60 protein-coding genes and 1 pseudogene (2 of these 61 running past the window's edge) are annotated in these 55344 nt (G+C 68.4%); 6 read left to right on the forward strand and 55 right to left on the reverse strand.

The genetic code is table 11. The annotated features are described in order from the left end of the window. From HZS56_RS06965 to HZS56_RS07090, 26 genes are all read right to left on the reverse strand, one after another. Positions 1–267, reverse strand: the 5' portion of a protein-coding gene (locus HZS56_RS06965; protein WP_216719816.1) for an adenylate kinase. It extends 387 nt beyond the left edge of the window; 267 of the gene's 654 nt are visible here — the first part of the coding sequence; it begins with the start codon at positions 265–267; the stop codon falls past the left edge of the window. Continuing rightward, positions 267–1580 (reverse strand): preprotein translocase subunit SecY, encoded by a 1314-nt coding sequence (gene secY / locus HZS56_RS06970; RefSeq protein WP_031041531.1) that lies wholly within the window; start codon positions 1578–1580, stop codon positions 267–269. Before secY ends, HZS56_RS06965 begins: the two co-directional genes overlap by 1 nt. Before the next feature lie 256 nt (positions 1581–1836). Further along, positions 1837–2292, reverse strand: coding sequence for a 50S ribosomal protein L15 (gene rplO / locus HZS56_RS06975; protein WP_030745257.1), 456 nt, complete (start codon positions 2290–2292; stop codon positions 1837–1839). Between the two features lie 2 nt (positions 2293–2294). After that, positions 2295–2477 carry a 50S ribosomal protein L30 gene (gene rpmD, locus HZS56_RS06980; protein ID WP_006140898.1) on the reverse strand — a complete coding sequence of 61 codons (183 nt, stop codon included), beginning with the start codon at positions 2475–2477 and terminating at the stop codon, positions 2295–2297. A 2-nt stretch (positions 2478–2479) separates the two neighbouring features. Further along, positions 2480–3082 carry a 30S ribosomal protein S5 gene (gene rpsE / locus HZS56_RS06985; protein WP_216719817.1) on the reverse strand — a complete coding sequence of 201 codons (603 nt, stop codon included), beginning with the start codon at positions 3080–3082 and terminating at the stop codon, positions 2480–2482. A gap of 44 nt (positions 3083–3126) precedes the next feature. Continuing rightward, complete coding sequence (rplR, locus tag HZS56_RS06990; RefSeq protein ID WP_030400228.1) at positions 3127–3510, reverse strand: 50S ribosomal protein L18; 384 nt, start codon at positions 3508–3510, stop codon at positions 3127–3129. A gap of 3 nt (positions 3511–3513) precedes the next feature. Continuing rightward, positions 3514–4053: a 50S ribosomal protein L6 gene (gene rplF, locus HZS56_RS06995; protein ID WP_216719818.1), complete on the reverse strand. Its 540-nt coding sequence runs from the start codon at positions 4051–4053 to the stop codon at positions 3514–3516. 24 nt (positions 4054–4077) lie between these two features. Next, positions 4078–4476 carry a 30S ribosomal protein S8 gene (gene rpsH, locus HZS56_RS07000; protein ID WP_003974254.1) on the reverse strand — a complete coding sequence of 133 codons (399 nt, stop codon included), beginning with the start codon at positions 4474–4476 and terminating at the stop codon, positions 4078–4080. A 210-nt stretch (positions 4477–4686) separates the two neighbouring features. Continuing rightward, positions 4687–4872 carry a type Z 30S ribosomal protein S14 gene (locus tag HZS56_RS07005; protein ID WP_003948630.1) on the reverse strand — a complete coding sequence of 62 codons (186 nt, stop codon included), beginning with the start codon at positions 4870–4872 and terminating at the stop codon, positions 4687–4689. A 5-nt stretch (positions 4873–4877) separates the two neighbouring features. Next, on the reverse strand, positions 4878–5435 hold the full coding sequence (rplE, locus tag HZS56_RS07010) for a 50S ribosomal protein L5 (protein WP_037760820.1): 558 nt from the start codon (positions 5433–5435) through the stop codon (positions 4878–4880). Next, positions 5435–5758: a 50S ribosomal protein L24 gene (gene rplX / locus HZS56_RS07015; protein WP_003974256.1), complete on the reverse strand. Its 324-nt coding sequence runs from the start codon at positions 5756–5758 to the stop codon at positions 5435–5437. The genes rplE and rplX overlap by 1 nt, the downstream gene beginning before the upstream one ends. Before the next feature lie 2 nt (positions 5759–5760). Further along, positions 5761–6129 carry a 50S ribosomal protein L14 gene (rplN, locus tag HZS56_RS07020; protein WP_003974257.1) on the reverse strand — a complete coding sequence of 123 codons (369 nt, stop codon included), beginning with the start codon at positions 6127–6129 and terminating at the stop codon, positions 5761–5763. A gap of 256 nt (positions 6130–6385) precedes the next feature. After that, positions 6386–6673: a 30S ribosomal protein S17 gene (rpsQ, locus tag HZS56_RS07025; protein ID WP_031041552.1), complete on the reverse strand. Its 288-nt coding sequence runs from the start codon at positions 6671–6673 to the stop codon at positions 6386–6388. Continuing rightward, entirely contained in the window at positions 6673–6897 is a 225-nt protein-coding gene (gene rpmC, locus HZS56_RS07030; protein ID WP_007494763.1) for a 50S ribosomal protein L29, read from the reverse strand. The genes rpsQ and rpmC overlap by 1 nt, the downstream gene beginning before the upstream one ends. Continuing rightward, positions 6897–7316: a 50S ribosomal protein L16 gene (rplP, locus tag HZS56_RS07035; RefSeq protein WP_216719819.1), complete on the reverse strand. Its 420-nt coding sequence runs from the start codon at positions 7314–7316 to the stop codon at positions 6897–6899. Before rplP ends, rpmC begins: the two co-directional genes overlap by 1 nt. A 5-nt stretch (positions 7317–7321) precedes the next feature. Next, positions 7322–8167, reverse strand: a complete 846-nt coding sequence (gene rpsC / locus HZS56_RS07040; protein WP_216719820.1) for a 30S ribosomal protein S3 — start codon at positions 8165–8167, stop codon at positions 7322–7324. Beyond that, complete coding sequence (gene rplV, locus HZS56_RS07045; RefSeq protein WP_216719821.1) at positions 8167–8514, reverse strand: 50S ribosomal protein L22; 348 nt, start codon at positions 8512–8514, stop codon at positions 8167–8169. Before rplV ends, rpsC begins: the two co-directional genes overlap by 1 nt. A 42-nt stretch (positions 8515–8556) precedes the next feature. Beyond that, a complete protein-coding gene (gene rpsS / locus HZS56_RS07050; RefSeq protein WP_003974263.1) occupies positions 8557–8838 on the reverse strand; it encodes a 30S ribosomal protein S19 in 282 nt (93 codons plus the stop codon). Between the two features lie 12 nt (positions 8839–8850). Further along, positions 8851–9687, reverse strand: coding sequence for a 50S ribosomal protein L2 (gene rplB / locus HZS56_RS07055; protein ID WP_216719822.1), 837 nt, complete (start codon positions 9685–9687; stop codon positions 8851–8853). Positions 9688–9727: 40 nt separating this feature from the next. Next, on the reverse strand, positions 9728–10147 hold the full coding sequence (rplW, locus tag HZS56_RS07060; RefSeq protein ID WP_007443985.1) for a 50S ribosomal protein L23: 420 nt from the start codon (positions 10145–10147) through the stop codon (positions 9728–9730). Further along, a complete protein-coding gene (rplD, locus tag HZS56_RS07065) occupies positions 10147–10806 on the reverse strand; it encodes a 50S ribosomal protein L4 (RefSeq protein WP_216719823.1) in 660 nt (219 codons plus the stop codon). Before rplD ends, rplW begins: the two co-directional genes overlap by 1 nt. 7 nt (positions 10807–10813) lie before the next feature. Then, the gene (gene rplC / locus HZS56_RS07070) at positions 10814–11458 is read right to left on the reverse strand and encodes a 50S ribosomal protein L3 (RefSeq protein WP_216719824.1); all 645 of its coding nucleotides are present in this window, start codon (positions 11456–11458) and stop codon (positions 10814–10816) included. 18 nt (positions 11459–11476) lie between these two features. Continuing rightward, positions 11477–11785 (reverse strand): 30S ribosomal protein S10, encoded by a 309-nt coding sequence (rpsJ, locus tag HZS56_RS07075; RefSeq protein ID WP_003948644.1) that lies wholly within the window; start codon positions 11783–11785, stop codon positions 11477–11479. A 417-nt stretch (positions 11786–12202) separates the two neighbouring features. Continuing rightward, the gene (locus HZS56_RS07080; protein WP_216719825.1) at positions 12203–12589 is read right to left on the reverse strand and encodes a hypothetical protein; all 387 of its coding nucleotides are present in this window, start codon (positions 12587–12589) and stop codon (positions 12203–12205) included. Between the two features lie 128 nt (positions 12590–12717). Continuing rightward, entirely contained in the window at positions 12718–12924 is a 207-nt protein-coding gene (locus HZS56_RS07085) for a DUF397 domain-containing protein (RefSeq protein WP_216719826.1), read from the reverse strand. Continuing rightward, a complete protein-coding gene (locus HZS56_RS07090; protein ID WP_216719827.1) occupies positions 12921–13766 on the reverse strand; it encodes a helix-turn-helix domain-containing protein in 846 nt (281 codons plus the stop codon). Before HZS56_RS07090 ends, HZS56_RS07085 begins: the two co-directional genes overlap by 4 nt. A gap of 139 nt (positions 13767–13905) precedes the next feature. Between HZS56_RS07090 and HZS56_RS07095 the strand changes: the two genes are divergently transcribed. Continuing rightward, positions 13906–14376: an ATP-binding protein gene (locus HZS56_RS07095; protein WP_216719828.1), complete on the forward strand. Its 471-nt coding sequence runs from the start codon at positions 13906–13908 to the stop codon at positions 14374–14376. Positions 14377–14454: 78 nt separating this feature from the next. Here HZS56_RS07095 and HZS56_RS07100 read toward each other — a convergent pair whose 3' ends face one another. The 4 genes from HZS56_RS07100 to HZS56_RS07115 all read right to left on the reverse strand — a co-directional run bounded on the left by HZS56_RS07100 (position 14455) and on the right by HZS56_RS07115 (position 21846). Further along, entirely contained in the window at positions 14455–14997 is a 543-nt protein-coding gene (locus tag HZS56_RS07100; protein ID WP_216719829.1) for a hypothetical protein, read from the reverse strand. A 5-nt stretch (positions 14998–15002) separates the two neighbouring features. Continuing rightward, a complete protein-coding gene (locus HZS56_RS07105; RefSeq protein ID WP_216719861.1) occupies positions 15003–19508 on the reverse strand; it encodes a DUF6531 domain-containing protein in 4506 nt (1501 codons plus the stop codon). 106 nt (positions 19509–19614) lie between these two features. Next, complete coding sequence (locus HZS56_RS07110) at positions 19615–20760, reverse strand: PP2C family protein-serine/threonine phosphatase (protein WP_308408015.1); 1146 nt, start codon at positions 20758–20760, stop codon at positions 19615–19617. A gap of 144 nt (positions 20761–20904) precedes the next feature. Next, positions 20905–21846 carry an AraC family transcriptional regulator gene (locus HZS56_RS07115; RefSeq protein WP_216719830.1) on the reverse strand — a complete coding sequence of 314 codons (942 nt, stop codon included), beginning with the start codon at positions 21844–21846 and terminating at the stop codon, positions 20905–20907. 82 nt (positions 21847–21928) lie between these two features. On the opposite strand from HZS56_RS07115, the gene HZS56_RS07120 reads away from it, so the two are divergent. Both HZS56_RS07120 and HZS56_RS07125 read left to right on the forward strand, forming a co-directional pair. Beyond that, positions 21929–22828 carry an NmrA family NAD(P)-binding protein gene (locus tag HZS56_RS07120; protein WP_216719831.1) on the forward strand — a complete coding sequence of 300 codons (900 nt, stop codon included), beginning with the start codon at positions 21929–21931 and terminating at the stop codon, positions 22826–22828. Between the two features lie 49 nt (positions 22829–22877). Continuing rightward, positions 22878–23306, forward strand: coding sequence for a pyridoxamine 5'-phosphate oxidase family protein (locus HZS56_RS07125; protein WP_216719832.1), 429 nt, complete (start codon positions 22878–22880; stop codon positions 23304–23306). Positions 23307–23334: 28 nt separating this feature from the next. Here the strand turns inward: HZS56_RS07125 and HZS56_RS07130 are convergent, their stop codons facing one another. The 5 genes from HZS56_RS07130 to HZS56_RS07150 all read right to left on the reverse strand — a co-directional run bounded on the left by HZS56_RS07130 (position 23335) and on the right by HZS56_RS07150 (position 28213). Continuing rightward, entirely contained in the window at positions 23335–23982 is a 648-nt protein-coding gene (locus HZS56_RS07130; RefSeq protein ID WP_216719833.1) for a hypothetical protein, read from the reverse strand. Between the two features lie 31 nt (positions 23983–24013). Then, on the reverse strand, positions 24014–25288 hold the full coding sequence (locus HZS56_RS07135; protein ID WP_253913845.1) for an acyltransferase family protein: 1275 nt from the start codon (positions 25286–25288) through the stop codon (positions 24014–24016). A gap of 233 nt (positions 25289–25521) precedes the next feature. Beyond that, positions 25522–26880, reverse strand: coding sequence for an NADP-specific glutamate dehydrogenase (gene gdhA / locus HZS56_RS07140; RefSeq protein ID WP_216719834.1), 1359 nt, complete (start codon positions 26878–26880; stop codon positions 25522–25524). Positions 26881–27179: 299 nt separating this feature from the next. Continuing rightward, positions 27180–27389, reverse strand: coding sequence for a 4-oxalocrotonate tautomerase family protein (locus tag HZS56_RS07145; protein ID WP_216719835.1), 210 nt, complete (start codon positions 27387–27389; stop codon positions 27180–27182). 53 nt (positions 27390–27442) lie between these two features. Then, positions 27443–28213, reverse strand: coding sequence for an SDR family oxidoreductase (locus HZS56_RS07150; protein WP_216719836.1), 771 nt, complete (start codon positions 28211–28213; stop codon positions 27443–27445). Positions 28214–28290: 77 nt separating this feature from the next. Between HZS56_RS07150 and HZS56_RS07155 the strand changes: the two genes are divergently transcribed. Continuing rightward, on the forward strand, positions 28291–29148 hold the full coding sequence (locus HZS56_RS07155) for a helix-turn-helix transcriptional regulator (protein WP_216719837.1): 858 nt from the start codon (positions 28291–28293) through the stop codon (positions 29146–29148). Between the two features lie 34 nt (positions 29149–29182). On the opposite strand, the gene HZS56_RS07160 is transcribed toward HZS56_RS07155, so the two are convergent. Next, a complete protein-coding gene (locus HZS56_RS07160) occupies positions 29183–29773 on the reverse strand; it encodes a TetR/AcrR family transcriptional regulator (protein WP_216719838.1) in 591 nt (196 codons plus the stop codon). A gap of 70 nt (positions 29774–29843) precedes the next feature. Between HZS56_RS07160 and HZS56_RS07165 the strand changes: the two genes are divergently transcribed. Next, positions 29844–30701 carry an alpha/beta fold hydrolase gene (locus HZS56_RS07165; RefSeq protein WP_216719839.1) on the forward strand — a complete coding sequence of 286 codons (858 nt, stop codon included), beginning with the start codon at positions 29844–29846 and terminating at the stop codon, positions 30699–30701. A 68-nt stretch (positions 30702–30769) separates the two neighbouring features. Here HZS56_RS07165 and HZS56_RS38035 read toward each other — a convergent pair whose 3' ends face one another. The 10 genes and pseudogenes from HZS56_RS38035 to HZS56_RS07215 form a co-directional block, all read right to left on the reverse strand. Further along, on the reverse strand, positions 30770–30946 hold the full coding sequence (locus tag HZS56_RS38035) for a DUF397 domain-containing protein (protein WP_253913846.1): 177 nt from the start codon (positions 30944–30946) through the stop codon (positions 30770–30772). 160 nt (positions 30947–31106) lie between these two features. After that, the gene (locus HZS56_RS07175; RefSeq protein WP_216719840.1) at positions 31107–31844 is read right to left on the reverse strand and encodes an alpha/beta fold hydrolase; all 738 of its coding nucleotides are present in this window, start codon (positions 31842–31844) and stop codon (positions 31107–31109) included. Between the two features lie 193 nt (positions 31845–32037). Continuing rightward, the gene (locus HZS56_RS07180) at positions 32038–33174 is read right to left on the reverse strand and encodes a hypothetical protein (protein ID WP_216719841.1); all 1137 of its coding nucleotides are present in this window, start codon (positions 33172–33174) and stop codon (positions 32038–32040) included. A gap of 145 nt (positions 33175–33319) precedes the next feature. Beyond that, positions 33320–33627 (reverse strand): annotated as a pseudogene (locus HZS56_RS07185) (helix-turn-helix domain-containing protein); the annotation flags it as partial. 168 nt (positions 33628–33795) lie between these two features. Continuing rightward, the gene (locus tag HZS56_RS07190) at positions 33796–34695 is read right to left on the reverse strand and encodes an RpnC/YadD family protein (RefSeq protein WP_216719842.1); all 900 of its coding nucleotides are present in this window, start codon (positions 34693–34695) and stop codon (positions 33796–33798) included. 213 nt (positions 34696–34908) lie between these two features. Beyond that, complete coding sequence (gene tuf, locus HZS56_RS07195; RefSeq protein ID WP_216719843.1) at positions 34909–36102, reverse strand: elongation factor Tu; 1194 nt, start codon at positions 36100–36102, stop codon at positions 34909–34911. A gap of 173 nt (positions 36103–36275) precedes the next feature. Next, the gene (fusA, locus tag HZS56_RS07200) at positions 36276–38402 is read right to left on the reverse strand and encodes an elongation factor G (protein ID WP_216719844.1); all 2127 of its coding nucleotides are present in this window, start codon (positions 38400–38402) and stop codon (positions 36276–36278) included. Between the two features lie 39 nt (positions 38403–38441). After that, the gene (rpsG, locus tag HZS56_RS07205) at positions 38442–38912 is read right to left on the reverse strand and encodes a 30S ribosomal protein S7 (protein ID WP_003974303.1); all 471 of its coding nucleotides are present in this window, start codon (positions 38910–38912) and stop codon (positions 38442–38444) included. Between the two features lie 2 nt (positions 38913–38914). Beyond that, positions 38915–39286, reverse strand: coding sequence for a 30S ribosomal protein S12 (gene rpsL, locus HZS56_RS07210; protein ID WP_003948652.1), 372 nt, complete (start codon positions 39284–39286; stop codon positions 38915–38917). A 316-nt stretch (positions 39287–39602) separates the two neighbouring features. After that, positions 39603–40658, reverse strand: a complete 1056-nt coding sequence (locus tag HZS56_RS07215; protein WP_216719845.1) for a glycosyltransferase family 2 protein — start codon at positions 40656–40658, stop codon at positions 39603–39605. A 92-nt stretch (positions 40659–40750) separates the two neighbouring features. On the opposite strand from HZS56_RS07215, the gene HZS56_RS07220 reads away from it, so the two are divergent. Then, positions 40751–42115 (forward strand): putative hexosyltransferase, encoded by a 1365-nt coding sequence (locus HZS56_RS07220; RefSeq protein ID WP_374201096.1) that lies wholly within the window; start codon positions 40751–40753, stop codon positions 42113–42115. 138 nt (positions 42116–42253) lie between these two features. On the opposite strand, the gene HZS56_RS07225 is transcribed toward HZS56_RS07220, so the two are convergent. From HZS56_RS07225 to nusG, 9 genes are all read right to left on the reverse strand, one after another. Then, entirely contained in the window at positions 42254–46153 is a 3900-nt protein-coding gene (locus tag HZS56_RS07225) for a DNA-directed RNA polymerase subunit beta' (protein ID WP_216719846.1), read from the reverse strand. A gap of 97 nt (positions 46154–46250) precedes the next feature. After that, entirely contained in the window at positions 46251–49736 is a 3486-nt protein-coding gene (rpoB, locus tag HZS56_RS07230) for a DNA-directed RNA polymerase subunit beta (RefSeq protein ID WP_216719847.1), read from the reverse strand. A 588-nt stretch (positions 49737–50324) separates the two neighbouring features. Next, the gene (gene rplL, locus HZS56_RS07235; RefSeq protein WP_216719848.1) at positions 50325–50714 is read right to left on the reverse strand and encodes a 50S ribosomal protein L7/L12; all 390 of its coding nucleotides are present in this window, start codon (positions 50712–50714) and stop codon (positions 50325–50327) included. Between the two features lie 117 nt (positions 50715–50831). Further along, positions 50832–51362: a 50S ribosomal protein L10 gene (rplJ, locus tag HZS56_RS07240; RefSeq protein ID WP_194276391.1), complete on the reverse strand. Its 531-nt coding sequence runs from the start codon at positions 51360–51362 to the stop codon at positions 50832–50834. Positions 51363–51671: 309 nt separating this feature from the next. Continuing rightward, complete coding sequence (locus HZS56_RS07245; RefSeq protein ID WP_216719849.1) at positions 51672–52526, reverse strand: SCO4651 family lipoprotein; 855 nt, start codon at positions 52524–52526, stop codon at positions 51672–51674. A 166-nt stretch (positions 52527–52692) separates the two neighbouring features. Then, positions 52693–53568, reverse strand: coding sequence for an SCO4651 family lipoprotein (locus HZS56_RS07250; RefSeq protein ID WP_216719850.1), 876 nt, complete (start codon positions 53566–53568; stop codon positions 52693–52695). Positions 53569–53712: 144 nt separating this feature from the next. After that, a complete protein-coding gene (gene rplA / locus HZS56_RS07255; protein ID WP_216719851.1) occupies positions 53713–54438 on the reverse strand; it encodes a 50S ribosomal protein L1 in 726 nt (241 codons plus the stop codon). An 82-nt stretch (positions 54439–54520) separates the two neighbouring features. Further along, positions 54521–54955, reverse strand: a complete 435-nt coding sequence (gene rplK, locus HZS56_RS07260) for a 50S ribosomal protein L11 (RefSeq protein ID WP_003974315.1) — start codon at positions 54953–54955, stop codon at positions 54521–54523. Between the two features lie 197 nt (positions 54956–55152). Further along, positions 55153–55344, reverse strand: partial view of a transcription termination/antitermination protein NusG gene (gene nusG, locus HZS56_RS07265; protein WP_216719852.1) — the 3' end only. Its footprint extends 681 nt past the window's final position; only the last 192 of its 873 coding nucleotides appear in the window; the start codon falls outside the window, past its right edge — the gene reads right to left on this strand; the stop codon is at positions 55153–55155.

Here is a 55344-nt window from a genome sequence, read left to right on the forward strand (position 1 = left end):
GTTGCGCGGGAAACCGTCCAGGAGGAAGCCGCCCTCGGCGTCGGGCTGCTCCATCCGGTCCTTCGCCATGGCGATGGTGACCTCGTCGGGGACGAGGTTGCCGGCGTCCATGTAGGACTTCGCGAGCTTGCCCAGTTCGGTCTGCTGGCTGATGTTCGCGCGGAACAGGTCGCCCGTGGAGATGTGCGGAATGTGCAGCGTCTCGGCAAGGCGGGTGGCCTGCGTTCCCTTTCCGGCGCCCGGCGGCCCGACGAGGACGATTCGCATCAGCGGAGGAACCCTTCGTAATTGCGCTGCTGGAGCTGGCTCTCGATCTGCTTCACCGTCTCGAGACCGACACCCACGATGATCAGGATGCTGGTGCCGCCGAACGGGAAGTTCTGGTTTGCCCCGAAACCAGCCAACGCCATTGTCGGGACGAGAGCGATCAGACCCAAGTACAGCGAACCCGGCCAGGTGATCCGGTTGAGTACGTAGCTCAGATACTCAGCGGTCGGTCGGCCAGCCCGGATGCCCGGGATGAAGCCACCATACTTCTTCATGTTGTCCGCGACTTCCTCGGGGTTGAACGAGATGGCCACGTAGAAGAAGGCGAAGAACACGATGAGGAAGAAGTACAGAATGATGTGCGGCGTCGCGGCCGTGTCCGCGAGGTTCTTCGTGATCCAGGTCGCCCAGCCCGCCTGCGAGTTCGAGAACTGGACGATCAGCGCGGGGATGTAGAGCAGCGACGAGGCGAAGATGACGGGGATGACGCCCGCCTGGTTCACCTTGAGCGGGATGTACGTCGAGGTGCCGCCGTAGGAGCGGCGGCCGATCATGCGCTTGGCGTACTGGACCGGGATGCGGCGCTGTGCCTGCTCCACGAAGACCACGAGGCCGACCATGACGAGGCCGACGGCGATGACGGTGCCGAACTCGATCCAGCCGCCCGCCAGGTCGCCCTGCTTCTTGATGGCCCACAGGGCGGAGGGGAAGGTCGCGGCGATCGAGATGAACATCAGGATCGACATGCCGTTGCCGATGCCGCGGTCGGTGACCAGCTCGCCGAGCCACATGACGACGGCGGTGCCGGCGGTCATGCAGATGACCATGACGATGGTGGTGAAGATCGACTGGTCGGGGACGATCTGGCCGGCGACGGTGCAGCCCGAGAAGAGGGTGCCACTGCGGGCGGTGGCCACGAGGCCGGTGCCCTGGAGGATGGCGAGCGCGATGGTCAGGTAACGGGTGTACTGCGTGATCTTCGCCGTGCCCGCCTGGCCCTCCTTCTTGAGGGCTTCCAGACGCGGGATCACCACGGTCAGCAGCTGCAGAATGATGCTGGCGGTGATGTACGGCATGATGCCGAGCGCGAAGACCGTGATCTGCAGCAGGGCGCCACCGCTGAACATGTTGACCAGGCCGAAGAGACCCTGGTTGCCGGACGCCTGGTCCACGCACTCCTGGACGTTCTTGTAGTCGACGCCGGGAATGGGGATGTGGGTACCGAGCCGGTACACCACGATGATGCCGAGCGTGAAGAGCAGCTTCTTGCGCAGGTCGGGCGTCTTGAACGCCCGGGCGAACGCGGTGAGCACGGTGCCTCCTGCGACCCCCGCGCTACTGCGTCAAGGGTGACGGTCTTGAGGTTCGACTGACGACTGATAAGTGGACGGCTAAGTGAGTAACGGTGGACCGCCGCTCAGAGTGCCTCATGCGACGCACTCGTGAAAGAGGGCAGCGCAGGCCACCTTACCGGCGGGAGCACTTACCTTGGAACGACCAACCGGGGATACCCCATTTGTGGGGCATCCCCGGTCGGGATCGCTCAAGTCATCGAGGCGCCTGAAGGGTTCAGACGAGCTCGGTGACGGTACCGCCGGCGGCGGTGATCTTCTCCTTGGCGGAGCCGGAGACGGCGTCGACCGTCACCTGCAGCGCCACGGAGACCTCGCCCTGGCCGAGGACCTTGACGAGGCTGTTCTTGCGAACGGCACCCTTGGCCACCAGGCCCTCGACGGTGACCTCGCCACCCTCGGGGTACAGCGCGGCCAGCTTGTCGAGGTTCACGACCTGGTACTCGGTCTTGAACGGGTTCTTGAAGCCCTTCAGCTTCGGGAGACGCATGTGGAGGGGCATCTGGCCACCCTCGAAGCGCTCCGGAACCTGGTAACGGGCCTTCGTGCCCTTGGTACCACGACCGGCCGTCTTACCCTTCGACGCCTCACCACGACCGACACGGGTCTTGGCGGTCTTGGCGCCCGGGGCGGGACGGAGGTTGTGGATCTTGAGCGGGTTCTGCTCCGCCATGATCAGTCGACCTCCTCGACCGACACGAGGTGGCGGACGGTGTGCACCATGCCGCGGAACTCGGGGCGGTCCTCCTTGACGACCTGCGTGTTGATGCCCTTGAGACCAAGGGAACGCAGGGTGTCACGGTGGTTCTGCTTGCTGCCGATGTAGGACTTGACCTGCGTAATCTTGAGCTGCGCCATGATTACGCACCCGCCCCGGCACGCGCACGGAGAAGAGCCGCGGGGGCGACGTCCTCGAGCGGCAGACCACGGCGGGCCGCGATCTCCTCGGGACGCTGCAGGCCCCTGAGGGCCTCCACGGTCGCGTGCACGATGTTGATCTGGTTGTCGGAGCCGAGCGACTTCGACAGCACGTCGTGGATACCGGCGCACTCGAGCACGGCACGCACCGGACCACCGGCGATCACACCGGTACCGGGCGACGCGGGCTTGAGCAGCACGACGCCGGCAGCCTTCTCACCCTGGATGGGGTGCGGGATGGTGCCCTGGATGCGGGGGACCTTGAAGAAGTGCTTCTTGGCCTCCTCCACACCCTTGGCGATGGCGGCCGGCACCTCCTTGGCCTTGCCGTATCCGACACCCACGGTGCCGTCACCGTCGCCCACCACGACCAGCGCGGTGAAGCTGAAGCGACGACCACCCTTCACAACCTTGGCGACGCGGTTGATCGCGACAACGCGCTCAACGTACGCGGTCTTCTCGGCGGCTGCGCCACCGTCGCGACCCTTCCGGTCCCGCCGCTCGCCGCCACCGGCACCGCCACCGCGGCGCTGGGGTCCAGCCATTGGAATTACCTCTCTCTGTTTCCGCTAGCGATACGGAACCGGGCTCAGAACTTGAGTCCAGCTTCGCGGGCGGCGTCCGCCAGGGCGGCGATGCGCCCGGCGTACTGGTTACCACCACGGTCGAACACGACGGCCTCGATGCCCGCGGCCCGGGCACGCTCGGCGACCAGGGCGCCGACCTGCTTGGCCTGCGCGGACTTGTCGGCCTCGCCGCCGCGGATCGAGGTGTCCAGGGTGGACGCCGACGCAAGGGTGTGACCCTTGAGGTCGTCGATCACCTGGGCCACGATGTGGCGGTTCGAGCGAGTAACGACCAGACGGGGACGCTCCGCCGTACCCGAGAGATTCTTGCGAATCCGGATGTGGCGGCGCTTGATCGCGGCGCGCTTGTAGGCGTCGCCCTTGAGGATCTTCTGCCCGTATGCCATGGCTTACTTACCCGCCTTTCCGACCTTGCGGCGGATGACTTCGCCCTCGTACCTGACGCCCTTGGCCTTGTACGGGTCGGGCTTGCGCAGCTTGCGGATGTTGGCCGCAACCTCGCCGACCTTCTGCTTGTCGATGCCCTCGACCGAGAAGTGGGTCGGGTTCTCCACCTTGAAGGTGATGCCCTCGGGGGCCTCGACCAGGATCGGGTGGCTGTAGCCGAGGGAGAACTCCAGGTTCGAACCCTTGGCGATCACGCGGTAACCGACACCGCTGATCTCGAGCTTCTTCACGTAACCCTGGGTCACGCCGGTGATCATGTTCGCCACCAGCGTGCGGGACAGGCCGTGCAGGGCCTTGCTCTGACGCTCTTCGTTGGGGCGGGTGACGTTCAGCACGCCGTCCTCACCCTTGGCGATGTCGATCGGTGCCACGACGGTGTGGGTCAGCGAGCCCTTGGGGCCCTTGACCGAGACCGTACGGCCGTCGATGGTGACGTCCACGCCGGCGGGAACCGCGATGGGGAGCTTGCCGATGCGCGACATAGCTGTTTCCTCCGTTCCCTTCCGTTACCAGACGTAGGCGAGAACTTCTCCGCCTACGCCCTTCTTGCCGGCCTGCTTGTCGGTGAGGAGCCCGTGCGACGTGGAGATGATCGCCACGCCGAGGCCGCCCAGCACCTTGGGCAGGTTGGTGGACTTCGCGTACACCCGGAGACCGGGCTTGGAGATCCGCTTGATGCCCGCGATGGAGCGCTCACGGTTCGGACCGAACTTCAGCTCGAGGGTGAGGTTCTTGCCGACCTCGGCGTCCTCGGTCTTCCAGCCGGTGATGAAGCCCTCCTGCTGGAGGATCTCCGCGATGTGAGACTTGATCTTGGACGCCGGCATCGTCACGGAGTCGTGGTACGCCGAGTTCGCGTTCCGCAGACGCGTAAGCATGTCTGCGATCGGATCAGTCATGGTCATGAATTGGCCTTCGGCCTCTCTCGCCGGGGTTTCCTGGTGCGCCATCCCTCTCCCCGATCCGAGACGGGACGGGTGCGGCGCGGTGGACCTACGGCGTAGTAAGTCGATTCGGGCGGCAGACGCCCAACCCCGCAAGCCTAAGGCATGCGGAGCCGGGCATCTGCCCACCCAGATACTTACCGAGAGTCTGAATAACCCGGAATTACCGGATTACCAGGAGCTCTTGGTCACGCCCGGCAGCTCGCCGCGGTGAGCCATCTCACGAAGGCACACGCGGCACAGGCCGAACTTGCGGTAGACGGAGTGCGGGCGGCCGCAGCGCTGGCAGCGGGTGTAGCCACGCACACCGAACTTGGGCTTGCGAGCAGCCTTGGCAATCAGAGCCTTCTTCGCCATCTCGCTCACGCCTCCTTGAAGGGGAAGCCGAGGTGACGAAGGAGCGCGCGGCCCTCAGCGTCGTTGGTCGCCGTGGTCACCACGGTGATGTCCATACCCCGGACGCGGTCGATCTTGTCCTGGTCGATCTCGTGGAACATGACCTGCTCCGTGAGACCGAAGGTGTAGTTGCCACGGCCGTCGAACTGCTTGGGGGACAGACCGCGGAAGTCGCGGATGCGCGGCAGCGCGAGCGACAGGGTGCGGTCCAGGAACTCCCACATGCGGTCGCCACGGAGCGTGACGTGGGCACCGATCGGCTGGCCCTCGCGCAGCTTGAACTGCGCGATGGACTTGCGGGCCTTGGTGACGGCCGGCTTCTGACCGGTGATCGTGGTGAGGTCGCGGATGGCGCCCTCGATCAGCTTGGAGTCGCGGGCGGCGTCGCCCACACCCATGTTGACCACGATCTTGACGAGGCCGGGGACCTGCATGACGTTCTCGTAGGAGAACTCCTCACGCAGCTTGCCCGAGATCTCCTCGCGGTACTTCGTCTTGAGACGCGGAGTGGTGGTGGTAGCCATCAGATGTCCTCACCCGTCCGCTTGGCAACGCGAACCTTGTTGCCCTCGTCGTCGAAGCGGTAACCGACGCGCGTGACGACCTTGTTGCCGTCCTTCTCCACGACCAGCTGGACGTTGGAGACGTGGATCGGGGCCTCGGTGGTCACGATGCCGCCGGCCTGCGAACCGCGAGCGGTCGGCCCGGCCTTGGTGTGCTTCTTGACCCGGTTGACACCCTCGACCAGGACACGGTCCTCGCGGGGGAAGGCCGCGATGACCTTGCCCTGCTTGCCCTTGTCCTTGCCGGTGATGACCTGGACCAGGTCGCCCTTCTTGATCTTCATGCTCACAGCACCTCCGGCGCGAGGGAGATGATCTTCATGAACTTCTTCTCGCGCAGCTCACGGCCCACGGGGCCGAAGATACGGGTGCCGCGAGGGTCGCCGTCGTTCTTCAGAATGACGGCGGCGTTCTCGTCGAAGCGGATGTACGAGCCGTCGGGACGGCGGCGCTCCTTGACGGTGCGAACGATGACCGCCTTGACGACGTCACCCTTCTTCACGTTGCCACCGGGGATCGCGTCCTTGACGGTGGCGACGATGACGTCACCGATACCCGCGTAGCGGCGACCGGAGCCACCGAGCACACGGATGGTCAGGATTTCCTTCGCACCCGTGTTGTCGGCGACACGCAGTCGCGACTCCTGCTGGATCACGTCTATCTCCTGAATGTCTGCCGGTTCCCTCCGGGGGTCGAGCCCGGAGAGCCTGGCGGAACTCCCCTGCGGATGGTCCCCGCAGGAACTTACGAGGCCGTACCTGCCGGGCCGCGTAAAACGACTTACGCGTCACGTGAGTGCTTCACGCTGCCCGGCCGGTTTCCCCGCGGGGGGTCCGCAAGTCGCCTCACGGACCCCCTGCGGGGTCGGCGCTTCTGGCCTGCGGGGCCTCTGCTTCGAGGCCCCGCAGGGATTACTTGGCCTTCTCGAGGATCTCGACGACGCGCCAGCGCTTCGTCGCGGACAGCGGCCGGGTCTCCATGAGGAGGACACGGTCGCCGACGCCCGCGGCGTTCTGCTCGTCGTGCGCCTTGAGCTTCTCGGTACGGCGGATGACCTTGCCGTACAGCGCGTGGGTCACGCGGTCCTCGACGGCGACGACGACGGTCTTGTCCATCTTGTCGCTGACGACCAGACCCTGGCGGGTCTTGCGGAAGCCGCGTGCGGCCTTCGTCTCTTCAGTCACGTTGCTCTCGCTCATCAGGCGTTCTCCACCGTTTCGATGCCCAGCTCACGCTCGCGCATCAGGGTGTAGATCCGCGCGATGTCCTTGCGGACCGCCTTCAGACGGCCATGGTTCTCGAGCTGCCCGGTCGCCGCCTGGAAGCGGAGGTTGAACAGCTCTTCCTTGGCCTCGCGGAGCTTCGCGAGAAGCTCCTCGTTGCCCAGCTCGCGCAGCTCGGACGCCTTGGTGCCGGCCGACATCACGCTTCACCTGCCTCGCGCTTGACGATCCGGCACTTCATCGGCAGCTTGTGGGCCGCACGGGTCAGCGCCTCACGGGCGATCTTCTCGTTGGGGTAGGACAGCTCGAACATGACCCGGCCCGGGTGCACGTTCGCGACCCACCACTCCGGAGAACCCTTGCCGGAACCCATGCGGGTCTCGGCCGGCTTCTTCGTGAGCGGGCGGTCCGGGTAGATGTTGATCCAGACCTTGCCGCCACGCTTGATGTGGCGGGTCATCGCGATACGGGCGGCCTCGATCTGGCGGTTGGTCACGTACGCCGGGGTGATGGCCTGGATGCCGTACTCGCCGAACGCAACCTGCGTACCGCCCTTGGCCATGCCGCGGCGCTTGGGGTGGTGCTGCTTGCGGTGCTTGACCCTGCGGGGGATCAGCATGACGGTCAGGCCTCCGTTCCGCCGGTAGAAGAGGACGAGGCCTCGGCCGGAGCGGCAGCGGCGGGCGCGTCGGCCTTGGGGGCCTCGGCGGCGGGAGCCGACTGCTGCTGCGGCTTGCGCCCACGACGCTCGCCACCGCGGCCACCGCGGGCCGGGCGGTCGTTGCCGCCACGGGCCGGACGGTTGCCGGCGCGGGCGGCGGCGTTCTCGGCGCGGACCTCGGCGATGTTCTTGACGTCGCCCTTGTAGATCCAGACCTTCACACCGATGCGGCCGAAGGTCGTCTTGGCCTCGAAGAAGCCGTAGTCGACGTTCGCGCGGAGCGTGTGCAGGGGCACACGGCCCTCGCGGTAGAACTCCGAGCGGGACATCTCGGCGCCGCCGAGGCGGCCACCGCACTGGATCTTGATGCCCTTGGCGCCGGCCTTCATCGTGCCCTGCATGCTCTTGCGCATGGCGCGACGGAAGGAGACGCGGGAGGACAGCTGCTCGGCGACGGCCTGGGCCACCAGCTGAGCGTCCGTCTCGGGGCTCTTGACCTCGAGGATGTTCAGCTGGACCTGCTTGCCGGTCAGCTTCTCCAGGTCACCGCGGATGCGGTCGGCCTCGGCGCCGCGGCGGCCGATGACGATGCCGGGACGGGCGGTGTGGATGTCCACGCGGACGCGGTCACGGGTGCGCTCGATCTCCACCTTGGAGATGCCGGCGCGCTCCATGCCGGACGTCATCATCCGACGGATGGCGACGTCTTCCTTGACGTAGTCCTTGTACAGCTTGTCGGCGTACCAACGCGACTTGAAGTCGGTCGTGACACCGAGCCGGAACCCGTGCGGGTTTACCTTCTGGCCCATTACCGGGTTCCTTCCTTGCTGCTGACGACCACGGTGATGTGGCTGGTCCGCTTGCGGATCCGGTAGGCACGGCCCTGGGCGCGCGGCCGGAACCGCTTCAGGGTCGGGCCCTCGTCGACGAACGCCTCGGAGATGAAGAGGCTGTCGGCGTCGGTGTGGTCGTAGTTGTGCGCGGCGTTGGCGATGGCGCTGTCCAGCACCTTGCCGACCGGCACGCTCGCGGCCTGCGGGGCGAAACGCAGGACCGCCTGAGCCTCCGTGGCGTCCATGCCACGGATGAGGTCCACCACGCGGCGGGCCTTCATGGGCGTGACGCGGATGTACCGCGCCTGGGCCCTGGCTTCCATGGTTGTCCCTTCAGTGTTTGTCATGGTCTGTCACCCCGCTGACTAGCGGCGCTTCGACTTCCGGTCGTCCTTGACGTGACCCCGGAAGGTGCGCGTCGGCGAGAACTCGCCGAGCTTGTGGCCGACCATGGACTCGGTGACAAACACCGGGATGTGGGTCTTGCCGTTGTGCACCGCGATCGTGTGGCCGAGCATGGCCGGGACGATCATCGAGCGACGGGACCAGGTCTTGATGACGTTCTTGGTGCCGGCTTCGTTCTGCGTGTCCACCTTCTTGATCAGGTGGTCGTCGACGAAGGGCCCCTTCTTCAAGCTACGCGGCATCTCAACCCGTCCTTAGCGCTTCTTGTTCGTCTTGCGGCGGCGGACGATGTACTTGTTCGACGCCTTCTTGGGCGAACGAGTACGGCCTTCCTTCTGACCCCACGGGGACACGGGGTGACGACCACCGGAGGTCCGGCCCTCACCACCACCGTGCGGGTGGTCCACCGGGTTCATGACCACACCGCGGACGGTCGGGCGAACGCCCAGCCACCGCTTGCGGCCCGCCTTGCCCCAGTTGATGTTGCTCTGCTCGGCGTTGCCGACCTCGCCGACCGTGGCGCGGCAGCGCTGGTCGACCAGGCGGATCTCTCCGGACGGCATGCGCAGGTGGGCCATGGAGCCCTCCTTCGCGAGCAGCTGCACGGAGGCACCGGCGGAGCGGGCGAACTTGGCGCCGCCACCGGGACGGAGCTCGATCGCGTGGATCGTGGTACCGACCGGGATGTTGCGGAGCGCCAGGTTGTTGCCCGGCTTGATGTCGGCCCCGGGACCGTTCTCGACGCGGTCGCCCTGCTGCAGGTTGCGCGGGGCGAGGATGTAGCGCTTCTCGCCGTCGGCGTAGTGCAGCAGCGCGATGCGCGCGGTGCGGTTGGGGTCGTACTCGATGTGCGCGACCTTCGCCGGCACGCCGTCCTTGTCGTGCCGACGGAAGTCGATGACACGGAAGGCGCGCTTGTGTCCGCCACCCTGGTGGCGAACGGTCACACGACCGGCGTTGTTACGGCCGCCCTTGCTGTGCAGCGGGCGGACCAGCGACTTCTCCGGCGTGGACCGCGTGACCTCGACGAAGTCGGCGACGCTGGAGCCGCGACGGCCCGGCGTAGTCGGCTTGTACTTGCGGATTCCCATTTCTCAGTCCTCGTCCGATTCCGGACGATCCGGACCTCCCTCAGGAGGTCGGACCGCCGAAGATGTCGATACGGTCGCCCTCGGCGAGGGTCACGATCGCGCGCTTGCTGTCGGCACGCTTGCCGAAGCCCGTGCGGGTCCGCTTCCGCTTGCCCTGGCGGTTGATCGTGTTGACCCCGGTGACCTTGACCGAGAAGACCGCCTGGACGGCCTCCTTGATCTGGGTCTTGTTGGAGCCCGGCGCGACGATGAACGTGTACTTGTTCTCGTCGAGGAGCGCGTAGCTCTTCTCGGACACGACCGGCTTCAGCAGCACGTCACGGGGGTCCGTGAACGCCTTGCTGGCCGGGGTGACGACGGTGTTCTTGCCCTCGGCCTCGTGGCGGCGCGCCTTGGCGACGCGCGCGGCCTTGGCGGCCTTGGCCGCCTTGGAGGCGATGCTCGGGTGACGCGTAGCCATCAGGCTTCGCTCCCTTCGGTGTCAGTGGCCTTGTCGGGGCCAGACACGAAGGACTCGAAAGCGGCCTGGGTGAAGACCACGTCGTCCGAGACGAGAACGTCGTACGTGTTCAGCTGGCCCGGCTCCAGGATGTGGATCTGGGGCAGGTTGCGGGCGGACAGCCACGCGGCCTCGTCGGTGCGGTCGGCGACCAGGAGCAGGTTCTTGCGCTCGCTGATCTTGCCGAACAGCGTCTTGGCGGCCTTCGTGGACGGGGTCTCGCCCTCGATGACGCCGGAGACGACGTGGATGCGGTCGTGGCGGGCCCGGTCGGTGAGGGCGTGGCGCAGGGCCGCGGCCTTCATCTTCTTCGGGGTCCGCTGCGAGTAGTCACGCGGCTGCGGGCCGTGGACGACGCCACCGCCGGCGAACTGCGGCGCACGGGTCGAACCCTGGCGGGCGCGGCCGGTGCCCTTCTGGCGGTACGGCTTCTTGCCGCCACCACGGACCTCGCCACGGGTCTTGGTCTTGTGCGTGCCCTGGCGGGCAGCGGCCAGCTGGGCGACGACGACCTGGTGGATCAGCGGAATGCTGACCTTCTCCACACCGAAGATGCCCTCGGGCAGCTCGACGCTTCCGGTCTTCTCGCCGGCCGGCGAAAGGATGTCAACAGTGCTCATCGGTACCTCAGGCCCCCTTGGCCGCGGTGCGGACCAGGACGAGGCCGCCGTTCGGACCGGGAACCGCGCCCTTGATGAGCAGCAGACCCTTCTCCGCGTCAACGGCGTGGACGGTCAGGTTCTGGGTGGTGACCCGCTCGTTGCCCATACGGCCGGCCATGCGGAGGCCCTTGAACACGCGGCCCGGGGTGGCGCAGCCACCGATGGAACCGGGCGAGCGGTGCTTGCGCTGGGTGCCGTGTCCGGCGCCGAGGCCCTTGAAGTTGTGACGCTTCATGACACCGGCGAAGCCCTTGCCCTTGCTCTTGCCGGTGACGTCGACCTTCACGCCGGACTCGAAGACCTCGGCGGTGACTTCCTGACCGAGGGTGTACTCGGCGGCGTCGGCCGTACGGATCTCGACGAGGTGACGGCGGGGGGTGACGTCGGCCTTGGCGAAGTGGCCCTTGAGGGGCTTGTTCACCTTGCGCGGGTCGATCTCGCCGAACGCGATCTGGACGGACTCGTAGCCGTCGACGTCGTTCGTGCGGACCTGGGTGACGACGTTGGGGCCGGCCTTGACGACGGTGACCGGAACGACGCGGTTGTTCGCGTCCCACACCTGCGTCATGCCGAGCTTCTCGCCCAGGATGCCCTTGATCTGCTTAGCCATTCTTCAGATCACCGGCCTTCAGAGCTTGATCTCGATGTCGACACCGGCCGGGAGGTCGAGTCGCATCAGAGAGTCAACGGTCTTGGGGGTCGGGTCGAGAATGTCGATCAGGCGCTTGTGCGTGCGCATCTCGAAGTGCTCGCGCGAGTCCTTGTACTTGTGCGGCGACTTGATGACGCAGTACACGTTCTTCTCAGTGGGCAGCGGCACCGGGCCCGCGACCGACGCACCAGTGCGGGTCACCGTCTCGACGATCTTCTTCGCCGAGGAGTCGATGACCTCGTGGTCGTAGGCCTTGAGCCGGATGCGGATCTTCTGTCCCGCCATGGCTACTCAGTAGTCCTGTCTCTCGTAACGCTCTGGAACCCGGCGGTTCCCTACCGCTCCCCTCCCCCTCCGACCCACGCGGTCGGGCGTGTCGCACCCTCGCTGACACAGATGCCCCTTGTTCGAACATCCCTGCTCTGGGAGGTGCGGGCCCTTCCGGAACCGCGGACCGGGGGCGAGAGGCCCACCGGGCGCCTGGCCGGTACCCCGCTGACGCTTCCCGGAAGATTCCCGTACGTCCGCCCCTACATCTTTCGATGTCATACATGGGACGACGAGTACTGTGGGACTCGCTTCCGGTCCCCCCGGCGGGAGGCGCGCAGCATCGGCACTCGACCGAGCAACCCCGCTAGTCTGCCATACGGGCGGGGAGGGTGGCCAATCGGGGCGGGGAGGATACCCCGGGGGTGACGGAGATCAAACACGCGACCCTCGGAGTGCCTCCGGGAACTCCGCTTCCAGGAGCCAGTACTCCCCTTCTTCCGCACTGGCGGCAAGGGCGAAGTGGCCGCTCAGCGATCTGGCGACGAAGAGGAGATCGCCCGGCTGATCCTCCGTGGCCGAGACGGACGTCCGATCGGTCACCCGTACTCGGACCCAACCCAGCTCCATGCCGGCGCCCACCAGGAACGAACCGTCACCGGCCACAAGCTGTCCGGCTCGGGCACGCGCCCTCCACCGGTCATCGACGGCCTGGGCCGCGTCGGTCCCGTTCCGCCGAATGCGCTCGACAGGCTCGGCGTCGAGGTGCACGACCCTGCGGAACACTTCGGTCACCGTCGGACCGTCCTGCTCCGCGTGCATGCCGAGCACCTCGAAGCCGGCATCCTTCAAACGGGACCCTTGTGAAGTCCACTCGCTCAACGGTCGTCTCCCCGTCTGCGCTCGCACACGACTTTGCGATGCGGCGCCCCAGGGACCGGGCTACCGGTTCACCGTGACGGCCTGCGCCCCAGAGCCGTGGACGACGCGACGAACGCGGTCCACGCCTGCGGCGTGAGCGCGAGTCGGGGGCCGGATGCCCGCTTGGAGTCGCGAACGTGGATGGTGACGGCGGTGGGGGCGACTTCGACGCAGTCGTTGCCGTTACTGCTGTCGCTGTAGCTGCTCTTGAACCAGTGGAGTTCCGGCGTGCTCATAGCTCTCCCAGCGTTTGCTCGATGAAGACCAGAGACTCCTCTGGTGTGAGCGCCTGAGCCCGGATGATGCCATAGCGAAGATCGAGTACGCGGAGCTGCCTGGGCTGCGAGACCGGGCGGCCTCCGAAGTCGCCGTCGGTACGCCCCATCCCCGTGCCGTCCGCGAACTTGAGCACTTGGATACGTCCTCCTGTTCCCGGGTGGTTGGCGCGCACGGTCGGCATCACCTGGAGCTCCACGTACGGCAACTTCGCCATTTCCAGCATGTGTTCGAGCTGTCGGCGCAGCACCATTGTGTCCCCGATCGGGCGGCGCAGCGTCACCTCTTCCAGGACGAAGCTGAACTCCGGCGCGGGTGAGCGCTCGAAGACGGACTTCCGGGCCATGCGAGCGACCGTCATGCGCTCCAGTTCGTCCGGCGAGTAGGCGGGACGCCAGGTGCGGAGCAGCGCCCGCGCGTACTCCTCGGTCTGCAGGAGCCCGTGGATGTTGTGGTTGCTGTACAGCAGCATCTCGACCGACCGTTCCTCCAGCTCGGCCAGTTGCCGCACCTTCTTGGGATACCGCGCCTTGCGCATGTCTTCCATGAAGGCCCTGAGATGTCCCTGGGCCTTCAGGATCTGGTCCGCCCGGTCCAGGCACTCCGGGCGGGGGATGCGGGCCCCGCGTTCGATCTTGCGGATCATGTCCTCGCCGTACCCGAGGGATGCCGCCAGTTCGGGGACGCTCACCCCGGCCGCCTCCCGGCAGACCCTGAGCAGCCGGCCCACCGCCTGCACCACCGGCTCGATCTCGTCGCCCGGCTCGACATCCCAGCCCGCCTCGTCGACACCCTTGTCCACGGCTCCTCCTTCGGCGCGTACTTCGTACTCGTACAACGCCCGGGACAGCCGAGACAGCCGAGACAAAAGCCGGGACAGTGACGGTACGTGCAGGCGTTGTCACTCACTCACGGAAGCATGCTCCGACACGCTGAGTGACGTGAATCAGGAATCCCGTGGTCCCGCGCCCCGGACCTTCGACACCACCCGCAACTTCAGCCTCCAGCTGTCCCCCACGCCTCGCGGCGCCCGCCTCGCCCGGCTGCTCGCCACCGAGCAACTGCGCACGTGGGGGCTGCCGACGCACCCGGCGGAGCTCATCGTCGCGGAGCTGGCCACGAACGCCGTCACCCATGGCCGCGTCTCCGGCCGCGACTTCCGACTGTCGCTGTACGTCATCGGCGACACGCTCCGCATCGAGGTCACCGACACGCGCGGTGACCGGCTGCCGTGCACGCGGCACTCCACGGCCGACGCCGAGTCCGAGTCCGGCCGCGGCCTGCTGCTCGTGGACGCCCTCGCCGACCGCTGGGGAGTCGTCCCGGGCCCGCCTCCGCGCAAGACGGTCTGGGCGGAGGTGGGACGGGACCGACCGGAACAGGGCCCCTCGCCCCGCCCCGGTGACCGCTGACGCCGCTCTGGACGCGCCGAGACCGGTGTACAGGCCGGCCTTCAAGGTGCGGCTCGGCCCGCGCAACAGGCCGAGCGATCAGCCGGCCCAGGGAACACGTACCGGCTTACGCTTCCACCACTCGCCCAATTCCTCTTCCGGCCTCTCCTTCGTGGGCCGAATCCAAGGACGGAGCGAAAGATCAGGATCGGGGACAGTGGCGGCACGGAAACGCGCGTCCAAGCATTCCAGGAGCTGAGAGAGTTCCTGTCCCCCTTCCTCCTCGACGAGCACCGACATCACATCGCTCAAACTGTCCCTGGAGTCGAGGTCGTTGTTGTACTCAACCTCCATGTAGAGGTCTTCAGCGGGCCAGTCGGGCTCCAATCGACGCACCAGGCGTTCCCACGAAGCGAACCGGTACGCCACGGAGTACAAGGGGGCCGTCTTCGCTTCTCGCACGTGAGGCGCGACACCTGACAGCTCCACTTCCAACCGATCCGCATCGCATCTGGCGACAGCTTCCAGTACAGGCCCAGGCAGCTTCTCCCACACAGCTCTGCTCTCCGGGGCATCCCGGAATACGTCGAGCGGCTTCCTCCTGCTCCGCCTGGACCGGCCACCCTCGCCCACATCCGCCAATGCATTCACCCTTTCAACTGCTCCAAGAAGTATTCGTATCCTCGGGACGGCTGCATGAAAGTCCCGGCATCACCTTCCCGGATCACCATCGTATTCGTGGCGTCGTCCCACCATGTGAAGCGCGGACTGCCACCCGAGCTACTGCGCAAGCGGAACCCATGAGACCCGGCCATGACGTCCTCCAAGTATTCCGGTACATCAAGATCGTCCACACCAGGGATTTGGCGCCCTTTGAGATCTGCGTGTGCAGCGATCTTGTCGGCCACCAACGGGAGGTTTCCCGCCTGGCTTGCAGGATCTGGTTTCCCGATTTCGTAAAGTCCCAGCAAGTCCGCAGACAGAAGCGGGTCGAGGAAGTAGAGGTATGGATTGGGCGACGGGCCGAGACCGAGAGGATCCGGGGTGATGTAACAGGCCGTCTCCGGATCGTAGTAGCGATGGAAGTTGTAGTGCAGGCCGCTTTCAGGGTCGAAGTACTGGCCAGGGAAGCGCAATGGCGTGTACGCACTGCTCTCGGCCGCCCAGGCGGTGACACCCCACAGCGTGCTGCGTGACCGCCAGGCCAGACGACCGTCCTCACCGATCAGTTCGGTGGGAGCTCCCGCCAGATTCGTGACAATGGCGAAGAATCTTGAGTCGACCTCTTCCTGCGACGCCGTCAGCAGGCGCTCCGCCTGAATCAGAGGACGGGATCCGTCGTACTCCCAGGTCACTGCCACTTTGTTGTGCGGACGATCGATGGCACTCGTGAGTTGTTCGCTGACGACATCGCCGTCCCAGGTGAAGTCCGTCCGCTCCACCACGGTGGCGCCGTTCGCGTCCAGTCGCTGCTTGGCGATACGCCGCCCCATGGGGTCGTACTGATACGTCCACACCGTGCGGTCGGGCGTGCGGACAGAGACGAGGCGGTCTTCCGCGTCCCATGTGTACGTCCATGTATCGGGCTTGCGGGAGAGCCGGGTGCGTTGACGTTGCACGATTCGGCCCTGCTCGTCGTAGTGGTATCGCGTACTGCCGGCTCCGATGAGCCTGGTACCCACGCTTTCCCGCTGTCCCACAGCACCCTGGCCGGGGTGCTGAGACGGCCAGTCCGCGGCGGTCTGCACTCCGTCGATGCCGTACGCATACGACTCCGCCCATCCTTCGGCCCGGATCGACGTGGTGCGGCCAGCCTTGTCAAGGTCGAAGGTCGTGTGTCCGTCAGCGACGCCGTCGATGCCTACGAGGTGCCCGTCCTCGCGGTACTGGTAGGCACGATGCAGCACTGTGTGGCCGACGACAGTCTCGACGTTCTGTGTCGTGAGTCTCCCGGCGTCGTCGTACTCGCGCGTCAGCGACAGGGATTCGTTCACTGTGAGGGAAAGCAACTGCCCCGTCGAGTCGCGGTCATGAGTGAGGGAGCAACCCGCAGTGCGACTCGAACACCGGTGACCGGCACCGTCGTAGGTCCAGGTACTGGTGGCTCCCGTGGGAGTGGTGCGAGTAAGAGGCCGACCGGCGGAATCGTAGGTATAGGTGCTGGTTCTGCCGTTCACCGTCTCCGAGACAAGGCGTCCTTCCTCATCCCGCTGCAGTGTCACAGCCGCGTCTGGGCTGTCGGCCCGGACCAGCCAGCCGTTTACGTCATAGACGTAGGTGCTGACGGCGCCTTCCGCCTCTTTACCGACCATGCGCCCGAACTCGTCACGGGCCATCCGGATGGTCTGGCCGAGTGCATTGGCCCGTTCGACGACCTGGCCTCTGACGTCATGACGATAGGTCTGAGTACGGCCGTCGAAATCTGTCTCCGCGACGAGCTGCCCCGCAGCGTTGTAGCTGTATTCCCAGCGCCGGCCGTCGGGACGATTGACTGCTACAAGCCGCAACGAAGAGTCATAGAAGAATTCATGACGGACACCATCGGGCGAGGTTCGAGCCGAAAGCAGATTGAAGTGGGTGTACTCGAACCTTGTGACGTTTCCAGCAGCGTCAATGTGGCTGGTCCTGTTTCCCTCAGCGTCGTATGTCCACTCCTCGGAGGCTCCACCTGCGACGGTCCGCCGCAACAGTTCGCCATCCACGCCCCAGTTCATACGAGTCGTACAGCCGTGCGCGTCGACCACCGTCGCGACACGGCCGAAGGAGTCGTGCTCATAGCGCGTTACATCGCCCGAAGGGGCGCGGACGCGTTCCGCCAGACCGGCCGCGTTGCACGCCACCTCCGTCACACGTCCTGTCGGATCGGTGACGGAATCGAGGTGTCCGGCGGCGTCGTAGGTGTAACGCATGGAGGCACCACCGGGCTTGACGACAGCCACACAATTTCCCCGAGTGTCGTACTGACGGGTCAGCGCCTGCCCGTCAGGGCGGGTGACAGCGGTCGGATTGCCCTGAACGTCGTAGGTGACCTGGATCGTCGCACCGTCCGGACGGACGCCGGTGACCAGACGACCGCACTCGTCGTAATTCCTAGAACTCGTGTTGCCCAGTTCATCGGTCCAGGACGTGAGGTGATGGTTCCCGTCCCATGTACTGAGCGTTGTGCCATCGAGCGGGTTGATCTCCGCAATGATCTGGCAATTGTCGTTGACGACATACTTGTCGACCGCGCCGTCTGAGGTCGTGACCGTGGTGACCCTGTTTCCGGGCCAGGCAGGCTGTGCTCCGCCATAGTCCAGCGCGAGAGTGAGATGTCCAGCTTCACCACCCTCGGTGACGCAACGGTCCTGATCGTCGTACGTGTAGAAATAGCTGTGTCCGTTGCGGTCACTCCACGATGTGATGCGGTATCTGTCGTCGTAGGTCAACCTCATCGCACGGCCGCTCGCGTTGAACACGGCGGTGAGGCAACCATTCGCATAGGAGTACCTGCGCACCATGACGTCCGCGCCGTCATCCCCGGCACCGGCCAGGCTGAGAGCTACCACGCGCTCTCCATCGACAGTGACCTTGATGTGGTACCCCCCTGAGTGCCGAATGGCAAACGGGGTTCCATCAGCCGTGTAATCGATTTCCACGGTATCGCCATTGCGGTCGGATATCCGCTTGAGGAGGGCGACGCCGTCCTGCGGCGCGCAGAAGTGCCGGACAACTCTCGTGAGTGGATCCTCGACCTTGTAGCCGCCGTCGCCGGATCGTGTCAGTCGCAGGCGAGGACCGGCTTCCGGCATCTCCGGACGAAGATCCTGCGAGGGGTGCGGGTAGGCAAGGAGCATGCCGTCTTCGGTGACGAAAACGACTCCGGCCTCATCGATTTCGAGTCGTTGGTCAATGGTGGAGGCCCACGAAGGACCGAACCACCAGCCACACCGGTAGTCCGAAGCCGCGCGACGAGTGAAGGAAAGTGGCAGGCTGCCGGGCAGTGTGATGTCGGTCTCCGGGAAGAACATCGTTCCCGTGGCCATGTCGATGGGGTCGCTGCCCTTGGAACGTACGACATTCTTGGCCCGGTTGTACGCTCCTTTGGCACCGTCTGCGATCATGCGACGGGCATTCTTACCCAGCCCTCGCAGAGCGAGTCCCATGGCCCTCAGGCCGCCCTTGACACCTTTGACCGCCGCCACGCCGCCCTTGAGCCCCTTGGCCAGCCCGCCGAGGGTGGTGAGCCCCTTCATGCCGGGTATGCAGTCCAGGGCGGCCAGTCCCACATCCCATAGCGACGCCTGGCCCTTGCTGTACTTGTAGAGCGTGTCCGCGAGCACGACCAGCGCCGCGACCAGCACGATCGCGCCCAGGATCGGGCCGCCGATGATCATCGCGACGATGCCGACGACCGCGACGACCACCTTGCAGACCGCGACGATCGAGTCCCAGTTGTCGGAGAACCAGTCCCCGATGTCCTCCCACCACGACCGGTTCTGGATCCCAGCGTCCGACGCCTCGTCGATCTTGTTCTTCGCGTCCCGCGCCGCCTCGTCACGCATCTTCCGCGCGTCCTCGGCCATCTTCTTCGCCGCGTCCAGCGCACTCTGCGCATCGTCGACGGCCGACTGTGCGTTCGTCTGCGCGGTCTTCGCGTGCTGGGCGTCCCGGGTGGCGGCGCGGACCTTCGCCTCGTCCGGCTTGTCGCCGTCGGACTTGCTGCCGGTCGGGTCGTCCTTGTACTTGTCGGCCTCCTTCGACGCCCGCGTCACCCAGGAGTCCGCCGAGGACAGCTTCGACTGCGCGGTGGTGAGGTCTTCGCGGGCCTCGCGTGCCTTGCGCAGCGCCTTGTCCGCCAGTGCCTGGGCGCGCTCCAGCTTCGGCCAGAAGTCGGCGAGCGCGTCGCCGCACATCCCGTACGACTTCTCCAGCTTCTTCAAGTTCTTGGGGACTCCCGAGAACTCCTCCTTGAAGACGGCGGCCGACTTGCCCGCCCACTCCGCGAGCGTCGACTCCCCCGCCATCCCCTTCACCAGACGCAACGCCTCCGAGACGTCGTCGGCGAAGTCCTGCAACGTCTTCGCCAGCGTGCGCACGCGCTGCGGGTCGCCCGGCGTCGGGTCCCTGTCCAGGTCCAGGACATGCCAGTCACTCGGCCTGTGGCCCACCATCACGCAACCCCCGTCACCCCGTGCGCATCAGCAACAACCCGTATGCACACGTGAACCTACAGGGCACCGCGCCCTCGAAAGAAGGGGCCGCTGAGCCGCGTTCGCGCTACGGACCTGCCACGCGCGGCCTGCGCCGGACCGTCAGGATGGCGATGTCGTCGTGGGGTGAGGTCGTGCCCGCGTAGGCGTGGGCGTCCTGCTGAAGTGCCCGGGGCAGGTCGCTCGGCGGCAGGGGGCCGAGGGCGGCGAGGCGGTCGGGCAAGGGGTAGAAGGCGCCGTCGGCCGCGCGGGACTCGGTCAGGCCGTCGGTGCTGAGCAGCAGGGTCGCGTCGTCGGGGAAGGGGAAGCGGCCCACGCGCGCGGGCTCGGTCGTGAGGGCGGCGAGGCCGAGAGGGACGCCGCTCTCCAGCGGGGGTGTGGTCGTCGAGTGCGCGGCGATCAACTGCGGTGGCACGTGGCCGCAGTTGACGGCCTGCACCTCGTCGCGGGCGTCGATGTCGAGGACGAGGACGGTGACGAACCGTTCGTCGTCGCCGTCCCGTGCGACGTAGGAGTTGTGCCGCGTCACGGAGGCGTCGAGGGCGTCGACGAGGGCGGTGAGGGTGGACTCGCGGTGGGCGGCCTCGCGGAAGCTGCCGATGACGGCGAACGCCGCGCCCACCGCGGCCAGCCCCTTGCCCTGGACGTCACCGATGAGGACACGGGTTCCCCAGGGCGACTGGACGACGTCGTAGATGTCGCCGCCCACCAGCCGGTCCTCCTGCACCGGCTCGTACACGCCGTCCACCCGGACGTCCTCGGTGACCAGCGGCAGCGGGCGCAGGATCTGCTGCTGCATGGCCACGGCCGCGGAGTGCAGCCGCACCATCGTGTGCTCCCTGGCGATGCGGCGGCGGCAGGCGTACAGCGATGCCGCGATCAGGCAGGCGGTGAGTACGAGCAGCAGGACGCGGTCGGCGAACGCGACGTCGCTGCCGCCCGTCAGGAAGGCGGTGGAGCCGAGGAGCGCGGTCCAGGCGCAGACCAGCGCCGTCTGCCGCACCGTGCACAGTGCCGCCGCTGCCGCCGGCAGGAACACCAGCAGTCCGACCAGCGCCATGACCGAATTCGCCAGCGCTCCGATCAGCGCCACCAGCAGCGTCACGGTGACCATGGCGAGGAGGAGCTGGCCGGTCCTCGGCGGCTGAGCGGTTTCGCGGGAGGCGGTGGAGGCGGCGGGAGCGGCGGAGTGCGGGCGAGGGGGGCGCGGCACACGGTCTCCTCGGTCGGGCGGTGAACTCCCGCATTGTCGGGTGTCGGCCGTCGTACCGGCCCTCGCCCCGCCGGGGCATACGGGGGACGCGACCGCCCGACGCGGCCGCCCCGGTGAGAGCGGTCCCCGCCCCGCCGTTCGCCGTCAGCGTGCCGTCGCGGCGGTCCGCCGGAAGCCGCTCGGGGTGACGCCGCGGGTCCGTTTGAACGCCACGCTGAACGCGAACGCGTCCGAGTAGCCCACCGCACGGGCGATCTCCGCCACGGTCGCCCCCGCCCGCTCGGTCAGCAGGTCCGCGGCCAGCGCCATGCGCCTGCGGGTGAGGTAGGTCAGCGGCGGCTCGCCCACCAGGTCCGTGAACCGCTTGGCCAGCGTGGCGCGTGACACCCCGGTCCGCTCGGCCAGCGAGGACACCGACCACGGCGCCGCCGGCTCGGCGTGCATCAGCCGCAGTGCGCCGCCGATCACCGGGTCCTGCTGAGCGGCGTACCAGGCGGGCGGCTCACCGTCCGGCCGGTCGAAGTAGTCGCGCAGCGCGCAGACGAGCAGCCAGTCCAGCAACCGGTCCACGACGACCTGCTGTCCCGGGGTGTCGGCGGCGGCCTCGGCCGCGAGGTGGTCCAGTACGGGGTCGGCTCCCCCGCCGGAGGGCACGCGCAGTACGACGGGCAGCGCGTCCAGCAGCCTGCGGCTGACCTCGCCCCGTACGGGATAGGCGCCGACGATCAGGGTCGTCGCGCCGTCACCGCGGTCGTCGCGGGGGTCGCTCCAGCCGAGCCGGTGCCGGGTGCCGCCCTGCTCCGGCGTCGCGCAGGCCTCGCCGCACGGGACCGGCTCGGCGCGGGTGTCCACCTCGTCGACGAAGGTGAACGTTCCCGGGCCCCGGACCACGACCGTCTCCCCCGCGCCGACCTTCTCGGGCGGGTGCTGCTCCGGCACGATCCAGCCCTCCCCTTCGAGGACGGCGCACAGGGTCAGCGGCGGACCGTCCACGAAGTGCAGCGCCCAGGGCGCGGTCAGGGTCGAGCTGCCGAAGAGCGAGCCGTGGGCGCGCATGCCGCGGAAGAGATCACCGAAGGCATCCATGCTTCCGAAGATAGACGATCACGAAGGCAATCCGGCTTCTCGACCATGGGTTCGTCCGAGCCGACGCCGTTGTATTGCTGCCATGAGCAACGACATCACCGACAGCGGCAGCGGCAGCGGCAGTACACAGGGCACCGGCGGGCGCCCGGGCGTCACCCTCGTCCTGGGCGCCACCGGCAAGACCGGCCGACGGGTGCTGGCCCGGCTGCGGCTGCGCGGCACACCGGTGCGGCCCGCCTCCCGGTCCAGCCCGACCCGTTTCGACTGGTCGGAGCCCGGCGGCTGGGACACGGCCCTGCGGGGTGTCACCGCCGTGTACGTGGTCCCGCCGTCCGTACCCGGGCCGGTGCACGCGTTCGCGACGCGGGCCGAGGCCGCCGGCGTACGGCACCTGGTCCTGCTGTCCGGGCACGGCGCCGACCGGTGGGGCGACTCCGCGTTCGGCTTGGACATGCGCTCGGCGGAGGACGCCGTACGCCGGTCCGGCCTGGGCTGGACGGTCCTGCGGGCGGCGAACTTCAACCAGAACTTCGACGAGGACGTCTTCCACGCCCCGTTGCTCTCCGGCGGGCTTGCGCTCCCGGCCGGCCCGGTGCCCGAGCCGTTCGTCGACCTGGAGGACGTCGCCGACGTGGCGGCTGCGGTGCTGGCCGAGCCCGACCGGCACGCGGGGCGCACGTACGAGCTGACCGGGCCGCGCGCGCTGACCTTCGCCGAGGCCGTCGAGCTGATCGCCCGGGCGTCCGGGCGGCCCCTCACCTTCACGCGGGTCTCCCCCGACGCGTACACCGCGGCGCTGGTCGGGGAGGGCCTGGGCGAGGAGGAGGCACGGCACGTCGCGGAGATGTTCGTGATGATGGAGCGCCAGAACATCTCCGGCACGGAGGACGGCGTCGCGACCGTACTGGGACGCGCGCCCCGCAACTTCGAGGAGTACGTCGTGCGGGCCGCGGCGGCGGGAGCCTGGCGGCGACGGCCGTGACCTCCGGCCCGGCCCCACGTAGGAGACCCCACGCAGGAGAGGACACACCATGAGCACCGCCACCGGCCTGCTGACCGCCGACGACCTCCGCTTCCTCGGGCGCCCCCTGCACGGGTTCCTGTCCGTGGCCGCCGGCCCGCAGCCGCCGCAGCCCCGGCCGGTGTGGTTCGAGGTCACCGCGCGGGGGACGCTCCAGTTCTTCACGGCACCCGACTCGCTGAAGATGCGGCGCCTGAGCCGCGACCCGCGCGTCTCGATCGTCGTGGCGGCCCCGGCGGGCGAGCGCGAGCGCTGGGTGTCGGTCACCGGCCGCGCCACCGTGGAGCCCGACGGCGCACACGACCTGTGCTCCCGCCTGGCCGCCCGCTACTGGGACCTCACCGACGACACCCGACGCCACGACCTGGCCGGGATACTGGCCGCCGACCAGTGCCGGGTCGTCATCCACCCGGACGCGGTACGGCGCTATGCGCACTGACCCCGGGTGAGCGCGGGCCCGCTCCCCCTCACCCCACGAACCGGAACGTGGACGTCACCGCGTCGAAGATGTCGAAGAAGGAGTCCGCCAGGTCGAGGATCTGGCTGCTGCCCGCCACCAGGGCGACCTTGCCCTCCTGGCCCGGGACCGGGATGTAGGTCTGCATCAGGACCGCGCGGACGGTGCGGTTGAGGGTGTCGTCGGGGACCGGGATGTCCTCGATGCCCTGGGTGCGGGCGGCCGGGCCCACGCCGGGGATGTCGACGGTCGTCACCTTGCGCCAGGAGTCGCCGGGCTTCTTCGCCTCCTTGACGGCGAGTTGGGCCGCGATGGCCGCCGGGTCGGTGGGGAGGGGGGAGCCGGAGGCGGCGCGGCCACCGACCAGGGAGACGGTGACCGAGCCGGTGATGGGGGTGTCGCCGCCGAAGCTCTCCGCCATGCAACCGCAGTACAGCGCGCCCGACTTCCACGCGTCGGCCGCCGCCTTCTGGAGGAAGGTGACGTAGGCGGAGCGGGAGGGCTTCAGTTCGGGGTGCTGGCGGATGCGGTCGTCGACCATGCGGCGGATCGAGTCGTCCCGCGACTCCGGGCGCACGTCGAACTCCCACCACGACTCCGGGACCTTGATCCGGAATCCGCCGCGTTCGACGGTCAGTGCTTCGGTGTAACGGGCCATGGGCACCATCTTCGCACCGACGCCCAGGGGGTCAGGTCCGCTTGTCCGCGGCCCGCAGTCGGGCGAAGGACGTGTCCAGGCCCTTCTTCAGCAGGCGCGACACCGGGCGTTCGACGAGGCGGTGGATCAGGTAGCTGAGGAGGAGGAAGCCGCCGATGAGGACGACGAGCAGCAGGCGCGGGTCCATCGTGTCGTGGAGGCGTCCGATGAGGGCCGTGCCGGCGGCGTAGTGGACCAGGTAGAGCGGGTACGTCATCGCGCCGGCCGTGACCAGCCACTTCCAGCGGACGCGGTCGGTGTACCCGAGCGCGACGGCGACCATGAAGAGCAGGAACACGGTGAAGATCGCCACGCTGCCGCGCCAGCCCGAGACGTGCTCGACCTGGTCGATCCGGTCGCCCAGCTCCAGCTGCCCCATGAGCCACGCCATCGCGAGGATGCCCCACAGGAGCAGGTCCTGGCCGAAGCGGTGCATGAGGTAGAGGGCGAGGCCGGCGATGAAGTACCAGGCGCCCTCCGGGTTGGCGACCAGTTCCAGCAGGCGGAGGTCGGAGATGGGCGCGAGCATCGCCGCCGCGCCCCACACGCAGCAGAAGACCACGACCCTGCGGTACGTCAGGCCCATGGCGACCACGACGAGGAAGAGGAGGTAGAAGCGGAGCTCGGACCAGAGGGTCCAGTAGACGCCGTCGACGTTCGGCACGGCGGAGCCGGACTGGAGCATGGTGAGGTTCAGGAGGATCTCGCGCAGGCGCAGGCGTTCCCACACGCCCGGTACGGCGACCAGCACGGCCGTGGTGAACAGCACCCCGAACCAGTACGCCGGGTAGAGCCGGATCACGCGGGAGACGAAGAACTGGCGGGGCGTGCGGCCCCAGCACGACATGCAGATCACGAAGCCGCTGATCACGAAGAAGATCTCGACGCCGATCCAGCCGTAGGAGGCGAACCGGAAGACGGTGGGCATGAGGTCCGACACCGGGCGGTCCCAGAACGGGTTGCCGGGGCGGTCGGCGCGCCAGGTGCCGGCGTAGTGGTGCGCGGCCACCATCAGCGCGGCGAGGATGCGGACGCCGTCGAGGACGTAGAGGCGGCCGCCACCCTGGCGCTTGCCGCGGGGTACGGGCTTACCGCCCGTGCGCGTGCCGTCCTGCTGCGTGCCGTCCCGCTGCGTGCCGTCCTGCTGCGTGCCGTCCTGCGGGGGGCGCCGGCCCGGCGGGACGACGGCGAGCGGTGGGAGTGGCTGGCTCGTCCGTCCCGCCGCCCGTTCGGGCACCACTGTTTCGTTGTCCGCTGCACGCACCATCCGAACAGACAAGAACAGTCGTCACGCGGGCGGTAGGGGTTTGGGGAAGCCGCCGCCCGGATTCCCTGCCCTGTTCGTGTGCCGTTCTCCTCCGGTTCAAGGACCACGCGGAGTGACGATTGGACGGTTTGTCCCGGGCGACACGCCGTGCGGACGGCGTGTCGCCCGGGACAAGGTGCCCAATGTCATCGGCCACGCCCGCGCCGGTCATCGGCCGGGCCGCGCTGGGAGGGTCAGATGACGCCCTGGGCCAGCATCGCGTCCGCCACGCGTTCGAAGCCGGCGATGTTCGCGCCGGTGACGTAGTCGCCGGGGGCGTCGTAGCGCTCGGCGGTCTCGTGGCAGGTGGTGTGGATGCCGTTCATGATGTCGGCCAGCTCCTCCTCCACCTTCGCCGCCGTCCACGACGTACGGGCGTGGTTCTGCGCCATCTCCAGGGCGCTGACCGCGACGCCGCCCGCGTTGGCCGCCTTGCCGGGGCCGAAGGCGACGCCGGCCTGCTGGAGGAGGTGCACGGCCTCGGGGGTCGCCGGCATGTTGGCGCCCTCGGAGACCGCCTTGACGCCGTTGCGGATCAGGGTCGCGGCGGCGTTCTCGTCCAGCTCGTTCTGCGTGGCCGACGGGAGGGCGAGGTCGGCCGGGACGTCCCAGACGCTGCCGCCGGGGACGAAGCGGGCCGAGGCGCCCCGGCGCTCGGCGTACGTGTCGACGCGGCCGCGCTCGACCTCCTTGATCTGCTTGAGCAGCTCCACGTCGACACCCTTCTCGTCGACGACGTAGCCGGAGGAGTCCGAGCAGGTCACGGCGTTGGCGCCGAGGGCGGCGAGCTTCTCGATCGTGTAGATCGCGACGTTGCCGGAGCCCGAGACCACGGCCGTCTGGCCCTCCAGGTCCTCACCGCGCTCACGGAGCATCGCCGCCGCGAAGAGGACGTTGCCGTAGCCGGTCGCCTCGGGGCGGATCAGCGAGCCGCCCCAGCCCTGGCCCTTGCCGGTGAGGACACCGGCCTCCCAGCGGTTGGTGATCCGGCGGTACTGGCCGAAGAGGTAACCGATCTCACGGCCGCCGACGCCGATGTCCCCGGCCGGTACGTCCGTGTGCTCGCCGATGTGCCGGTGCAGCTCCGTCATGAACGACTGGCAGAACCGCATGACCTCCGCGTCGCTGCGCCCGTGCGGGTCGAAGTCGCTGCCGCCCTTGCCGCCGCCGATGCCGAGGCCGGTCAGCGCGTTCTTGAAGATCTGCTCGAAGCCCAGGAACTTGATGACGCCCAGGTTGACCGAGGGGTGGAAGCGCAGGCCGCCCTTGTACGGGCCCAGCGCGCTGTTGAACTCGACACGGAAACCCCGGTTGACGTGGACGCGGCCTTTGTCGTCCTGCCACGGCACCCGGAAGACGACCTGCCGCTCCGGCTCGACCAGCCGCTCGATGAGGCCGGGCTCGGCGTACTCCGGGCGGGCCGCGACGACCGGCGCGAGCGTTTCCAGGACCTCGTGGGCGGCCTGGTGGAACTCGGGCTGGGCCGGATTGCGGTGCTCGATCTCGGTGAGCAGATGGTCGAGGGTGGTCCTGGTCTCGCTTCGCGTCGTCACGGGGGCCCTTTCTGGCACGGCTGACACCGGAGACCGGGGCGGGGTGGGGGGTACGCGTCCGCGTGGGTGAGGGGGGCGTACGTCCGTCGTCCGGTCGGTCCGGTGGTGGGCGCTCGGCGCCGTTGCCGCGCGCGGGACACTTAAGTGTTACGCGCATGTAAACATTCTGGCCAGCACCCGGCGCACAGCACGCTCAGTATATGAGATGCAGATTTCTCATATCGGGTGATAGTCGGCACATGAACCGCCTGCATCCGGCCTCTGGCCTCCGGCCTCCGATCTCCGGGCGGGTCCCTGCGTCACCCCTCTTGGTTCAGCATCGCGGCCGTGAGGACGTTGCCCGCGACGCCCCAGCCGCCGTCGGGGACCTCGTCGACGAGGACGACGGTCGTCGGGCGGGCCCGCTCCCCGTAGATCTCCGCGTAGAGGTCGGTGGTGCGCTCGACGATCTTCTTCTTGTCCTCGGCGGTCAGGGTGCCCGCGGGGACCTTGAACTGGGCGAACGGCATGCGTGTCTCCTGGCAGTCGGTGCTCGTACGGGGTGGTTCCTCGTTGCCGGGTGTCAGACCAGTCCGCCGTTGGCGCGCAGGACCTGGCCGTTCACCCAGTGGCCGGCCGGGCTGGTGAGGAAGGCGACCACGCGGGCGATGTCCTCGGGGCTGCCCAGCCGCTCCAGCGGCGGGGCCTTCGTGAGCTGGTCGATCTGTTCGGGCGTCTTGCCGTCGAGGAACAGGTCCGTGGCCGTCGGGCCGGGCGCGACCGTGTTCACGGTGACGTCCCGCCCGCGCAGCTCCTTCGCCAGGATCAGCGTCATCGCCTCCACGGCGCCCTTGCTCGCCACGTAGGCGCCGTACGTGGGGAACTGCGTGCCGACCACGGAGGTCGAGAACCCCACGAACGAGCCGCCCGCGCGCAGCCGCCGCGCCGCCTGCTGCGCGACGACGAAGGTGCCGCGGATGTTGGTGCGGTGCATGGCGTCGAGCGCCGCCAGGTCCAGGTCGGCGATGGTCGACAGGGTCATCCGCCCGGCCGAGTTCACCACCGCGTCGACACCGCCGTACTCGGCCTCCGCCCGGTCGAACAGCGCGGCGACCTCCTTCTCCTCCGCCACGTCCGCCCGTACGGCGACGGCGCGGCCGCCGGCACCGGTGATCGCCGCCACCACCTCCTCGGCGGCGAAGGCGTCGCGGGCGTAGTTCACGACGACGGCCAGGCCGTCCGCGGCGAGCTTCCGGGAGACCGCCCGGCCGATGCCGCGCGACCCCCCGGTGACGACGGCGACCCGGGTGTCTGCCTCTGATGCGGGAGTCTGCTGGTTGGTGTGCGTGGTCATGCCTCCACGATGCGCGCGGCCGGCCGCCGCAGCCAGGGGACGCCATCCCCTGGGTCACCGGCCCGGCCGGGCGCAGAATGGTCGGCATGAGCGCTGTGAAGTACGCCGAGCTGGGAGCCTTCCTGCGGTCGCGGCGCGAGCGCATCCGCCCGGCCGAGGTCGGCCTGCCGGCCGGGCCCAGGCGCCGGGTGCCGGGGCTGCGCCGCGAGGAGGTCGCCCAGCTCGCGGGGGCGTCCGTGGACTACTACAACGAGCTGGAGCGCGGCGCCGGCTCCCAGCCCTCCGAGCAGATGGTCGCCGCACTGGCACGGGCGCTGCGGCTCTCCGCCGACGAGCGGGACTACCTCTACCGGCTCGCCGACCGGCCGGTGCCCGTGCAGGGCGGTGCGGCCTCGCACGTGCACCCCGGCATGCTCGACCTGCTCGACCGCATGCCGTCCACTCCGGCGCAGGTCATCACCGACCTGCACGTCACCCTCGTACAGAACCCGCTGGCCGTGGCGCTGCTCGGCGACCAGTCCGGGCTGCGGGGGCCGCGGGCCAGCTTCGTCCACCGCTGGTTCACCGAGCCGGAGGCCCGCAGCCTCTACCCCGAGGCCGACCACGAGACCCAGTCCCGCTCGTTCGTCGCCGACCTGCGGGCCGCCGCCGCGAGGCGGGATGCGAAGGACGCGGAGACGGGCACGATGGTCCGTACGCTGCTCGACGTCTCACCGGAGTTCGCCGCGCTCTGGGCCGACCACGAGGTCGCCGTCCGGCGCAGGGACCGCAAACGGCTCCTCCATCCCGAGCTGGGCCTGATCGAGGTCAACTGCCTCCACCTCTTCAGCGAGGACGGCCGCCAGCGCCTCCTCTGGTTCACCCCGGCGGTCGGGACGGAGAGCGCGGGGCTGCTGGAGCTGCTGGGGGTGGTGGGGACGCAGGAGGTCGCCTGAGCCGAAGCACGGCGGTTGTCGGTGGTCGGCACTGTCATTCCCCGTCGGCCCGGGCGATGGCGGCGCGCAGCAACGTGGCCATCGACCGGCCCGCCACCCGCAGCGGTTCCGGGTCACGGGCCGCCCGGCTGAGCATGAAGGCTCCCTCCAGCGTCATGACCATCGAGTACGCGAGGGACCGCGCCGTCTCCGGTTCGGCCACCCAACGGCCGAACCACCGCGTCGCCGCGCCGACCCACTCCTCGAAGACCTCGGCCGTCGCGATGCGCAGCGCCTCGTTGCTGCTCGCGACTTCCAAGGCCACCGTCCCGATGGGGCACGCGTCGGCGTAGTCGGCCGCTGCAAGGCTGTCCGCGGCCGCCTCGAACGCGTGCACGAGGGATTCCACCGGGTCCGGCACGCTGTCCAGCAGCGCCAGGACCATCCGGCCGTACTCGGTTCCGGACGTGCGGATCATGTCCTCGGCCAGTTGCTGCTTGCCGCCGGGGAAGAAGTGGTAGATCGAGCCGAACGGCGCGTCCGCCTCTGCCGCGATCCGCTTCAGGCCGGTGGCCGAGTAGCCGTGCCGGCGGAACAGCACCGTGGCGGCGCCCTGGATCCTGGCTCGCGTGTCCGACCGTCCCATTGCCTTCCACCTCTCTCCCCTCCAAAATTACAGTAGAGCGATCTATCAAGAACACAAGCGGGAGGTCGCGATGCCGAGAATCGAGACGTCGTCCGGACCGATCGACTACCAGGACACCGGCGGCGAGGGGCCGGTGCTGGTGTTCGGCCACGGCCCGCCGATGAACGAGAGTCAGTGGCGCAAGGTGGTCCCGCTGCTGGACGGATACCGGTGCATCCTGCCCACCCTGCCCCTGGGCGGCCACCGTCAGCCGATGAACCCGGACGCCGACCTGTCCCAGCGCGGTGTCGCCCTGCTCCTGGGGGAGTTCATCGAGAAGCTCGGTGCGGGCCCGGTGACCCTCGTACTCAATGACTGGGGCGGGGGCCAGTTCCTGGTGTCCGAGGGGCGGGACCAGCAGATCGCGCGCATGGTGCTGGTGGCCTGCGAGGCCTTCGACAACTTCCCTCCGGGACCGGCCAAGGCCATGGCGCGCGTGTCCGGGATTCCGGGCAGCATCTGGCTCCTGACGCGCCTCATGCGCGTTCCGGCCGTCCGTCACAACCGGGGTGGGTACGGCGGGATGAGCCTGCGCGGGATCCCCGACGAGGTCATGGACGACTGGTTCGCTCCCGCCACCCGCAGCAGGGCCGTCCGCAGGGACTTCGCCAAGTTCGCCACCGGCGCGCCCGGGCGCAAAACCCTGCTCGCCTGGAGTGAGCGGATGCGTGACTTCGACCGGCCGGTACTGGTCGTCTGGGCGACCGAGGACCGCCTGATGCCGCGCGAGCACGGCCCCCGGCTGGCCGCGCTGTACCCGCAGGGCCGGCTGGTGGAGATCGCCGACTCGTCCACCCTCATCCCCGAGGACCAGCCCGGACAACTCGCCCGGGTACTCATCGACTTCCTGACCGGAACCGGAGCAGAACCGGCCCGGCACGCCTCCTGAGCGGGGGGGCCGGCAGCCGCCCCTGCCGGTGACAACCCGCGCGTTCCGGCTCGCCGGGGGACCGCCCGTTACTGCTCCGAGGCGTACGGCGGGAAGCCCGCCCAGGCGTCAGGAGTGAGCGCCGGCCGAGGACCGTCGGCCTGCTGGGCGTCACGGACCCGGACGGTGCCGGGGGCTGCCGCCGCGACCTCGGACTTCACCAGCTCGATTGTGCCGTCCCGTCCCGGACCGATGCCGCGGTTCATGGCATGACCTGAAGCACCGCGTTGTGCAACCACCCCGCCTCCAACGGCCGTTCGCGCTGTTGACGCCACGCCGTCGTATCTCCCATGTGCCTCCGACAGGTCGGCGCAGCAGCCCTCTCCCAGGACGAAACCGAGAAGGGGCCGAGACGCACCGGCACCGTCATCCCCAGAACGAGAGGAGGGCACGCGCACTGGCGACCGGGTCCTGCACCATCCACCAGTGGCCCAGTCCCTCCAGAATCGCCGGCTGCGCTCCTGCCCGGGCTGCCGACCGGCGGCGCATCTCCTCGGAGCCGACCAGCCGGTCCTCGGTGCCGATGACGGCAAGACCGGGGCGTGCGGCCGCGGCCGGAAGATCCTGGCCCAGACGGGCCAGGGCCGGTTGAACGGCGGACCGGTAGAAGGAGAGGATGGCCTTCCCCATCTCCGGCCCTTGGGCGGCGGCGAGCTGTGCCGCGATCGCCCGGTCGATGCCCCTGGCCACCATGCGCTCGGTGCGCTGGTCGAGTGTGCCGCCCAGCAGTTCCGCCACCGACCGCTCGCCCTCCCCCGGTGTCTGCCATTGCTGGGCGAGGTCGTGCCAGACGTAATCCGGATCGAAGACGCCCACGGAGTCGCTGACCCAGGTCCGCAGCAGATCGGGCCGGGTCATGGCGACGCCGATCACCGTGCTGCCGCCCACGTCGTGACCGACGAGATCGACCGGTTCACCGATCTTCTCGAGTTCCGCGACGAGCCAGTCCCGGTACCCGGACAGCGTGCAGGCGAAGCCGTCCGGAACGGGCGCGCCGAAGCCGGGCGGTGACAACCGCACGACGTCCGTCCTGTCCAACTCGGCACAGAGCAGGTCCCACACCACTGCGGACTCGGGGTTGCCGTTCACGAACACGGCGGTCATGACATGCCTCCGGAGGGACGGTGCGAGCGATTCCCGACCCTCACACAATTGTTGAACAACACGCAAGTAAGCAGTAAGTCCGTACGCGGCACCGCACGCTCGCCGAGGTCGAGGTGGGCCTGCCGACCAGGCCGGCGCTGTGCTCGGGAGCACGTACGCCGCCACTGGAGAGGGGGCCGGCCCCGGTCGAGGATCAGGTGCGGGAGACCCTCCCGCAGTCGTCCGGCTCGGACCCCGTCAGGGGGCGGCTGCGGTCGTAGGGGTCGGTCAGCGGACCCGTGGCGCGCTCGCCGTCGGGGGCCTCGTCGCCGAAGCCGGGGTGCAGGTAGCCGTCGTGGATGCCGCAGCTGGTGTTGCCGTACTCGGAGAAGTACCTCTCCACCAGGAGCTTGCCCTCGGTCACGTTCCACCGGGCCGGGTCGTTCAGGGTCAGGGTGAGCACGCGGCGGATGACGGTGCGCGCCACCGGGCCGTCCTGGTCGTTGGTCCGCACCCGCGGGTAGACGAAGGTGTAGTCCGCGTCGACCTTCACGACGCCCGGTTCGCCCGCGGCGAGCGTCATGCGGCCGCGGACCTTGACGACGTCGCCGGCCGGGCGGGTCTCGGCCGGCTCGAAGCGGGTGAAGAGACGGAGCGGGTCGTGGTCCTCGTCCGGCCGGCTCAACGAGCGGCGCAGCTTCGGCAGCAGTTCCGGCTGCTTCGGGTCGAGGACGTCCAGTGCCTCGTCCGGATGCTCCCCGCTCAGTACGGCGGGGTCCAGATTGGCGGCGACCAGGAGTTCCTTGGTGCGGCGCAGCGCGAACGCCACGTCCTTCTCGCTCATGCCGGACAGGGCCTTGGCCTCCGGCACCTCGATGGCGTCGGCGCCCTCGGCCCACCTCTCGGCCGGTGAGCCGCGGAACGGGTGGGCGCGCGTGGCCCGCTCCGACCCGGCGGGTCCACCGGGGGCGCCGGTGGGGCGCGCCGTCTCGGCGGCCAGGGGCGTCGCGGAGCCGTCGTCCCCGCCGCCGGGCAGCCGGTCCAGGAGCAGCGAGGGCCGTACGGCGACGACCGCGAGGACCGCCAGTGCCAGCACACCGGCGACCGCCCACGTCCGGCGCCGCCGAGGGCGACCGTCCCTCTTCGGGGCCGGCTGCGGGGTACGCCGTGCCGCCGTCTCCTCTTCCTCGCGCAACCGCCGGGCCACCATCCGCGCCCGCGCCGACGGTTCCCTGGGCGCGGAGGTACCCCCGCCTTCGGCGGCCTCCCGCAGGAAGGACTCCAGTTCCTCGTCGGAGAGGGAGGAGGACGGGTCGTCTTCCGGGCGCTCGGGGGGTGGGAGAGGGCTCACGGGCTCACTTTCCTGATGACGGTGCCTGATGCCGGTGCCGGCCGGTATCACCGGCGGTCCATCGTGCCGTCATGTGGAGGAAAGGTGCCGCCGGATGTCGGAATTCGTGACCGAACCTGTACTTCTCGTTCAGCGTCGACTCACGTCAGGCCCTCGGATAAGTCAGTACCGCCAGCACCCTGCGGTGGGTCCCGGTCGCCGGGGGCAGGTCGAGTGGGGCAAGGATGCTGGCGACGCGCTTGCCCACGGCCGCATCGGAGACGACGAGTGCGCGGGCCATCGCGGCATGGGAGCGGCCCTCCGCGATCAGGGCGAGTACGTCGCACCCGCGAGGGCTGAGCCGCTCCAGGGATCACGGCGGCGGCGCAGCAACTGCCGTACGACTTCGGGGGCGACGACCGTGCCGCCGTCCGCGACCCCGGTCAGCGCGTCCACGAACTCCTCCACGCCGCCCCGGAGCGCGACCACGAAACGCCGACACCGGTGCCCCCCTGGCCGGCCGTCGGAACGGCCGCGGGCGCGTGCATCGGACCTGCGCTCGCCGCCACGGTCGTTCCTACCGCGCCGGCCTTGCGTCGCGGCGCGACGGAGCTCGCGGGTGTCCGCCAGTGAACCGGCCTCTCAGGCGTCGCCGGGCACGAACAGCTCGGCCGCCGCCGACGCCGTGATGGCCCGGGTGAACCAGACGCCCAGGGTCTCCAGATCACCGCATCCGACGATGCGCGCCCGCTCCTCCTCGGAGACCTTGAGCCCCCGTCGGTCCAGCAGAAGCAGGATGTCCTCGGCGCGCCCAGCCGTACGCCCTTCCTCGCGCCCCTCCGCCCGAAGGTTCTGCGCGGTCTCCGACTGGAAGAAAGAGAGGTCGGCGGCCATGATCTGCCTCCAGAGATTCGCGGCCGGCGTCGTGCCGAGGCCTTGTTCCATATAGACGGTGAACTTGCTTGCGGTCTTCTCGTCGTCGGCCGACAGGTCTTTCAGTGCCGTTCCCAGTGCTTTCAGTATGGCACCGGCGCCCGGATCCCGGCGGTGCAGAGCCGCGGAGAGGATGGTCAGGGGAATGTCCCGCGCCGCCTCCTCGGAGCTGCGGATCACCGGCAGGCTGTCCGGCCCCAGGACCAGGGGGCGCACCGTGAGCGAGCGCCACTGGGGAGGGCCGATGTCCACCTGCCGACTCGCCCACGCAGCGGTGCGGCGGTCGGCGCAGACGACCAGGAGGACCGGCGGGAGACGGTACTTGGCGTGCAAGTACGAGGCGTAGTACGCCCAGCTCGCGGGCTTCTTGGGGTCCGGGGCGCTCTGGGACTCCACGGCGAGGAGGAAACTGGCGCCGTCCTCGGTGTCGAGGCGCAGGAGTGTGTCCACCCGGCGTTCCAGCGGGCGGTTCTCGGTGAGGTCGGTAGGGAGAGGGCCTGCCGAGACCGGGGCGTCGAAGGTGATGCCGATGCTCTTGACCGCTCGTACGAAGAGGGCCGGATCCTCCTGGAAGATCCTGTGCAGCGCCTCGTGAGGTGAACTGACCATGCGTCAGACGGTAGATCTTCACTGGCAATCCGACGCGACATATGCCAGTACTTCCTGCAAACGGGTGAATACCACCCCGATGGCGGTTGACGTCGTGCGCCGCCTCCGCATGACTGCGGATCCCCACGCGAAAGGGCCCGCACGACCGAAGTCGTGCGGGCCCTTTCAGGCATCAGCCCATGTCAGGTCAGTCGACCGACAAGCAAGCGGAGCTTACTTGTTGATCTTGGTGACCTGGCCGGCGCCCACGGTCCGGCCACCCTCGCGGATGGCGAACTTCAGGCCCTCCTCCATGGCGACGGGCTGGATGAGCTCCACCTTCATCTCGGTGTTGTCACCCGGCATGACCATCTCGGTGCCCTCGGGGAGGGTCACGACGCCGGTCACGTCCGTCGTACGGAAGTAGAACTGCGGACGGTAGTTGTTGAAGAAGGGGGTGTGACGGCCACCCTCGTCCTTCGACAGGATGTAGGCCTGGGCCTCGAACTCGGTGTGCGGGGTGACCGAGCCCGGCTTGATGATGACCTGGCCGCGCTCGACGTCCTCGCGCTTGATGCCGCGGAGCAGCAGACCGACGTTCTCACCGGCCTGACCCTCGTCCAGCAGCTTCCGGAACATCTCGATGCCGGTGACCGTGGTCGTGGTCTTGTCCTGCTTGATGCCGATGATGTCGACGGTCTCGTTGACCTTGAGGACACCACGCTCGATGCGGCCGGTGACGACCGTACCGCGACCGGTGATGGTGAAGACGTCCTCGATCGGCATCAGGAACGGCTTGTCGACGTCGCGCTGCGGCTCCGGGATGGCCTCGTCCACGGCCTTCATGAGCTCGAGGACCGAGTTGCCCCACTCCTTGTCGCCCTCGAGGGCCTTCAGGGCGGAGACCTTGACGACCGGCAGGTCGTCGCCCGGGAACTCGTACTCGGAGAGCAGCTCACGGACCTCGAGCTCGACGAGCTCCAGGATCTCCTCGTCGTCCACCATGTCGGCCTTGTTCAGGGCGACGACGATGTACGGAACGCCGACCTGGCGGGCCAGGAGCACGTGCTCCTTGGTCTGCGGCATCGGGCCGTCGGTGGCGGCGACCACGAGGATGGCGCCGTCCATCTGCGCGGCACCCGTGATCATGTTCTTGATGTAGTCCGCGTGACCGGGGCAGTCGACGTGGGCGTAGTGACGCGTCTCGGTCTGGTACTCGACGTGCGCGATGGAGATGGTGATACCGCGCTGGCGCTCCTCGGGCGCCTTGTCGATCATGTCGAAGGCCGAGGCCTCGTTCAGGTCCGGGTACGCGTCGTGCAGCACCTTGGTAATGGCGGCCGTGAGGGTCGTCTTACCGTGGTCGATGTGACCGATGGTGCCGATGTTGACGTGCGGCTTAGTCCGCTCGAACTTCGCCTTCGCCACTGGGGTCCTCCTGTGGAGTGGTTCTGTACGCCTTACTCATCGGCGCCAGGTGATCTTTGCTGGAAAGCCCGGGTGCCGGGGGCATTCCACCGGGTTCGCGGCGGAATGCCCCATGCAGGCTCCGGGGTCAAGCCTAAAGCGTGGGAACGGGGTCCGTTAAACGGAGTAGTCCGTCACTCGCCCTTGGCCTTCGCGATGATCTCCTCGGCGACGTTCCGGGGAACCTCGGCGTAGGAGTCGAACTGCATCGAGTAGCTTGCGCGACCCGACGTCTTGCTGCGGAGGTCCCCGACGTAGCCGAACATCTCCGACAGCGGCACGAGGCCCTTCACGACGCGGGCGCCCATCCGCTCCTCCATGGCCTGGATCTGGCCACGGCGGGAGTTGATGTCACCGATGACGTCACCCATGTAGTCCTCGGGCGTGGTGACCTCGACGGCCATCATCGGCTCCAGGAGCACGGGCGAAGCCTTGCGCGCGGCCTCCTTGAACGCCTGCGAACCGGCGATCTTGAAGGCGAGCTCGGAGGAGTCGACCTCGTGGTAGCCACCGTCGATGAGCGTGACGCGGACGCCCGTCATCTCGTAGCCGGCCAGGATGCCGAACTGCATGGCCTCCTGCGCACCGGCGTCCACCGAAGGGATGTACTCCTTCGGGATGCGGCCGCCGGTCACCTTGTTCACGAACTCGTACGACGCGTCGCCGCCGGTGATCGGCTCGATCGCGATCTGCACCTTGGCGAACTGGCCGGTACCACCGGTCTGCTTCTTGTGGGTGTAGTCCACGCGCTCGACGGTCTTGCGGATCGTCTCACGGTAGGCGACCTGCGGCTTGCCGACGTTGGCCTCGACCTTGAACTCGCGCTTCATCCGGTCGACGAACACCTCGAGGTGCAGTTCGCCCATACCGCCGATGATGGTCTGGCCGGTCTCCTCGTCCGAGTGGACCTGGAAGGAGGGGTCCTCCTCGGCCAGGCGCTGGATCGCGACGCCGAGCTTCTCCTGGTCGCCCTTCGACTTGGGCTCGATCGCGACCTCGATGACCGGCGCCGGGAAGTCCATGGACTCCAGGATGACCGGGTTCTTGTCGTCGGACAGCGTCTCACCGGTGGTGGTCTGCTTCAGGCCCATGACGGCGACGATGTCACCGGCGCCCGCCGACTCGATCTCCTCACGCTTGTTGGCGTGCATGCGGTAGATCTTGCCGATGCGCTCCTTGCGGCCCTTGACCGAGTTCAGCACCGCGGTGCCGGAGATCAGGCGGCCGGAGTACACCCGGAGGAAGGTGAGCTTGCCGAGGTGCGGGTCGCTCATGATCTTGAACGCCAGCGCGGCCAGCGGCTCGTCCTCGGACGGCTTGCGGGTGATGACGACCTCGGGGTCCTTGACGTCCTGGCCCTCGATGGCCTCGACGTCGAGCGGGGTCGGCAGGTAGCGCACGACCGCGTCGAGCAGGGGCTGGACGCCCTTGTTCTTGAACGCGGTGCCGCAGAACACCGGGGTGACCGTGGTGTCCGCCGACTTGCCGGAGGTGATGGTGACGCGGCGGATCGCGGCGTACATCTGCTCCACGGTGGGCTCCTTGCCCTCCAGGAACAGCTCCATGATCTCGTCGTCGTTCTCCGCGACGGCCTCGACCAGCTTGCCGCGCCACTCCTCGGCGGCCTCGGCGTGCGTGTCGGGGATGTCGACGGTCTCGTACATCTCGCCCTTGGCCGCCTCGGCGGACCACACGAGCGCCTTCATGCGGACCAGGTCCACGACGCCCTTGAAGTCGGCCTCGGCACCGATGGGGAGCTGCATGACGAGCGGCTGGGCGCCCAGGCGGTTCGAGATCATCTCCACGCAGCGGTGGAACTCGGCGCCGGTACGGTCCAGCTTGTTGACGAAGCAGATGCGGGGAACGCCGTAACGGTCGGCCTGACGCCACACCGTCTCGGACTGCGGCTCGACACCGGCGACACCGTCGAACACGGTCACGGCACCGTCGAGCACGCGCAGGGAACGCTCCACCTCGACGGTGAAGTCGACGTGCCCCGGGGTGTCGATGATGTTGATCGTGTAGTCGTTGTCCTCGAGCGGCCAGTGACAGGTGGTGGCAGCGGACGTGATCGTGATGCCACGCTCCTGCTCCTGCTCCATCCAGTCCATCGTGGCGGCGCCGTCGTGGACCTCACCGATCTTGTACGACACACCGGTGTAGAACAGGATCCGCTCGGTGGTGGTCGTCTTGCCCGCGTCGATGTGGGCCATGATCCCGATGTTGCGGACCTTGGCCAGGTCAAGTGAAGTGGTAGCCATAAGGCTTCAGTCTTCTCTCGGTCTCGATGTGGGTAGCGACTACCAGCGGTAGTGCGCGAAGGCCTTGTTGGACTCGGCCATCTTGTGCGTGTCCTCGCGCTTCTTCACCGCGGCACCCAGGCCGTTGGAGGCGTCGAGGAGCTCGTTGAGCAGGCGCTCGGTCATGGTCTTCTCGCGGCGGGCGCGGGAGTAGCCGACGAGCCAGCGCAGCGCGAGGGTGTTGGCGCGACCGGGCTTGACCTCGATCGGCACCTGGTACGTCGCACCACCGACGCGGCGGGACTTGACCTCGAGGGTCGGCTTGATGTTCTCGAGAGCGCGCTTGAGCGTGATGACCGGGTCGTTGCCGGTCTTCTCGCGCAGACCCTCCATGGCGCCGTAGACGATGCGCTCGGCGGTGGAGCGCTTGCCGTTCAGCAGCACCTTGTTGATCAGGGAGGTCACCAGAGGAGAACCGTAGACCGGGTCGATGATGACCGGGCGCTTCGGGGCGGGGCCCTTACGAGGCATTCTTACTTCTCCTTCTTGGCGCCGTAGCGGCTGCGGGCCTGCTTGCGGTTCTTGACACCCTGGGTGTCGAGGGAGCCGCGGATGATCTTGTAACGAACACCCGGCAGGTCCTTCACACGGCCGCCGCGCACGAGCACGATGGAGTGCTCCTGCAGGTTGTGCCCCTCACCCGGAATGTAAGCGGTGACCTCGATCCCGCTGGTCAGACGCACACGCGCGACCTTACGCAGGGCCGAGTTCGGCTTCTTCGGGGTGGTCGTGAACACACGCGTGCAGACGCCACGACGCTGAGGGGAACCCTCGAGTGCGGGCGTCTTGTTCTTCTCGACCTTGTCCTGCCGGCCCTTGCGGACCAGCTGCTGGATCGTAGGCACTACTTCTCCGGTTTCTGTGTGCCGAATGGTGAAGCTAACCTGGAACGTCACCGACCCACGCGGTCGGGTGTGTCGAAGCCGCGAGCCCCTGCCGCCAGGCGGAGGGAAAGCGCGGATTGCGGTGGCCGGTCACGACCTCCGATGCGGTTGTAGGCACGCGCGGAGGCCAGGGCACACCCCAGGCACAAGGTCTGAGCGTACCTATCGCATTCGCTGCGGTCAAAACAAATGGGCGAGACCGGCTCCCGCACCCGGTTCGCTCCGTTCTGTCCTGATCAGCGCTCTGTCCTGATCAGCCGCACCCCCGGCGGACGCCTCAGGCCCGCGGCAACGGGACGCGCGGCTCGTCCGGCTCAGAGGCACCCGGCGTACCCGGCGGGGCCGGCGTACCCGGCGGGGCCGGCGTGGCCGCCGTGGCCGCCGTGTCGTCGCGGACGAAGTACGTCGGCCGGTTCTGCACCGCCGTGTAGATGCGCCCGACGTATTCGCCGAGGAGGCCGACGCAGATCAGCTGCACGGCACCGATAAAGACGATGCCGGTGAACAGCGAGGTCCAGCCGGGGACCGTGCGCCCCAGCGCGAAGGCGGTCAGCGTGTAGACCAGCAGCACCAGGCAGACCACGAAGGCGCCGGCGCCCAGCCAGGTGGCGATGCGCAGCGGGGCCGCGGAGAAGCCGGTGACGCTGTCGACCGCGAGGCGGATCATGCGGCCCAGCGGATACTTGGTGCGGCCGGCGGTGCGCGCGGCCCGCTCGTACCGCACCTCCCCGCTGGGGAAGCCGAGCCACGGCACCAGCAGGCGGTACACCCGCTGCTGGTCGGGCAGGGCCTTCAGGGCGTCCACGGCGGCCCGGCTCAGCAGCCGGAAGTCGCCCGCCTGGGCCGGTACCGACGGGCCCGCCAGGCGCCGCATGAGGCGGTAGTAGACGCCCGCGGACCACCGCTTGAACCCGGAGTCGCTGCTGCGGTCGGCGCGCACGCCGTAGACGATGTCGAGCCCCTCCGCGCGGGCCAGCGCCAGCATGTCGGGGATCTTCTCCGGCGGGTCCTGGAGGTCGGCGTCCAGGCTCACCACGTACGCGCCGTGCGCCCGTTCCAGGCCCGCCGTGAGGGCCGCCTGGTGGCCGAAGTTGCGCCGCAGCGCAACCACCCGCAGCTCCGGCCAGCCCAGCCGGAAGGCGGCGAGCAGCTCCGCCGTGCGGTCGCCGCTGCCGTCGTCCACCGCCACGACCTCGTGGGGGACGTCCAGCTCCGAAAGGACCGGGCGCAGCCTGCTGACCAGCGCGGGCAGGACGTCCTCTTCGTTGAACATCGGGATGACGACCGACAACACGACCGGTTCGTGCCGCTCGGCGTCCCGTTCCTCCGGCACCGCGCCTCCCCTCTCCCGTGACCTTGAGTACAGATGTGCGACTCTTGTGCGATCTTATGGCAGCGCTGGACGAGTGAGGGTGGCCCGAGGGGATGACAGCCATGGACGCGGCTGCCGACGACACGACGACCGACGGCGCGGCCGGCACGACGCCGGGCTCGGCGACGGGCGAGGCGACGGGCTCGGCGACCGACGGGCCGGCCGGTGCGGCGGACGAGGGCCGCGGCGACCGCGCGGCCCGCTCCTGGCGGACCTGGCCCCCGGCCCTTCCTCCCGCCGCCCGGCCCTACCTGAACCCGCTGCTCCTCTACGGTGTCACGAAACTCGTCGGCCTCGGCGTCTTCGCCACCCTGCTCACGTACGCGGGGGACTTCCGGGAGAAGAACCCGCGCTTCGGCGGCGGCGCCCACTGGTGGGACGTCCTGGGCACCTGGGACGGCTGGTGGTACCTCCAGGTCGCCGAGCACGGCTACAGCCCCTCCCCCCTGGTCCCGCTCGAACCCGGCGGCCTGTTCACGGTCGAGCAGAACTCGGTCGCGTTCTTCCCTCTCTACCCGGCCCTGATCCGCATGGTCTCGGAGACCACCGGCCTCGGCCTGTACGGCTCCGGGATCCTGGTCTCCGTCGTGTCGTCCTTCGTCGCCGCGGCCGGCATCTACGCCGTGATCTCGCTGCTCGCGGGCGCCCGGGCCGGCACGGTCGCCGCCGGACTGTGGGCGGTGGCACCGGGCGCCGGCGTCGAGTGGGCCGTCTACTCCGAGTCGCTGTTCGTCGCCCTCGCCGCCTGGACCTGCTACGCCGTGATGACCCGGCGCTGGCTGACGGCCGGGCTGCTCGCCTTCACGGCCGGCCTGAACCGTCCCACCTCCGCCGTCCTCATCGGCGCCGTGGGCCTGGCGGCGCTGGTCACGCTGGCCCGTCCCGCTTCCCGGCGCGAGCACGGCGTACGGGGCCCGGTGTACGCCATGGTCGTCGCTCCGCTCGGCCTGCTGTGCTACGTCGCCTGGGTCGGCTGGAGCAGCGGCGAGGCCATGGCGTACTTCAGGCTCCAGCGCGAGGGCTGGGCGCACTACTTCGACTTCGGCGCCTACACCTGGGACGTGCTGCGCAACCTGGCGGTGGGCCGCGGGGACTACCCCTTCGCCTTCTCCACGCCGGACCTGCTCTCCCTCCAGCTGGTCGTGGCGCTGCCCTTCCTCCTCGCGGTGATGCTGCGCCGCAAGCCCCCGCTGGTGCTCGTCGCGTACACGCTGGCGACGATCGTCACGGTCCTGGGCACCCAGCAGATGTTCGGCAACACCATGCGCTACCTGCTGCCCGCCTTCCCCCTCCTGCTGGCCCCGGCCGCGGCCCTCGCCCGCCAGAAGCTGCCCACCCTCACGGTCTTCTTCACCACGGCGTCCCTCGCCTCGGGCTGGTACGCCCACTACGTCATCTTCGAACTGGGCGTGCCGTAGGCGCCCAGGGCCGCACGTCCCGCGTACGAGCGGCGGCTCGTCCCGCGCGGCGGCCCACCACCCCGTACACACGCCGGTACACACGCCGAAGGGCGGCCACCCCGTGGGGTGACCGCCCTTCGCTCGATCCGCTACCGCCTACTGGTTGTACGGACCGTAGTCGTAGTCCTCCAGCGGAACGGCCTGGCCGGAGCCCGTGCCGAACGGCGAGTAGTCGATGTCGTCGTAGCCGACGGCCGAGTACATCGCGGCCTTGGCCTCCTCGGTCGGCTCGACCCGGATGTTGCGGTAGCGGGACAGGCCCGTACCGGCCGGGATGAGCTTACCGATGATGACGTTCTCCTTGAGGCCGATGAGGCTGTCGGACTTGGCGTTGATCGCCGCGTCCGTCAGGACCCTGGTCGTCTCCTGGAAGGAGGCGGCCGACAGCCAGGACTCCGTCGCCAGCGAGGCCTTGGTGATACCCATCAGCTGCGGACGACCGGAGGCCGGGTGACCGCCCTCCTGGACCACGCGACGGTTCTCGGTCTCGAACTTGGTCCGCTCGACCAGCTCGCCGGGCAGCAGCTCGGCGTCGCCGGACTCGATGATCGTCACGCGGCGCAGCATCTGCCGGATGATGATCTCGATGTGCTTGTCGTGGATCGACACGCCCTGCGAGTTGTAGACCTTCTGGACCTCGCCGACCAGGTGGACCTGGACGGCACGCTGACCCAGGATGCGCAGCACGTCGTGCGGGTTGGTGGCACCCACGGTGAGCTTCTGGCCCACCTCGACGTGGTCGCCCTCGCCCACGAGCAGACGGGCGCGCTTCGAGATCGGGAACGCCGTCTCGTCGCTGCCGTCGTCCGGGGTGACGACGAGCTTCTTGGTCTTCTCGGTCTCCTCGATCCGGACGCGTCCGGAGGCCTCGGAGATCGGGGCGACACCCTTCGGGGTACGGGCCTCGAAGAGCTCGACGACACGCGGCAGACCCTGCGTGATGTCGTCACCGGCCACACCACCGGTGTGGAAGGTGCGCATCGTCAGCTGGGTGCCGGGCTCACCGATGGACTGGGCGGCGATGATGCCGACCGCCTCACCGATGTCGACCAGCTTGCCGGTGGCCAGCGAACGCCCGTAGCACATGGCGCAGGTGCCGACCTGGGACTCGCAGGTCAGGATCGAGCGGGTCTTGACCTCCTCGACGCCGTGGGCGACGAGGGCGTCGATCAGGACGTCACCGAGGTCGACGTTGGCCGGCGCGATCACCTTGCCGTCGATGACGACGTCCTCGGCGAGCATGCGGGCGTACACGCTGGTCTCGACGTCCTCGGCCTTGCGCAGCGTGCCGTCCGCGTCGCGCGTGGCGATCGGCAGCTTGAGGCCGCGCTCGGTGCCGCAGTCCTCCTCGCGAATGATGACGTCCTGGGAGACGTCGACCAGACGACGCGTGAGGTAACCCGAGTCGGCGGTCCGCAGCGCGGTGTCCGCCAGACCCTTGCGGGCACCGTGCGTGGAGATGAAGTACTCCAGCACGGACAGGCCCTCACGGAAGGAGGCCTTGATGGGACGCGGGATCGTCTCGTTCTTCGCGTTCGACACCAGACCACGCATACCGGCGATCTGACGCATCTGCATCATGTTGCCTCGTGCACCCGAGTTCACCATCATGAAGATCGGGTTGGTCTTCGGGAAGTTGTCGTTCATCGCCTCGGCGACCTCGTTGGTCGCCTTGGTCCAGATCGCGATGAGCTCCTGCGTGCGCTCGTCCTTGGTGATCAGACCGCGCTCGTACTGCTTCTGGACCTTCTCGTCCTGCGCCTCGTAGCCGCGGACGATCTCCTTCTTCGCCTCGGGAACGACGACGTCGGAGATGGCCACGGTGACGCCGGAACGGGTCGCCCAGAAGAAGCCGGCCGCCTTCAGGTTGTCGAGCGTCGCCGCCACGATGACCTTCGGGTAGCGCTCGGCGAGGTCGTTGACGATCTCGGAGAGCTGCTTCTTGCCGACCTCGTAGTCGACGAACGGGTAGTCCTCGGGCAGCAGCTCGTTGAAGAGCGCGCGGCCCAGCGTGGTCTTCAGGGTGAAGGTGTCGCCCTGCTGCCACTCCGGCTCGCCCTCCTCGCGGGCCGGGGGCTCCCAGCCGCGGGGCGGGATGGTGCCCACCGGGAAGCGGATGTCGACCTTCGACTGGAGCGACAGGTCGCCCGCGTCGAACGCCATGATCGCCTCGGCGGCGGACCCGAAGGAACGGCCCTCGCCCTGGAGGTCGCGGCCCTCGCCGTCGGTGGTGAGGAAGAACAGACCGAGGACCATGTCCTGGGTCGGCATCGTCACCGGACGGCCGTCGGCCGGCTTGAGGATGTTGTTCGAGGACAGCATCAGGATGCGGGCCTCGGCCTGCGCCTCCGCGGACAGCGGCAGGTGCACGGCCATCTGGTCGCCGTCGAAGTCCGCGTTGAACGCGGTGCACACGAGCGGGTGGATCTGGATGGCCTTGCCCTCGACCAGCTGCGGCTCGAAGGCCTGGATGCCGAGGCGGTGCAGGGTGGGCGCACGGTTCAGCAGGACCGGGTGCTCCGCGATGACCTCTTCGAGCACGTCGTACACGACCGTGCGGCCGCGCTCGACCATGCGCTTGGCGCTCTTGATGTTCTGCGCGTGGTTCAGGTCGACCAGGCGCTTCATCACGAACGGCTTGAAGAGCTCCAGCGCCATCGCCTTCGGCAGACCGCACTGGTGCAGCTTCAGCTGCGGACCGACGACGATCACGGAACGCGCGGAGTAGTCCACGCGCTTGCCGAGCAGGTTCTGACGGAAGCGGCCCTGCTTACCCTTGAGCATGTCGGACAGCGACTTCAGCGGACGGTTGCCGGGGCCCGTCACCGGGCGGCCGCGACGGCCGTTGTCGAAGAGGGCGTCCACCGCCTCCTGGAGCATGCGCTTCTCGTTGTTCACGATGATCTCGGGCGCGCCGAGGTCGAGAAGCCGCTTCAGGCGGTTGTTGCGGTTGATGACACGGCGGTACAGGTCGTTCAGGTCGGAGGTCGCGAAGCGGCCACCGTCCAGCTGCACCATCGGACGCAGGTCCGGCGGGATGACCGGCACGCAGTCGAGCACCATGCCCTTGGGGCTGTTGCTGGTCTGCAGGAACGCGGAGACGACCTTGAGGCGCTTGAGCGCACGGGTCTTCTTCTGGCCCTTGCCGGTGCGGATGATCTCGCGGAGGCGCTCGGCCTCCTCGTCGAGGTCGAAGGACTCCAGGCGCTTCTGCAGCGCGGCGGCGCCCATCGAGCCGTCGAAGTAGGTGCCGAAGCGGTCGCGCAGCTCGCGGTAGAGCAGCTCGTCGCCCTCGAGGTCCTGGACCTTGAGGTTCTTGAACCGGTTCCACACCTCGTCGAGGCGGTCGATCTCGCGCTGCGCACGGTCGCGCAGCTGCTTCATCTCGCGCTCGGCGCCCTCGCGCACCTTGCGGCGCACGTCGGCCTTGGCGCCCTCGGCCTCCAGCTCGGCGAGGTCCGTCTCGAGCTTCTTGGCGCGGGCCTCCAGGTCGGAGTCGCGGCGCTGCTCGATCTGCTGGCGCTCGACGGAGACGTGGGCCTCCAGCGAGGGCAGGTCGCGCGTGCGGCGCTCCTCGTCCACGAAGGTGATCATGTACGCGGCGAAGTAGATGACCTTCTCGAGGTCCTTCGGCGCCAGGTCCAGCAGGTAGCCCAGGCGCGACGGGACGCCCTTGAAGTACCAGATGTGGGTGACGGGCGCGGCCAGCTCGATGTGGCCCATCCGCTCACGGCGCACCTTGGCGCGAGTGACCTCGACGCCGCAGCGCTCGCAGATGATGCCCTTGAAGCGGACACGCTTGTACTTGCCGCAGTAGCACTCCCAGTCCCGGGTCGGACCGAAGATCTTCTCGCAGAAGAGTCCGTCCTTCTCGGGCTTGAGGGTGCGGTAGTTGATGGTCTCGGGCTTCTTGACCTCGCCGTGGCTCCACTGACGGATGTCGTCAGCGGTGGCCAGACCGATCCGGAGCTCGTCGAAGAAGTTGACGTCGAGCACTATGCGTCAATCCCTCTCAGGGTTGTAAGTCTGTGGTCTGAAACGGGGGTCGCGGGATCGGCGGGGCCTTCGGGCGGAAGGCCCCGCCTGACTCCCGTCAGACCTCTTCGACGCTGCTCGGCTCGCGCCGGGACAGGTCGATGCCGAGCTCCTCCGCTGCGCGGAAGACGTCCTCGTCGGTGTCACGCATCTCGATGGACATGCCGTCCGAGGACAGCACCTCCACGTTGAGGCACAGGGACTGCATCTCCTTGATGAGCACCTTGAAGGACTCGGGGATGCCGGGCTCAGGGATGTTCTCGCCCTTGACGATGGCCTCGTAGACCTTCACGCGGCCGGTCACGTCGTCGGACTTGATGGTCAGCAGCTCCTGGAGGGCGTACGCGGCGCCGTACGCCTCCAGCGCCCACACCTCCATCTCACCGAAGCGCTGGCCACCGAACTGGGCCTTACCACCCAGCGGCTGCTGGGTGATCATCGAGTACGGGCCGGTCGACCGGGCGTGCAGCTTGTCGTCGACCAGGTGGTGGAGCTTGAGGATGTACATGTACCCGACCGAGATCGGGTCCGGGAACGGCTCACCGCTGCGGCCGTCGAACAGCCGCGCCTTGCCGGACGGGAGCACCATGCGCTCGCCGTCGCGGTTCGGGATGGTGTGCTGGAGCAGGCCGGCCAGCTCGTCCTCGCGCGCACCGTCGAAGACCGGGGTGGCGACGTTGGTGCCGGGCTCGACCTTGTCGGCGCCGATGGCCTGGAGGCGCTGCGCCCACTCCTCCGCGAGGCCGGAGACGTCCCAGCCGCGGCTGGCGAGCCAGCCGAGGTGGATCTCCAGGACCTGCCCCGGGTTCATTCGGGACGGGACGCCCAGCGGGTTCAGGATGATGTCGACGGGCGTGCCGTCCTCCAGGAACGGCATGTCCTCGATCGGGTTGATCTTGGAGATGACGCCCTTGTTGCCGTGGCGGCCGGCGAGCTTGTCACCGTCGGTGATCTTGCGCTTCTGCGCGACGTAGACGCGCACCAGCTGGTTGACACCGGGGGGAAGCTCGTCGCCCTCCTCGCGGTCGAAGACGCGGACGCCGATGACCTTGCCGATCTCGCCGTGCGGCACCTTCAGGGAGGTGTCGCGCACCTCGCGCGCCTTCTCACCGAAGATCGCGCGGAGCAGGCGCTCCTCCGGGGTCAGCTCGGTCTCGCCCTTGGGCGTGACCTTGCCGACGAGGATGTCGCCGGCGACGACCTCGGCACCGATGCGGATGATGCCGCGCTCGTCGAGGTCGGCGAGGACCTCCTCGGAGACGTTCGGGATGTCCCGGGTGATCTCCTCGGGGCCGAGCTTGGTGTCACGGGCGTCGACCTCGTGCTCCTCGATGTGGATCGAGGAGAGGACGTCGTCCTGCACGAGGCGCTGCGACAGGATGATCGCGTCCTCGTAGTTGTGACCCTCCCACGGCATGAACGCGACCAGCAGGTTCTTGCCGAGCGCCATCTCGCCGTTCTCGGTGGCCGGGCCGTCGGCGAGGACCTGGCCCTCGATGACCCGGTCGCCCTCGGCGACGATGACCTTCTGGTTGACCGAGGTGCCCTGGTTGGACCGGGAGAACTTGGCCAGGCGGTACGTGATGTACGTGCCGTCGTCGTTGGTGGTGGTGATGTAGTCCGCGGAGACCTCCTGGACCACACCCGGCTTCTCGGCCTTGACCACGTCGCCGGCGTCGGCGGCGGAGCGGTACTCCATGCCGGTGCCGACGAGCGGGGACTCGCTCTTGATGAGCGGCACCGCCTGACGCATCATGTTCGCGCCCATGAGGGCACGGTTGGCGTCGTCGTGCTCCAGGAACGGGATCATGGCGGTCGCGACCGACACCATCTGGCGCGGCGAGACGTCCATGTAGTCGACGTCGTCGCCGGGGACGTAGTCGACCTCGCCGCCGCGGCGGCGGACCAGGACGCGGGCCTCGGCGAACCGCAGGTCGTCGTTGAGCGTGGCGTTGGCCTGCGCGATGACGAAGCGGTCCTCCTCGTCGGCGGTCAGGTAGTTCACGTCGTCCGTGACCTGGCCGTCGACGACCTTGCGGTACGGCGTCTCGATGAAGCCGAACGGGTTGATCCGGCCGTACGAGGCGAGCGAGCCGATCAGACCGATGTTCGGGCCTTCGGGCGTCTCGATCGGGCACATGCGGCCGTAGTGCGACGGGTGCACGTCGCGGACCTCGAAGCCGGCCCGCTCACGGGAGAGACCACCCGGGCCGAGGGCGTTCAGACGACGCTTGTGCGTCAGCCCCGACAGCGGGTTGTTCTGGTCCATGAACTGGGACAGCTGGCTGGTGCCGAAGAACTCCTTGATGGAGGCGACGACCGGCCGGATGTTGATCAGGGTCTGCGGCGTGATCGCCTCGACGTCCTGGGTGGTCATGCGCTCGCGCACGACGCGCTCCATACGGGCGAGACCCGTACGGACCTGGTTCTGGATGAGCTCGCCGACGTTGCGAATGCGGCGGTTGCCGAAGTGGTCGATGTCGTCGGTCTCGACGACGATCTCCCGGCCCGACTCGCCGGTCGTCTCGGTCTCACCGGCGTGCAGCTTCACCAGGTACTTGATGGTGGCGATGATGTCGTCGGTGGTGAGCACGCCGGCGTCCAGCGGCTCGTCCGCGCCGAGCTTCTTGTTCACCTTGTAGCGGCCGACCTTGGCGAGGTCGTAGCGCTTCGGGTTGAAGTAGAGGTTCTCGAGCAGCGTCTGCGCGGCCTCACGCGTGGGGGGCTCGCCCGGGCGCAGCTTGCGGTAGATGTCGAGCAGCGCGTCGTCCTGGCCCTGGGTGTGGTCCTTCTCCAGGGTGGCGCGCATGGACTCGTACTCGCCGAACTCCTCGAGGATCTGCTCGGTCGTCCAGCCGAGGGCCTTGAGGAGGACGGTCACGGACTGCTTGCGCTTGCGGTCGATGCGCACACCGACCATGTCGCGCTTGTCGATCTCCATCTCCAGCCAGGCACCCCGGGACGGGATGATCTTGGCGGAGAAGATGTCCTTGTCGGACGTCTTGTCGATGGAGGAGTCGAAGTAGACGCCGGGCGAACGGACCAGCTGCGAGACGACGACACGCTCGGTGCCGTTGATGACGAAGGTGCCCTTGTTGGTCATGAGCGGGAAGTCGCCCATGAAGACCGTCTGGGACTTGATCTCGCCGGTCTCGTTGTTGGTGAACTCGGCGGTGACGAAGAGCGGGGCCGCGTACGTGAAGTCGCGGTCCTTGCACTCGTCGATGCTGTTCTTCGGGGGCTCGAAACGGTGGTCGCGGAAGGTCAGCGACATCGACCCGGAGAAGTCCTCGATCGGGGAGATCTCCTCGAAGATCTCCTCCAGACCGGACTTGGTGGGGACGTCCTGACCGGACTCCAGAGCCGACTCGACGCGAGCCTTCCAGGCGTCGTTGCCGAGCAGCCAGTCGAAGCTCTCGGTCTGCAGCGCGAGGAGGTTCGGAACCTCGAGGGGCTCCCTGATCTTTGCAAAGGAGATGCGCAGCGGGGCGGTGCTGGCAGCGTTGTTCGTATTCGCGGTCGAGGCATTGCGCGAGGCGGCCAAGAGGGGGTCCTTCCGAGGGCTCGGACTCACTACGCGCGTACCGGCCCCTCTTCCGTGCACGGAGACAGGGGGTGCCTGATGTGGCTAAAAGGCCAGGTCAGGCGTGCTCTGGTCGTCAGTGCTCGGGCGAGGGCAGACCCCTGGTGACGGGCAGGGGGCAGCTAACAGGCAGCGCAAAGGGTCAGTGTAGCCACTTGGCACACTGATGTCCAGTGCCGTTCTCGGGGACCGTGTTCGCTCCTCGTTGTTCTCACCACCTGTGCGGCAAGGCCTCGCCCTCAACGCACCGAGATACTGCCCTCTTCGCCGTCGATCCATGCCTCGGATTCGGATCCTTTGACGACGCCCTGAGAATTGCGCGCTGCGTGCGGTTCGTCAAGGCCCCCCTTGGCCCGAACCGGTTGCCTCCAGTGGCTCTCAGGGCCCCGGAGACGGCACGACGAAGATCACCATACTCTTCACCGTCACGCGTGCAAGGCAGCCGCAGCCGGACCCCGGATACGCCGAAGAGCGACCACCCGGATGGATGATCGCTCTTCGGTGCTACGGCGTTACAGACCCTGACGGATCCGTGGTGCCGGTGCGGTCCTACTTGACCTCGACGGTGGCGCCGGCGCCCTCGAGGGACTCCTTGGCCTTGTCCGCGGCGTCCTTGGCGACCTTCTCGAGGACGGGCTTCGGGGCGCCGTCCACGAGGTCCTTGGCCTCCTTCAGACCCAGGGAGGTCAGCTCGCGCACGACCTTGATGACCTGGATCTTCTTGTCGCCGGCACCGGTGAGGACGACGTCGAACTCGTCCTTCTCCTCGGCGGCCTCGGCGGCGGCGCCACCGGCGGCACCACCGGCGACGACGACCGGCGCGGCAGCGGCGGCGGTGACGTCGAACTTCTCCTCGAAGGCCTTCACGAACTCGGAGAGCTCGATGAGGGTCATCTCCTCGAACTGGGCGAGCAGGTCGTCCTGGCTGAGCTTCGCCATGATGGCGGTCCTTCCACTAATTCGGCAGGTGCCGGATGTACGGGGTGAGGCGGGCGTACGTCGGGCCCGCTGCGATCCGTCCGCGCTCAGGCGGCCCGGATCAGAAAGCGAGCCGAGTTACTCGGCACCGCCCTGCTCGTCCTGCTTGGCACGGAGCGCGTCCACGGTACGGACGAGCTTCGAGGGCAGCGCCTGGAAGACAGAGGCAGCCTGGGACTGCTTGCCCTTCATGGCACCGGCCAGCTTGGAGAGCAGAACCTCGCGGGACTCGAGGTCCGCAAGCTTCTTGATCTCGTCGGCGGACATCGCCTTGCCGTCAAGGACACCGCCCTTGATGACGAGATTCGGGTTGTCCTTGGCGAAGTCGCGCAGACCCTTCGCCGACTCCACCGGGTCACCGGTGACGAAGGCGACGGCCGTCGGACCAGCGAAGAGCTGGTCGTCGAGCGTGATCCCGGCCTCGTTGGCCGCAATCTTGGTCAGCGTGTTCTTCACCACGGCGTACTGGGCGTTCTCACCGAGCGACCGGCGCAGCGTCTTGAGCTGCGCCACGGTGAGACCGCGGTACTCGGTCAGCACGGCGGCGTTGGAGCTGCGGAACTTGTCCGTCAGCTCGGTAACCGCGGCAGCCTTCTCGGGCGTCGCCATAGAGCCTCGGCCTCCTTCCGGGTGATTCGGACCGCGCGGACCCGAAGGAGGACTGGGGCAAACGAAACGCCCCGGCGCAGGCGCACGGGGCGTGGCTCGACCGTCGTCACACGCACGGGGCGGGGACTTCCGGGAGCTCATCCACAGTCACCTGCGCGGGTCGTCCGCAGTTCAGCGGATCCTTCGGCCACCGTGCCCTCTTTCGAACACACGGCAACGACCAGCGGTCTTTGGCTTCCGTCGAAGCGTACGGGACCGGGGCAGTGTCAAGCAAATCCGTCCCGGCGTCGACCCGGAGGGGCGAGGGGATCAGCCCTCGGCCGCCGCCTCCTTCATCATCTCGGCCAGGTCGGCGGTGTCCTCGGCCGGCGGCGCGGCGACCTTCACGGGCTCGTTGATCCCGAGGAAGGTGATGGTCATGTCCAGCGGGCCCTTGTCGGCCTCGCCCTGCATGCGGAACTGCTTCGGCCGGTCGTCGCCGTCGACCCACATGTCCATCGCGAGCTCGTCGACGCCCATCTTCTCGTACTGTTCGAGGCTCTTCCGGCGCTTCTCCCGGGTGGCCTCGTCCTCGTCCCCGAGGGTCTTCTCCAGGTCGGCGAGGGCCACCGTGCCCTTGTAGTGGGTGGTCTCCACGCCCTCCACGGTCTCGGTGCCGACCTTCTCGACGTCCTCGGCGCCGGTGAGGAAGGTGGACTCGGTCGCCGGGTTCTGCTCGGCCCGGGCGGCGCCGCCCAGCTGGTTCAGGTCGTCGCCTGCACCCATCGCCCCGAGGTCGAGCTTGAGCCAGCTCTTGCCGTCCATCTCCTTGGCCGCCTCGGGGCCGCCGCCGATGTACATGGCCTTGTCGACGAGCCGGATCTCCGCGCTGCCGTCGGCGCCCTGGTCGAGCGCCGTCATCTTCATGCTCATCGCGAGCGCGGGCTTGAGCTGCATCTGCGCCTCGGCCTTGATCCGCCCCTCCTCGGGGACCCTGCCGGTCATGCGGTAGCGCAGGGAGTCGATCTCCTCCGTGTTCTTCGCCGCCTCGGCCACGGCCGCGGCCGGGGCCATGTCCGTGGACCCGCCCGCCTCGTCGTCGCCCTTGGCGCAGCCCACCGCGCCGGCGGCGAGCACCAGCGCGGCCAGTCCGGCACCCACCGGCACACGTACGGAAGTGTTCATCGATTTCCCCCCACGGGACTCAACGGCATGCAACGGGACACGGACACAACGGGATGCATCGAGATGCAACAGGCTTTAGGGAGCACACAACTTCTCCACAGCAAGGACGTGAGCCTAGCCGAATCGGTTCGAACGATCTTGTGATTTACCTGCTGCGGATGCTGTGCTACCCGCCCTGTGAGGCCAGCAGTTCCTTGAAGTCCGCCGTGTCCGCGGCGGGCGGGCGCTCTGCGGAGACGGTGACGCCGTAGTCGGCGTAGTACGCGGTCTGGGTCAGCTCTCCGGTCTCGGTGCGCCCGCGCTCGACCTTCTTGACCAGCAGGTTCCGGTCGTCGACCCAGATGTCGACGGTCTGGGCGGTGGTGCCGCCCACCGTGCCGGACCAGTGCGTGGCGCGCCGGCCGCGCGTCTTCTCCTCGCCGACCCTGTGCGCGTCCTCGGCGCTCAGCAGCAGCTTCACCGCCTGGTGGGGCGTGGTGGTGCGCATCTGGTCCGCGAACCCTGCGCCCGTGCCGCCGCCGAGGTCCTCCAGATCCTCGTAGACGTACTTGATCCAGTGCCGGCCGCCCACCCGGTCGGCGAACTCGTCGCCCACCTCGGCGTAGTAGGCGTCGGGCAGGTAACGCGCCTCCATCGCGGTGGTGCCGAGCCGTCGCATGGTCTCGGCGGTGGTGCCGCCGGTGTACGTGATGGTGAGGGTGCCGGTGAGGCCTTCGCCGCGCCAGCCGAGGGCGCCGACGGCCTTCAGGGAGAGTTCGCTGCCCATCACGGTCGTGGACTCCACCCGCGCCGAACCCGCGCGTGCGGTGGCCCGCTCGACGGCCCGCAGGGCGTCGGCCACCGGCCCGGTGAGTGCCGGGGAGGGCGGGGTCGCCGACCCCGGCGCGGCGGACTGCGGGGGCGCGGCGGACGGTGTGGAGCCGCCGGATCCGGCCGGGTCGCCGTCTGCCGGTCCGTCGGAGGACGTACAGCCGGTGAGGCCCGCCAGCGTGGCCGTCACCGCGATCGCGACGACCGTGCGGCGTACCGTCGTGCCCGTCATCCGCCCACCCCCTGAGCCCCGTGCGCCCCCCGCGCCTCGTACGCGAGTCCGCTCCCCGCACGCTAACCCAGGGCACCGGGAAAAGGGACGGGCCCCGCACCTCGGAAGGTGCGGGGCCCGTGACCGGTTGGGCGAGCCGTTGGCTCAGACCGCGGCCGGGTCCTCCTCGACGAGGAGGTTGCGGGTGCGGTTGGAGTCGAGCGGGATGCCGGGGCCCATCGTGGTGCTGATGGCGGCCTTCTTGATGTAACGGCCCTTGGCGGCGGACGGCTTCAGACGGAGGACTTCCTCCAGCGCCGCGCCGTAGTTCTCCACCAGCTTGGTGTCGTCGAACGACGTCTTGCCGATGATGAAGTGCAGGTTCGAGTGCTTGTCGACGCGGAACTCGATCTTGCCGCCCTTGATGTCGTTGACAGCCTTGGCGACGTCCGGGGTCACGGTGCCGGTCTTGGGGTTCGGCATGAGACCACGGGGACCGAGCACGCGGCCGAGGCGGCCGACCTTGCCCATGAGGTCCGGGGTGGCGACGACGGCGTCGAAGTCCAGACGGCCCTTCGACACCTCGTCGATCAGTTCGTCGGAGCCGACGATGTCGGCGCCCGCGGCGGTCGCGGCCTCGGCACGGTCACCGGTCGCGAAGACCAGGACCCGGGCGGTCTTACCGGTGCCGTGCGGGAGGTTCACGGTGCCACGGACCATCTGGTCGGCCTTGCGCGGGTCGACACCCAGGCGGAAGGCGACCTCGACGGTGCCGTCGAACTTGGTCGTGGAGGTCTCCTTGGCGAGACGGACGGCCTCGAGCGGGGCGTAGAGCTTGTCCCGGTCGATCTTCTCGTCCGCAGCGCGGAGAGACTTGCTGCGCTTGCTCACTACTGCTCCTGGTGGCTTCTGAGGAGTCGTGGTGCGGGCCGAGCAGGCCCTGCCACTACTGCTTTGGTTACGGGGGTGGAGGTCAGCCCTCGACCGTGACGCCCATGGAACGGGCGGTACCGGCGATGATCTTCTCCGCCTGGTCCAGGTCGTTGGCGTTGAGGTCGGGCATCTTGGTGGTGGCGATCTCACGGACCTGGTCACGCGTGATCTTCGCGACCTTGGTCTTGTGCGGCTCGCCGGAGCCCTTCTCCACGCCCGCGGCCTTGAGGATCATCTTCGCGGCCGGCGGGGTCTTGGTGATGAAGGTGAAGGAGCGGTCCTCGTAGACCGTGATCTCCACCGGGATGACCCAGCCTCGCTGCGACTCGGTCGCGGCGTTGTAGGCCTTGCAGAACTCCATGATGTTGACGCCGTGCTGACCCAGCGCGGGGCCGACCGGCGGGGCCGGGTTCGCGGCACCGGCCTGGATCTGGAGCTTGATGAGCCCCGTGACCTTCTTCTTCTTGGGAGGCATGGCTCTCCGGGTCCTTTCGATTCGGGTCCTGCCTGGGTCGCGGGAGCTACCCGGACACAGGCATACCGCACAACGATAACGGGTATGGATGCGCGGTTTGAAACCGAGCAGGTCAGACGACGCCTGAGCGATCGCCTGACCTGGTCGGAAGCTGTACGTACGTCCAGAGGAGTACCGCGGTACCGGTGAGGTGGGTGCTAGTTCTTCTGGATCTGGTCGAAGCTCAGCTCGACCGGGGTCTCGCGGCCGAAGATCTCGACGAGGCCCTTGACCTTCTTCGAGTCGGCGTTGATCTCGTTGATCGTCGCCTGCAGCGTCGCGAACGGGCCGTCGGTGACGGTGACCGAGTCGCCGACCTCGAAGTCCAGGACCTGGACCTCGACCTTGCG

It is taken from the genome of Streptomyces mayonensis (assembly GCF_018982965.1).
GTDB classification, from domain to species: Bacteria; Actinomycetota; Actinomycetes; order Streptomycetales; family Streptomycetaceae; genus Streptomyces; species Streptomyces mayonensis.

Excerpts from the sequence above, each read along its gene's own strand:
- rplO (WP_030745257.1), bottom strand. The coding sequence starts at position 2,292 with ATGGCGGAGCAGAACCCGCTCAAGATCCACAACCTCCGTCCCGCCCCG.
- rpmD (WP_006140898.1), bottom strand. The coding sequence starts at position 2,477 with ATGGCGCAGCTCAAGATTACGCAGGTCAAGTCCTACATCGGCAGCAAG.
- rpsE (WP_216719817.1), bottom strand. The coding sequence starts at position 3,082 with ATGGCTGGACCCCAGCGCCGCGGTGGCGGTGCCGGTGGCGGCGAGCGG.
- rplR (WP_030400228.1), bottom strand. The coding sequence starts at position 3,510 with ATGGCATACGGGCAGAAGATCCTCAAGGGCGACGCCTACAAGCGCGCC.
- rplF (WP_216719818.1), bottom strand. The coding sequence starts at position 4,053 with ATGTCGCGCATCGGCAAGCTCCCCATCGCGGTTCCCGCCGGCGTGGAC.
- rpsH (WP_003974254.1), bottom strand. The coding sequence starts at position 4,476 with ATGACCATGACTGATCCGATCGCAGACATGCTTACGCGTCTGCGGAAC.
- HZS56_RS07005 (WP_003948630.1), bottom strand. The coding sequence starts at position 4,872 with ATGGCGAAGAAGGCTCTGATTGCCAAGGCTGCTCGCAAGCCCAAGTTC.
- rplE (WP_037760820.1), bottom strand. The coding sequence starts at position 5,435 with ATGGCTACCACCACCACTCCGCGTCTCAAGACGAAGTACCGCGAGGAG.
- rplX (WP_003974256.1), bottom strand. The coding sequence starts at position 5,758 with ATGAAGATCAAGAAGGGCGACCTGGTCCAGGTCATCACCGGCAAGGAC.
- rpsQ (WP_031041552.1), bottom strand. The coding sequence starts at position 6,673 with ATGAGCGAGAGCAACGTGACTGAAGAGACGAAGGCCGCACGCGGCTTC.
- rpmC (WP_007494763.1), bottom strand. The coding sequence starts at position 6,897 with ATGTCGGCCGGCACCAAGGCGTCCGAGCTGCGCGAGCTGGGCAACGAG.
- rplP (WP_216719819.1), bottom strand. The coding sequence starts at position 7,316 with ATGCTGATCCCCCGCAGGGTCAAGCACCGCAAGCAGCACCACCCCAAG.
- rpsC (WP_216719820.1), bottom strand. The coding sequence starts at position 8,167 with ATGGGCCAGAAGGTAAACCCGCACGGGTTCCGGCTCGGTGTCACGACC.
- rplV (WP_216719821.1), bottom strand. The coding sequence starts at position 8,514 with ATGGAAGCCAGGGCCCAGGCGCGGTACATCCGCGTCACGCCCATGAAG.
- rpsS (WP_003974263.1), bottom strand. The coding sequence starts at position 8,838 with ATGCCGCGTAGCTTGAAGAAGGGGCCCTTCGTCGACGACCACCTGATC.
- rplB (WP_216719822.1), bottom strand. The coding sequence starts at position 9,687 with ATGGGAATCCGCAAGTACAAGCCGACTACGCCGGGCCGTCGCGGCTCC.
- rplW (WP_007443985.1), bottom strand. The coding sequence starts at position 10,147 with ATGGCTACGCGTCACCCGAGCATCGCCTCCAAGGCGGCCAAGGCCGCC.
- rplD (WP_216719823.1), bottom strand. The coding sequence starts at position 10,806 with ATGAGCACTGTTGACATCCTTTCGCCGGCCGGCGAGAAGACCGGAAGC.
- rplC (WP_216719824.1), bottom strand. The coding sequence starts at position 11,458 with ATGGCTAAGCAGATCAAGGGCATCCTGGGCGAGAAGCTCGGCATGACG.
- rpsJ (WP_003948644.1), bottom strand. The coding sequence starts at position 11,785 with ATGGCGGGACAGAAGATCCGCATCCGGCTCAAGGCCTACGACCACGAG.
- HZS56_RS07080 (WP_216719825.1), bottom strand. The coding sequence starts at position 12,589 with ATGCACGCGGAGCAGGACGGTCCGACGGTGACCGAAGTGTTCCGCAGG.
- HZS56_RS07085 (WP_216719826.1), bottom strand. The coding sequence starts at position 12,924 with ATGAGCACGCCGGAACTCCACTGGTTCAAGAGCAGCTACAGCGACAGC.
- HZS56_RS07105 (WP_216719861.1), bottom strand. The coding sequence starts at position 19,508 with ATGGTGGGCCACAGGCCGAGTGACTGGCATGTCCTGGACCTGGACAGG.
- HZS56_RS07115 (WP_216719830.1), bottom strand. The coding sequence starts at position 21,846 with ATGGATGCCTTCGGTGATCTCTTCCGCGGCATGCGCGCCCACGGCTCG.
- HZS56_RS07120 (WP_216719831.1), top strand. The coding sequence starts at position 21,929 with ATGAGCAACGACATCACCGACAGCGGCAGCGGCAGCGGCAGTACACAG.
- HZS56_RS07125 (WP_216719832.1), top strand. The coding sequence starts at position 22,878 with ATGAGCACCGCCACCGGCCTGCTGACCGCCGACGACCTCCGCTTCCTC.
- HZS56_RS07130 (WP_216719833.1), bottom strand. The coding sequence starts at position 23,982 with ATGGCCCGTTACACCGAAGCACTGACCGTCGAACGCGGCGGATTCCGG.
- HZS56_RS07135 (WP_253913845.1), bottom strand. The coding sequence starts at position 25,288 with ATGGTGCGTGCAGCGGACAACGAAACAGTGGTGCCCGAACGGGCGGCG.
- HZS56_RS07145 (WP_216719835.1), bottom strand. The coding sequence starts at position 27,389 with ATGCCGTTCGCCCAGTTCAAGGTCCCCGCGGGCACCCTGACCGCCGAG.
- HZS56_RS07150 (WP_216719836.1), bottom strand. The coding sequence starts at position 28,213 with ATGACCACGCACACCAACCAGCAGACTCCCGCATCAGAGGCAGACACC.
- HZS56_RS07155 (WP_216719837.1), top strand. The coding sequence starts at position 28,291 with ATGGTCGGCATGAGCGCTGTGAAGTACGCCGAGCTGGGAGCCTTCCTG.
- HZS56_RS07160 (WP_216719838.1), bottom strand. The coding sequence starts at position 29,773 with ATGGGACGGTCGGACACGCGAGCCAGGATCCAGGGCGCCGCCACGGTG.
- HZS56_RS07165 (WP_216719839.1), top strand. The coding sequence starts at position 29,844 with ATGCCGAGAATCGAGACGTCGTCCGGACCGATCGACTACCAGGACACC.
- HZS56_RS38035 (WP_253913846.1), bottom strand. The coding sequence starts at position 30,946 with ATGAACCGCGGCATCGGTCCGGGACGGGACGGCACAATCGAGCTGGTG.
- HZS56_RS07175 (WP_216719840.1), bottom strand. The coding sequence starts at position 31,844 with ATGACCGCCGTGTTCGTGAACGGCAACCCCGAGTCCGCAGTGGTGTGG.
- HZS56_RS07190 (WP_216719842.1), bottom strand. The coding sequence starts at position 34,695 with ATGGTCAGTTCACCTCACGAGGCGCTGCACAGGATCTTCCAGGAGGAT.
- fusA (WP_216719844.1), bottom strand. The coding sequence starts at position 38,402 with ATGGCTACCACTTCACTTGACCTGGCCAAGGTCCGCAACATCGGGATC.
- rpsG (WP_003974303.1), bottom strand. The coding sequence starts at position 38,912 with ATGCCTCGTAAGGGCCCCGCCCCGAAGCGCCCGGTCATCATCGACCCG.
- HZS56_RS07220 (WP_374201096.1), top strand. The coding sequence starts at position 40,751 with ATGACAGCCATGGACGCGGCTGCCGACGACACGACGACCGACGGCGCG.
- rplL (WP_216719848.1), bottom strand. The coding sequence starts at position 50,714 with ATGGCGAAGCTCAGCCAGGACGACCTGCTCGCCCAGTTCGAGGAGATG.
- rplJ (WP_194276391.1), bottom strand. The coding sequence starts at position 51,362 with ATGGCGACGCCCGAGAAGGCTGCCGCGGTTACCGAGCTGACGGACAAG.
- HZS56_RS07245 (WP_216719849.1), bottom strand. The coding sequence starts at position 52,526 with ATGAACACTTCCGTACGTGTGCCGGTGGGTGCCGGACTGGCCGCGCTG.
- HZS56_RS07250 (WP_216719850.1), bottom strand. The coding sequence starts at position 53,568 with ATGACGGGCACGACGGTACGCCGCACGGTCGTCGCGATCGCGGTGACG.
- rplK (WP_003974315.1), bottom strand. The coding sequence starts at position 54,955 with ATGCCTCCCAAGAAGAAGAAGGTCACGGGGCTCATCAAGCTCCAGATC.